The sequence below is a fragment of the Paenibacillus sp. TSA_86.1 genome, assembly GCF_052691815.1.
The window spans coordinates 57,672-115,342 of sequence record NZ_JBQZGE010000009.1 but is presented as its reverse complement, the minus strand read 5'-3'; the positions used below and the strand labels follow the sequence as shown (position 1 = coordinate 115,342).

Annotated in this window: 38 protein-coding genes and 2 pseudogenes (2 of these 40 cut by a window edge); 10 read left to right on the top strand and 30 right to left on the bottom strand. The window is 45.2% G+C overall.

Features of this window, described 5'->3' with window-relative positions; translation table 11 throughout:
- The 4 genes from hemG to ACUTVW_RS17840 all read right to left on the bottom strand — a co-directional run.
- Positions 1–11, bottom strand: partial view of a protoporphyrinogen oxidase gene (hemG, locus tag ACUTVW_RS17855; protein ID WP_445647030.1) — the beginning only. Its footprint begins 1,570 nt before the window's first position; 11 of the gene's 1,581 nt are visible here — the first part of the coding sequence; its start codon is at positions 9–11; its stop codon lies off the left edge, out of view.
- A gap of 28 nt (positions 12–39) precedes the next feature.
- On the bottom strand, positions 40–1,164 hold the full coding sequence (locus ACUTVW_RS17850; RefSeq protein ID WP_445647088.1) for a TIGR04053 family radical SAM/SPASM domain-containing protein: 1,125 nt from the start codon (positions 1,162–1,164) through the stop codon (positions 40–42).
- 312 nt (positions 1,165–1,476) lie between these two features.
- Positions 1,477–2,637 (bottom strand): cobalamin-independent methionine synthase II family protein, encoded by a 1,161-nt coding sequence (locus ACUTVW_RS17845; protein WP_445647029.1) that lies wholly within the window; start codon positions 2,635–2,637, stop codon positions 1,477–1,479.
- A gap of 692 nt (positions 2,638–3,329) precedes the next feature.
- On the bottom strand, positions 3,330–3,899 hold the full coding sequence (locus ACUTVW_RS17840; protein WP_445647028.1) for an SF0329 family protein: 570 nt from the start codon (positions 3,897–3,899) through the stop codon (positions 3,330–3,332).
- Between the two features lie 250 nt (positions 3,900–4,149).
- Between ACUTVW_RS17840 and ACUTVW_RS17835 the strand changes: the two genes are divergently transcribed.
- The 3 genes from ACUTVW_RS17835 to ACUTVW_RS17825 all read left to right on the top strand — a co-directional run bounded on the left by ACUTVW_RS17835 (position 4,150) and on the right by ACUTVW_RS17825 (position 8,172).
- Complete coding sequence (locus ACUTVW_RS17835; protein ID WP_445647027.1) at positions 4,150–5,205, top strand: ankyrin repeat domain-containing protein; 1,056 nt, start codon at positions 4,150–4,152, stop codon at positions 5,203–5,205.
- A 124-nt stretch (positions 5,206–5,329) separates the two neighbouring features.
- Positions 5,330–7,489 carry an ATP-binding protein gene (locus tag ACUTVW_RS17830; RefSeq protein WP_445647026.1) on the top strand — a complete coding sequence of 720 codons (2,160 nt, stop codon included), beginning with the start codon at positions 5,330–5,332 and terminating at the stop codon, positions 7,487–7,489.
- The gene (locus ACUTVW_RS17825) at positions 7,486–8,172 is read left to right on the top strand and encodes a response regulator transcription factor (protein ID WP_445647025.1); all 687 of its coding nucleotides are present in this window, start codon (positions 7,486–7,488) and stop codon (positions 8,170–8,172) included. The genes ACUTVW_RS17830 and ACUTVW_RS17825 overlap by 4 nt, the downstream gene beginning before the upstream one ends.
- Before the next feature lie 328 nt (positions 8,173–8,500).
- Here ACUTVW_RS17825 and ACUTVW_RS17820 read toward each other — a convergent pair whose 3' ends face one another.
- The gene (locus ACUTVW_RS17820) at positions 8,501–9,502 is read right to left on the bottom strand and encodes a tRNA dihydrouridine synthase (RefSeq protein WP_445647024.1); all 1,002 of its coding nucleotides are present in this window, start codon (positions 9,500–9,502) and stop codon (positions 8,501–8,503) included.
- Between the two features lie 211 nt (positions 9,503–9,713).
- On the opposite strand from ACUTVW_RS17820, the gene ACUTVW_RS17815 reads away from it, so the two are divergent.
- A complete protein-coding gene (locus ACUTVW_RS17815) occupies positions 9,714–10,187 on the top strand; it encodes a DinB family protein (RefSeq protein WP_445647023.1) in 474 nt (157 codons plus the stop codon).
- 112 nt (positions 10,188–10,299) lie between these two features.
- Positions 10,300–10,506: a DUF2536 family protein gene (locus tag ACUTVW_RS17810; RefSeq protein ID WP_445647022.1), complete on the top strand. Its 207-nt coding sequence runs from the start codon at positions 10,300–10,302 to the stop codon at positions 10,504–10,506.
- A 143-nt stretch (positions 10,507–10,649) separates the two neighbouring features.
- Here ACUTVW_RS17810 and ACUTVW_RS17805 read toward each other — a convergent pair.
- From ACUTVW_RS17805 to ACUTVW_RS17785, 5 genes and pseudogenes are all read right to left on the bottom strand, one after another.
- Positions 10,650–11,474: pseudogene (locus tag ACUTVW_RS17805) on the bottom strand (VanW family protein).
- A gap of 154 nt (positions 11,475–11,628) precedes the next feature.
- The gene (locus tag ACUTVW_RS17800; RefSeq protein WP_445647021.1) at positions 11,629–16,773 is read right to left on the bottom strand and encodes an S-layer homology domain-containing protein; all 5,145 of its coding nucleotides are present in this window, start codon (positions 16,771–16,773) and stop codon (positions 11,629–11,631) included.
- A 262-nt stretch (positions 16,774–17,035) separates the two neighbouring features.
- Positions 17,036–20,089: a hybrid sensor histidine kinase/response regulator gene (locus ACUTVW_RS17795; protein ID WP_445647020.1), complete on the bottom strand. Its 3,054-nt coding sequence runs from the start codon at positions 20,087–20,089 to the stop codon at positions 17,036–17,038.
- Entirely contained in the window at positions 20,089–21,234 is a 1,146-nt protein-coding gene (locus ACUTVW_RS17790) for a response regulator (RefSeq protein WP_445647019.1), read from the bottom strand. The genes ACUTVW_RS17795 and ACUTVW_RS17790 overlap by 1 nt, the downstream gene beginning before the upstream one ends.
- Before the next feature lie 372 nt (positions 21,235–21,606).
- Positions 21,607–23,571 carry an ABC1 kinase family protein gene (locus ACUTVW_RS17785; protein WP_445647018.1) on the bottom strand — a complete coding sequence of 655 codons (1,965 nt, stop codon included), beginning with the start codon at positions 23,569–23,571 and terminating at the stop codon, positions 21,607–21,609.
- Between the two features lie 259 nt (positions 23,572–23,830).
- Between ACUTVW_RS17785 and ACUTVW_RS17780 the strand changes: the two genes are divergently transcribed.
- Entirely contained in the window at positions 23,831–24,712 is an 882-nt protein-coding gene (locus tag ACUTVW_RS17780; RefSeq protein WP_445647017.1) for a GNAT family N-acetyltransferase, read from the top strand.
- A 448-nt stretch (positions 24,713–25,160) separates the two neighbouring features.
- Positions 25,161–26,930: a leucine-rich repeat domain-containing protein gene (locus tag ACUTVW_RS17775; RefSeq protein ID WP_445647016.1), complete on the top strand. Its 1,770-nt coding sequence runs from the start codon at positions 25,161–25,163 to the stop codon at positions 26,928–26,930.
- A gap of 200 nt (positions 26,931–27,130) precedes the next feature.
- Here ACUTVW_RS17775 and ACUTVW_RS17770 read toward each other — a convergent pair whose 3' ends face one another.
- The 17 genes from ACUTVW_RS17770 to ACUTVW_RS17690 all read right to left on the bottom strand — a co-directional run bounded on the left by ACUTVW_RS17770 (position 27,131) and on the right by ACUTVW_RS17690 (position 51,293).
- Positions 27,131–33,583, bottom strand: a complete 6,453-nt coding sequence (locus ACUTVW_RS17770; protein ID WP_445647015.1) for an InlB B-repeat-containing protein — start codon at positions 33,581–33,583, stop codon at positions 27,131–27,133.
- 530 nt (positions 33,584–34,113) lie between these two features.
- On the bottom strand, positions 34,114–34,815 hold the full coding sequence (locus ACUTVW_RS17765; RefSeq protein ID WP_445647014.1) for a CPCC family cysteine-rich protein: 702 nt from the start codon (positions 34,813–34,815) through the stop codon (positions 34,114–34,116).
- A gap of 1,432 nt (positions 34,816–36,247) precedes the next feature.
- Entirely contained in the window at positions 36,248–37,282 is a 1,035-nt protein-coding gene (locus ACUTVW_RS17760) for a hypothetical protein (RefSeq protein WP_445647013.1), read from the bottom strand.
- Between the two features lie 110 nt (positions 37,283–37,392).
- A complete protein-coding gene (locus ACUTVW_RS17755) occupies positions 37,393–38,346 on the bottom strand; it encodes a class I SAM-dependent methyltransferase (RefSeq protein ID WP_445647012.1) in 954 nt (317 codons plus the stop codon).
- A 5-nt stretch (positions 38,347–38,351) separates the two neighbouring features.
- A complete protein-coding gene (locus ACUTVW_RS17750) occupies positions 38,352–39,200 on the bottom strand; it encodes an FkbM family methyltransferase (protein ID WP_445647011.1) in 849 nt (282 codons plus the stop codon).
- Positions 39,201–39,238: 38 nt separating this feature from the next.
- Positions 39,239–40,051, bottom strand: a complete 813-nt coding sequence (locus ACUTVW_RS17745) for an ABC transporter permease (RefSeq protein WP_445647010.1) — start codon at positions 40,049–40,051, stop codon at positions 39,239–39,241.
- 4 nt (positions 40,052–40,055) lie between these two features.
- A complete protein-coding gene (locus ACUTVW_RS17740) occupies positions 40,056–40,865 on the bottom strand; it encodes an ABC transporter permease (protein ID WP_445647009.1) in 810 nt (269 codons plus the stop codon).
- A complete protein-coding gene (locus ACUTVW_RS17735) occupies positions 40,843–41,847 on the bottom strand; it encodes an ABC transporter ATP-binding protein (protein WP_445647008.1) in 1,005 nt (334 codons plus the stop codon). Before ACUTVW_RS17735 ends, ACUTVW_RS17740 begins: the two co-directional genes overlap by 23 nt.
- A 32-nt stretch (positions 41,848–41,879) precedes the next feature.
- On the bottom strand, positions 41,880–43,058 hold the full coding sequence (locus tag ACUTVW_RS17730) for a radical SAM protein (protein WP_445647007.1): 1,179 nt from the start codon (positions 43,056–43,058) through the stop codon (positions 41,880–41,882).
- 42 nt (positions 43,059–43,100) lie between these two features.
- The gene (locus tag ACUTVW_RS17725; protein ID WP_445647006.1) at positions 43,101–44,195 is read right to left on the bottom strand and encodes an SPASM domain-containing protein; all 1,095 of its coding nucleotides are present in this window, start codon (positions 44,193–44,195) and stop codon (positions 43,101–43,103) included.
- 27 nt (positions 44,196–44,222) lie between these two features.
- A complete protein-coding gene (locus ACUTVW_RS17720; protein WP_445647005.1) occupies positions 44,223–45,338 on the bottom strand; it encodes a UDP-glucuronosyltransferase in 1,116 nt (371 codons plus the stop codon).
- A gap of 44 nt (positions 45,339–45,382) precedes the next feature.
- On the bottom strand, positions 45,383–46,741 hold the full coding sequence (locus ACUTVW_RS17715) for a hypothetical protein (protein ID WP_445647004.1): 1,359 nt from the start codon (positions 46,739–46,741) through the stop codon (positions 45,383–45,385).
- Complete coding sequence (locus tag ACUTVW_RS17710; protein ID WP_445647003.1) at positions 46,738–46,989, bottom strand: acyl carrier protein; 252 nt, start codon at positions 46,987–46,989, stop codon at positions 46,738–46,740. The genes ACUTVW_RS17715 and ACUTVW_RS17710 overlap by 4 nt, the downstream gene beginning before the upstream one ends.
- A gap of 13 nt (positions 46,990–47,002) precedes the next feature.
- Entirely contained in the window at positions 47,003–47,932 is a 930-nt protein-coding gene (locus tag ACUTVW_RS17705; protein ID WP_445647087.1) for an NAD-dependent epimerase/dehydratase family protein, read from the bottom strand.
- A 526-nt stretch (positions 47,933–48,458) separates the two neighbouring features.
- Positions 48,459–49,514 (bottom strand): hypothetical protein, encoded by a 1,056-nt coding sequence (locus tag ACUTVW_RS17700; RefSeq protein ID WP_445647002.1) that lies wholly within the window; start codon positions 49,512–49,514, stop codon positions 48,459–48,461.
- A 49-nt stretch (positions 49,515–49,563) separates the two neighbouring features.
- Positions 49,564–51,057, bottom strand: a complete 1,494-nt coding sequence (locus ACUTVW_RS17695; protein ID WP_445647001.1) for a class I adenylate-forming enzyme family protein — start codon at positions 51,055–51,057, stop codon at positions 49,564–49,566.
- Positions 51,054–51,293, bottom strand: coding sequence for a phosphopantetheine-binding protein (locus tag ACUTVW_RS17690; RefSeq protein ID WP_445647000.1), 240 nt, complete (start codon positions 51,291–51,293; stop codon positions 51,054–51,056). The genes ACUTVW_RS17695 and ACUTVW_RS17690 overlap by 4 nt, the downstream gene beginning before the upstream one ends.
- A 232-nt stretch (positions 51,294–51,525) precedes the next feature.
- Here ACUTVW_RS17690 and ACUTVW_RS17685 point away from each other — a divergent pair.
- Positions 51,526–51,701 (top strand): annotated as a pseudogene (locus tag ACUTVW_RS17685) (IS256 family transposase); the annotation flags it as partial.
- Positions 51,702–52,283: 582 nt separating this feature from the next.
- Here ACUTVW_RS17685 and ACUTVW_RS17680 read toward each other — a convergent pair.
- Positions 52,284–52,859, bottom strand: coding sequence for a TetR/AcrR family transcriptional regulator (locus ACUTVW_RS17680; protein ID WP_445646999.1), 576 nt, complete (start codon positions 52,857–52,859; stop codon positions 52,284–52,286).
- Between the two features lie 162 nt (positions 52,860–53,021).
- Here ACUTVW_RS17680 and ACUTVW_RS17675 point away from each other — a divergent pair, with 162 nt between their 5' ends.
- Positions 53,022–53,957, top strand: a complete 936-nt coding sequence (locus ACUTVW_RS17675) for a ketopantoate reductase family protein (RefSeq protein WP_445646998.1) — start codon at positions 53,022–53,024, stop codon at positions 53,955–53,957.
- Between the two features lie 133 nt (positions 53,958–54,090).
- On the opposite strand, the gene rlmD is transcribed toward ACUTVW_RS17675, so the two are convergent.
- Positions 54,091–55,701, bottom strand: coding sequence for a 23S rRNA (uracil(1939)-C(5))-methyltransferase RlmD (gene rlmD / locus ACUTVW_RS17670; RefSeq protein WP_445646997.1), 1,611 nt, complete (start codon positions 55,699–55,701; stop codon positions 54,091–54,093).
- Between the two features lie 144 nt (positions 55,702–55,845).
- Complete coding sequence (locus ACUTVW_RS17665; protein WP_445646996.1) at positions 55,846–56,730, bottom strand: diacylglycerol kinase; 885 nt, start codon at positions 56,728–56,730, stop codon at positions 55,846–55,848.
- A gap of 571 nt (positions 56,731–57,301) precedes the next feature.
- Between ACUTVW_RS17665 and ACUTVW_RS17660 the strand changes: the two genes are divergently transcribed.
- Positions 57,302–57,671, top strand: the 5' portion of a protein-coding gene (locus ACUTVW_RS17660; protein ID WP_445647086.1) for an NPP1 family protein. 329 nt of this gene lie beyond the right edge of the window; 370 of the gene's 699 nt are visible here — the first part of the coding sequence; the start codon lies at positions 57,302–57,304; its stop codon lies off the right edge, out of view.

Sequence of the window (57,671 nt, the reverse complement as noted above, 5' to 3'; positions counted from 1 at the left end):
TGCTTCTCCATTTTACACTTCCCGCCATAGTTACTTACTTTATCGCAGCGCCGCCGGAATATAGGCACACGCCGGATCACTAGCCATATAATCTCCTGTCATCGCATATGCTCTTGCCCTCGAACCGCCGCACAACGTTTTGTACTCGCACACTCCACATTTCCCTTTTAACTTCGACTTATCCCGCAGGGTCTGCATCACAGTTGAATTGCGGTACACCTCCATCAGAGACTCGTCCTTCACATTACCGCACACCACAGGCAAGAACCCGCTAGGATAGACATCCCCCGTATGACTAATGAACACAAAACCATCTCCATCATTGACCCCTTGAGGTGCACGTCCCAGCATATCTTTGCGTTTGGCGAAAACCGAGGCCCCATCTGCAGGATAACCTGCTGTCCGTTGCTGCATCATGACCCGTCTGTAGTGTGGCGCCTCCGTGGATTTCACGCCGTAAGGCATCTCATCAGCAAGTTGCACCATCCATTTCATGACCTGTTCATGCTCTTCCCCCGTGATCATATCTTTCTCCTGAGCTCTGCCTGTCGGAATGAGGAAAAACAGACTCCACAGCACAACGCCCATCTCTTTCACCTTACGGCTAATCGCCTCCAGATCGTGAAGGTTATAACGGGATACGGTGGTGTTAATTTGAATCGGAATGTCTGCTTGCTGCAAAAACGTGATACCTCTCATCGTCATCTCATACGAACCTCTGGTTCCGCGAAAATGATCATGAATCTCGGCCGTTGACCCGTCCAAACTGAATGCCCAGCGGGATAAACCGACTTCTTTGGCTCGCGTAATCGCCGCTTGTGTGACCTTAGGGGTTGCGCTAGGTGTCATGGACACGGGCAGCCCTTTCTCCCGGATCGCATAGTCCGCCAGTTCAAACAGATCTGGCCGCATTAACGGATCACCACCTGTGAAAACAAATAACGGTTGCTCCTCCAGAGCAGCGATATCGTCAATCAGCCTTTTCCCCTGCTCAGTGGTCAGTTGACGCGGATCAGCCCGATACTGGGCCTCTGCACGACAATGCAAACATTTCAGTGCGCACGCCCGGGTCACCTCCCAGATCACGATGAACGGATATTGGGCATAATCCCGTGGTTTCATCTGCGGCCTTAACCGCTGGTTTGGTGCCTGGAACTGAGGCATCGTCATCCATTCTCCCCCTATCTACATGCCATTAAGTGTAGAGCAGATGTCAGGTCAGGAAAGTGAGAAGAATCACAAAACGGACACTCCGATGACATGTAAGAGATTAGTTCAACTTACATCGTTTATTTTCAAAAGAATAAAAAAGCGACCTCTCCCGAATCCTGCTCGGAAAAGATCGCCGTATCAAGGCACTACGTTTGGTTGAATCCTGCTCCCCATTTACGAGGCATTGTCTATGTCTACGTCTTTGTCACGCCTAAATGTCTATTTCTTTGTAACCCTATGAAAATATCTATCTTATTATGGAGATTAGCTTCCCCAGTATTGCTTCGCAATCTGCTGGCCCTGATGAATCTTCGCCCATTGCTGGGCTTCGCTCAGTTCGTTACCGCCATCACAGGAGGCAAAGCCGCATTGGTGAGACAGCAATAGTCTGTCCTTATCGATGATTTTGGATGCTCCATCCAGTAAACGAATCACACGTTCTTCATCGTCGAGTGTACTCGTTTTGGAGGACAACAATCCCAGTACAATTTCCGTATCCGGTCTGTCTTTGAACACTTCCAGCGCTTCGATAGAACCGGCACGGTCATCATCCCACTCCAGGAAGAAACGATCATACTTCAATTGCTTCAGGAACAGATTTGCAATCTTCGCATATGATCCGCCACCCATATTACGGGAGTCATAGTTGCCGCGGCAGTTATGTGTCCACATTTTCAGACCCAGGCTATGACCGAAGTCAATGACCGTATTGTTGATATCAATAAAATCCGTGGCGAGGCCCTGTACTTCCTCTTGATTAATATGCTCTCCGGTAAACGGCGAGTTCGGATTGTCGTCTGCAAACAGCTCCCACAGACAGTCATCCATCTGCAAAATCGTACCGCCCGCATCTGCAAACTCCTGCACAAATTCCGTATAAGCACTCACCAGACCCGCTTTCAGTTCCTTCGTATTCTGGTACACTGCATCCTTCCCTCCGATGTTGTCCGACCAGGACAATTCACCGAAAATATGGGAGGGCGACGGAATGCATAGTTTAGTCTGCTGTCCACCCGCTTGTTCTTGCAACTGTTTGAACAGTTGAATGAAGTGATGATTCTTGCCGCTTAGTTCACCTGTGATACGTAGTCCGATATCTTTGCGTGTTTCATATTTGGAAGTGCCGTCCACGTCCCGGAAAAAGTAACCATGATCCGCGATATAACGCTCCACTCCGCCAAACCCCCACACAAAATCGAGATGCCACATCGATTTGGAGAACTCGCCGTCTGTGATGACAGATAGATCATTCTCGATCTCTTTCTGTACCACTTGATTAATCGCTTTGGTCTCACATTGCTGGTATCCTTGAAAGTTTTCATAGAATGGATACTGGATATCATCCCGGTGTTCAATCTGTGTTTTATATGTCAGCAGCTCATCCGGCCGCAATAAACTTCCCACGATCTGGAACTTGTCAGTCATGTAAATAACCCCCTCGTTGTATATGATCATCATATCACGCGGAGCGGGGTTAGAAGAGATACCAATAAAGCATGACTAGTTATAGCTTCAGGCTATACCAAATAGAAATTGATTTATTTGAAACAAACTTATTTAAAAATAAGTACAAACTATCGTTTCCAGTCTTTTCGACACAAACATGCTAATTTCATTCTATATATCCAGCAAGAAATTCAAATGCGTGCGGATATGCAGATATCCTTGCTTTCAAATCATAGGGAATAAAAACTCCTTCTTTGAAGCAATGATCCAAAACTGATTCGAAATAATTATCAATCTCTAAAATTCTCTCTTTATCATATTTGTTATATTTTCTTATTTTTTTAGATCTATAAAGTTCTCGATTAAGGTATCGTCTTTCATCCCATCTTCAGTTTCAAAAAATTAATACTCTCACCAATTAAGTCTCTGGCATTTGCTAAAACGGCTTCTACGTGTGAAGAATCATGTATGGTATAATTGCGTAGCAATGGAAAGGAAACACAAGTAGACCGCCCCCCTTGCAAAGGTCGCGGTCTACTTGGTCGTGTATCCTCTTGTTTGAAGCCCACCGCCCTTAAAAGCGGCTATTGTGCAAAGAGTCGTGTTACAGCACGGCTCTCTTTGCATTATAAGCTGTTTATAAGCTTAGTATAACATGCAAAATTCAAATTTCACACCGTTCTGCGGCGCAGTTCGTAAAAATACTGCACGGCAGAATGCTTCATTTTAATCGAATCCGACATGTTCAGAATCCGCTTTTTCCCCACCCGCCTGTCGATCAACGCCAGAATATTGAGCAGAATGTCATTGCTCTCCAGATTGTCCTCGATTGAAGTGGCCAGAAACGTTGTGGCTACCGACGTAAAATTCGATTTGCTCAACGCGGCTTGAGCCGCTAACAGTTCCTTAGCATGAGATGTACTTTTTCTACCTCGCACCATGATCTCCAGGCGTTCTTCCGGGACAGCGCCTTTGGTTTCTTTGCGGATGGCTTCAATCTCTTCCATACTTACAGGAATGACGATATTCGGATCATTCTTAATCTCCTGATCGCTCTGATACCACCGAATGGGTGTGGTCGTATCCGCCATATTGAGGATATTCTTCTGATCCACGGTCAGATAACCACTCCCTGATTTATCCGGTGAATAGCGGTAACTGGTTGCCCGGTACGCTACTGTTCCGGCCAGTGCGGGGCTAAGGAAACTCTCTAATTGTTGTTTTAACTTACTCCAGGACATATATCCTCCTATTCTCAGCAAAGCTTCGGCAGAACATTTACCTAAAGTATAGCACAGCACAACAATACGCCCCTCTAATAGCTAAAGAACAAAGGAATAGTTCACCTTTCAAGGCAGCTGGTTGTTTGGTTCTCCATAGACGTGTGATAGAATTTGGTAATCATTGCAATCTACTCTATCATCGCCGATCACTCTAGAACCTGATTACCTATCATTAGAGATCGTATTCACTAAGGAGAGGGAGATATTAATGACAAAGAAGCAAACTACATTACCTGCTAATCTGGAGCAGCTTTTTAAGAATCAAGATATTCATGCGATAAAAGAAGTTTTTGAACATTGCGAATGGGATGCAATCGGGGGTTATAGCAAAGGCACCGCGCTTAGCTTTCGGCATATTCCAGATGAGATTATTCACTGGCTGGCGGAGCAAGGGGCCGATCTGAATGCCCGTGACAAATACCAGCGTACACCCTTGCATGCTCATGCCTCACATTGGTCGGGGAACGTAACACTTCTCCTTGAACGCGGTGCCGATCTGAATGCAGTAGATTATTCCAATGAAACCCCTTTGCATGCAGCAGTGAATTCATATAGAACACAGGTGGTTCAAGCGCTGATAAGCCGCGGGGCTGAGGTCAACGTGGCAAATAAACAGGGAAATACCCCACTAGCAAAAGGATTAGTCAATTGCCGGAATAGCGATATTGTGAACATGTCAGAGATTTCCTCCATGCTACTGAATGCCGGAGCAACGATCACCCCGGCAATGAAGGAGTCGGTGAAACGAGTTGGCAAGGATTTTGAATTCGTCCGCGAAAATTATAATAAAGACAAGGTTGATGAAGTGTCGGACGCACTGGACAAGTTGTACCGACAATTTGATGTTGAACCTGTGGCCAATCGGATCATGCATGATGGAACAAGCCCCATCCATGTAAAGGCAGATCATTGGTCCGAGCAGCATCAAGAGCTGTGGGCTTATCTCATTCCTCCGCAGGGTCACGCCCCGACGGTTCAGGGCGAGGTCATTCGTATTACAGGGCGCATCTCTGATGAAGTATTGCGCAACGGTGGTGGAAACTGGGATGCAGATTATCGGAAGATGCTGGCTACCCTGGTTCAGCACTTAGGCGCAGGTACTCCACTAAACCCAACTCTCTTACAAGAGGTACACGACTTGGCACACAGGCTACGCAATGGATCGGATTATGATGCACCTGCCCGATTAAGTGAGCTAGCTGTGTTATGGGTGCTGGATAATCCTTATCCGGTCGCATTGGTACAGCCGGAATATAAACGTTGAATTCAATAAGAATCAACCCTATCTTGAAGTTTTCATCTCAACTACTCACACTTTTTCTTTTGTTGATGCTATCATGAAGATATTCAGATATTTATAGCGAATTTTGTAGATTGGGGTCGACTTCATGATCAGGGATATTCTGCGAGTCAGTTCTCGTACGATCTTGCTTCACATCACTTTTGTTATTTGTATCGGTATGGCTATAAGCTACGTCATCATGTCTTCACCAGAATCCCCTCCCGTTCGAAGCGAACAAGGCATGCTCGATTTAACTCAGGATCATATTCGTACGAATCCTGTAAAGTTAGAGGGAGAATGGACATTTTACTGGCATGCGTTGCTTTCGCCTGAGGATATACGAAATCGTATCGAAATGGGTGGACAGTCTGATCGATATATCAATATCCCTGGATCATGGTTAGGCTACCGATTAGATGGTCAAGAACTGACAGGAGAAGGCTTTGCCACTTTTCGTCTGCTCATTAAGCTTAGCGAGCAGGACAGCAATGAGCGACTTGCGCTGCGGCTCCCTACCATTTTCCATGCATATAAACTATGGGTAAATGGAGAACTGCTGACAGCAGCCGGTACGGTTAGTCAGGATAAAAGTGACATGACACCGCAATTGGCAACAAGACTGGTGTTCTTCCAGCCCAAGAGCGACACGGTAGAACTGGTGATACAAGTATCAAATTTCTATCATAATCGTGGCGGTATCACCAAGGAAATAGAATTAGGTGGCAGTAACGTATTAACGGTCCAGACTAAACTGAATGTTGCCACAGACATGTTTATAACGGCAAGTCTGCTCGTCATTGGCATATATAATCTGATGTTGTTCTTGCTCCGCCGTCAGGACAGAGCACCGTTATACTTTGGTCTGTTTACCCTGTTGTTTGGCATCCGATCCATGCTGAATGGCGAGCTGATGTTCACACAATTTTTCCCTGATTTCCCGTGGGAATTGCAGTTCAAAATGGAGTATCTGACTCTTTCTCTTGGCGGCTATATCATTACCAAGTATTTTGAATGTATTTTCCCGAATTATGTCTCGCGATGGTTCCGTCTTGGCAGCCGGATCGCAACTGGCTTACTCTGCCTGGTTGTTGTCGTAACCCCTGCACTGATCTATACCAGAATGTTAATGTTGATTGGTGCGGTCGTTGTTCTTCATATGGCCTATCTGATGGTTGGGTTAGCCAAAGCAGCTATGCAGCATATGGAGGGGGCTCTGATTTTCCTGCTCGTATCCGTGGTTGCTTTGGTTACGGTGATTAACGACTTTTTATATTACAATGAGTGGTCGCCAATCGGAAATACATCACCGGTGGGTCTGTTAATATTTACGATTGCACAGCTGATTCTGCTTTCTTCCAGATTCACAAGGGCCGCAACAAACGAGGTACGGATTGCCCGTGAGCTGCAAGAAGCGAATGACAGGCTAACGGATATGAATACCAATCTGGAGCAACTCGTGAAGGAACGAACACATGCATTATCCACAGCTCATGAAGACCTGCATACATCGTATGAGCAGTTACTCCGCTCAGAACATGGAAGAAAGAAGCTGCTTGCCTATATCACGCATGATTTACGCTTGCCTCTGTCCAGCATGCTTGGTTATGTCGAGGCTGTAAAAGACATGGTGAAGCCGGAACGCAACGAACAGTACCTGAAGTATATCCGTGATAACACGATACGGATTAATCATATGATCGGGGAGTTGTCCTACCTGTCACATCTTGAGACGGGACAAGTTGAATACCAAATGGAGCCGGTTCATGCAGCCGAATTCTTACGTGGTTTTTTTGAACAATATGAGCTGGTTGTGCTTGATGCAGGATTGGATTTCACACTGGACATCGGAAAAGGGGACGATCAACGCGCTGACTCTCCGATCATTGAGATCGATGAGCAAAGATTAGAGCAGGCGTTGTTTAATCTCGTATCCAACGCGATGAAGTTCACCTCTACTGGTGGAAGGATACGTCTTGCTCTAGCCGTGGACGAGACAGAAGATCACCCCTGTGTGATCATTAGTGTACAAGACTCTGGCATGGGTATTCCCCCGGATCAACTCGAGCAAATCTTTGATCGCAATTACAGATATGATCGGCCGAGCACAGACATGAAAGTAGAGGGCAGCGGACTCGGACTCGCGATTTGCAGGGAAATTGTGCAAGCGCATGGAGGGATCGTTCAAGCGGATAGCGATGGCCAGACGGGATCGATATTTTATATATCGCTGCCACTGTATTCAAAAAGCAGGAAGGTGACAGCATGAAGGACACGTACAAAATTATGATCGTCGATGACGATCCCCATATATGCGAGATTGTTCAGGCGTATTGTGAACGAGAAGGTTTTAGTTCCTCATATAGCCACACCGGGACAGAAGCCATGCAGCTGCTGACATCGTTTAACCCGGATTTGATTGTGCTGGATGTGATGCTTGCGAATGAAAGCGGCATTGACTGGTGCAGGAACGCACGGGTCTATACCGATGCTCCGATCTTGTTTTTGAGCAGTCGTGAGGAAGATGAGGTAAAGATCAGTGCATTGACCGATGGCGGCGACGATTATGTGACCAAACCGTTCAGTCCGGGCGTGCTCATGGCCAAAATCAAGGCCCACCTTCGCAGAGTATCGACAAGCAGACGGGAACAACTGTTGGAGTTACCAGGAATGACACTGGATTTCTATGCACAGTCCGTCAACATAGGCAATAAACCGATCTTTTTATCCAAAAAAGAATTTAGTCTCCTCTCCTATATGGCACAACATGTGAATCGGGTCATCTCTGTCGATACGTTGTTCAATCTCGTCTGGGGCATGGAAAGTCTGGAGGATACGAGAACAGTTGCTGTACATATCAGTAATCTGCGAAAAAAAATCGAGGATGATCCTCTCCATCCAGAGAGAATTATTACGATTCGGGGAGCCGGCTACATGTTGACCTCGTCATAACCATTTCCGTAGCTTTAACTCAGCGATTTGCTGGCCCGGCACCAAACTTTAGCCGCATGTTGTCGTGATAAGCGCAGGACGTGTACTGGAATACCTGGTCGATGTGATTGACCCTTCCGGTAACGTCTTTTTATTTTGCAGAAAATAAAAAAAGAGTTATCCTTTAATGCAGTTATTTCTGCATATAAAAAGAAGCCCAAGCGGTCATCCCGCTTGAGCGATTTGAAAATGGATAACTCTCCATTCCGACGTATTCTCCTGTTATGAGACACCGGAAGTGCCGCCTTCAATTACAATTTCCGGCAACAAAGGTATACTATGGGCGATTTCAAATACTTTTTTCTTCCGCCTCCGCCTTCTCTATCTGTTCCTTCCTTACGAACTCATCGAGTAACTCACGTACTCTAGCGGTAGTTTTGGCGTTCATCAAGTTACCTCTCAGCTCACTTGCACCGCGGAATCCACGGACATAGATTTTGAAAAAACGCGCCAGCGGGCTGAACGAACGTGGTTCCAGCTCAGAATACCGATCATGCAGATCCAGATGCAACCGCAGCAGGTGAAGGAACTCCTCTGTGGTATGCTCCCTCGGCTCCTTCTCAAAAGCAAACGGATTCTGGAATATACCCCGTCCAATCATAATGCCATCCACACCGTACTGCTCTGCCAGTTTCAGGCCGGCTTCACGGCCTAGGATATCCCCGTTGATGGTTAGCAGCGTATTCGGTGCGATCTCATCCCGCAGTTTTTTGATCTCGGGAATCAACTCCCAGTGGGCATCCACCTTGCTCATTTCTTCTCTTGTGCGCAGGTGAATGGACAGATTCACGATGTCCTGCTGCAAAATATGAGTTAACCAGTCGCGCCACTCATCGACCTCGGTGAAACCCAACCTTGTTTTCACGCTGACCGGTAAGCCTCCGGCTTTCGCCGCTTGAATAATCTCCGCGGCAAGCGCAGGTCGGCAGATCAAGCCACTTCCTTTGCCGTTTTCCGCTACATTGGCTACAGGACAGCCCATATTAATATCGATGCCTTTGAACCCTTCCTTCGCCATGCCGATGCTCATCTCGCGAAAGAACTCCGGTTTGTCTCCCCAAATATGAGCTACAATGGGTTGTTCATCTTCAGTAAACGTTAACCGTCCACGCACACTTTTGTTCCCCTCCGGGTGGCAGTAACTTTCCGAATTCGCAAACTCGGTAAAAAATATATCCGGTCTTCCCGCCTCACTGACGACATGCCGAAATACCACATCCGTCACATCCTCCATCGGCGCAAGTATGAAAAATGGTCGTGGCAATTCACGCCAAAAATTGTCTTTCGTCATATCCAAAACCTCTCTATGCATACTAGGGAAATGATTTATCCCGAAAATAGCCAAACATCTGTAGAACAATTATATCATACCCCTGAAAGAAGCATACTTCTCCTGTAAAACGGAATATATTTGACATTAATTTATATCAGAGATATTATAGATATGTTTAATCTTTAATTAAAAAGTGATTGGTAGCCACTTATAAAGGAGATTAATGAAAATGGATATACTAACGAGTCAATACGAAATGATTAAACGAACAAGAGAGTCCCTCTTCCGGATGTGTGAGACGATGTCCCCTGCAGCTTATTTGCAAACCGCCAACGCATTAGGCGGAGAATCCATCCGTAACCTGCATGTTCATGTCACAGATTGTTATCGCGTATGGTTAGGCGTCCGTGGTCTCGGACGAACCATTCCAAAGTTAAAGCCAGAATCCATCAGAGATGTACAAGAAATGCGTGCATTATTTGCAAAGACAGATTTGCTGGTTGATGAATTTCTCCATCATTTCAGAGACAACTGGGACATCGATATTCAAGCTAGTTGGATGAGTGAAACCGCTGAATTAAGCGAATTATGGCTATTTACACATTGCACAACCCATGAATTTCATCATCGAGGGCAGATTACGAAAATCGCAAGACTCCTCGGAACCATTCCTCCCAAAATGAATTTGTCCAAAATAAAATAATCTCATGTGGTTTCCTGATCTTCACCTTGCTGATCCCCAAAGGCTCGGCTACAATTAATCTCGGCAGGCGCTGGATTGGGCCAATTGTATACAATGGAGGTCTACATCACATATGGAAATTTCACTGGATATGATCAAAGACAAGGTTGAATGTCTTCAAGCTTATGATTTTCAGGAACTGGAACGAGCAATTGATGACCGCATCAGCATGAACAAAGCTCTACTTTTGCGCGTAAAGCTGGTTCATCACCAAGTTACGTTCGATCCTGTTCGTAATAAAATGCTCTATAGTGCCGTCGTACATTTTGCTATGGCTTGATGGGTTCATGCGAAGTTCGTGCGGGATTACGCGATATCGAATGGAGCACAACGAGCAGGTTATCCAAGAGAAACCTGCTCGTTGTATTTATGAATTTTATATTTTATATATAAAGCTCCATCCGTCACAGGATTAGCACACAACTAACCACTTATCACGGATTCAGTGAGTAAGGGAGAATACATCATAAGTGCATTGTTTTCCGTGATAAATTCATCCTTAATTAACTCGCCCTCTGGATTAAAAACACGCCGATGTAAAACATTATTCCTTACATAACCTCCCCAATGCTGCTGCTGGATGCGGTGCTTTTTTTCATAGATCTCATAAGAATACATCGCTTTCTCTTCTGCACGCTATTCCCCTCGTAACACATGATCTTTCAACTCCAGATGAAGCTGGTAGGATATTGACGTAGGATTGGAGATCATCAGATCCAGGTAGTTGTACGCACACGTTGCCCCACTGCCAAACGGCTGCGTACGATTAGAGTCCGGGAAAACATCATAACTATGCCGATGACGCTCCACAACAGTGAGCGGTGTGTGAAGTGTCATCCAATAAATAAGATTTGAGAGCTGACAAAGCCCTCCGCCAACCCCTGGTTTGAAGCCGCCATAAAATAATATCATCCCCGGAACATAACCTTTGCGCACTGTCGTTTTGCCGATCAGCTTCCAATAAGACATCATTTCACCCGGTCGCAGGATAAGTCCATGGAGTCGCCCGATCGCGATCGACAGATTAATTTCTTTGTTATGCTGAAGCCACATATCAACGTCCTTCAGCTTTCGAAGGGTGGGTGTTTCATGATGAAACACAACATGTGGAAGCTTTTCAGCTGAGAAGGTTTTTGCAAATGAAGTACCGTCAACCAGCCACCTCGCATACCTTCGCCAAGTATAATATGTTTTCCCTAACATCAACCGCAGCTTGGATCTCGGAATGGGTTTGTTCATGGATTGCATCAGTCCTCCTTTGACCATATTATGACGTTTCCATTGTGCATTGGGTTACGACAGGCTTACAGTTTGCTTACTAAAATGAAAGAAATCCCCCCGTTGAATCCCGTATAAAAAAAGCAGAACAATAGGCTCATAAAGCCCATGTTCTGCTTTTGCATTAGATTAGATCCGATTTTTGCAACAAGCGCTGCAGCATAGTCGCAACCTCGGCACGGGTCATCTTGCCCTGTGGTACCAGCAAAGATTGGCTTCGGCCTTGCACAAGTCCTGCCTTCACACTGTCCACTGCACCACTGCGTGCCCAAGGGGATACCGCTGTTACATCATCGAAGCCCTGAAGTGTTGATTCGGGCGATTCGTTGTTCAGTTTGACTCGGAGTCCGGTAATCTGCATCGCTTTCTCCAGAATCACCATCGCTTGTTCCCGGGTGATGGTGTCATCTGGACGGAAGGTACCATCGTCAAAACCATTAATTAAACCATAGGCATGTGCTGCATGAATAGTCCCACTATACCAGTGTCCGGATTGGACATCTGAGAAAGCTGTATTTCCACTCTCCACTCGAAGTCCTAAACCACGAATAACCATTGTTGCGAACTCGGCACGGGTAACTGCTTGATCTGGATTGAAAGTGCCATTGCTGAATCCTTCCACAATCATCCGTGAGCCCATATCATTGACTGCATTTTGGCCCCAGTGATGCACAACATCACTGAATTCCAGTGGATGCCATACCACAGCATAGGTGCTGTTGGTCAAGCTGTTGATCTGAGCTTCATATCGTCCGTTATTGTTCCGAACTTTGGTCGGTACGTGACGTACAGACCCATCTGGCTCCACAACAACACCTGTCGTGATTTTGTTTGGATCAACGCCGTCTGGAATAACAATCGATCTTTCGACGTAAGCATCAAATTTTTTGATTTCGACAGATTTCTCTCCGTAGGAGGCGTTAACCACAAAGTTCAGTGGCGGAGCCACAAGCGTTAGCTCATTTTGCGCTGTTGCCCGCTCCACAATGTTCTGTTCTGCAGCTGTTGGGGATGCAATTTCAACTTGCACCTTGAGCGCTTGCAAATCAGCGGTTCCTCCAACCTGATTAGCTAATTCCGCAATACGAATCTGACTGGCAGGAACCATGTATGAAGCCTGATCCGTTTTGAATTCCAGGACAGCTTCATACTCCTCCATGGTCCGAATCATTTCACCCGTTAACTCGCCTACAAAAATATCGTACGAACGATTGATCGGGATAGTGACTACCGCATTTCGCCCTTCCTCTGCTAATCTGTCATTGAGTTTTTTCTGATCAACTACAATGGTCAGAGCCGTTTGCTGGTCTCGCTTGGTTACCGTCGCTTGTCCAGCATTCTCCACCTTGCCGTTCACCAGAATGTCTACCCCCGTCGTTGCTGGCTGTACTGGTGTCGTAGACGGCCCAGTTGCAGTCGCTGTAGGTGGTGTGCCCGGCGAATTGTTAGACGGTACAGAGGTAGCTAATGGAACAACCGCATTGGATGGGGCTGATTCTGCACTTTTACCTGCTCCGTTCATTGCTTTCACTGTAAAGGAATAACTTGTTCCATTACTTAATCCGGTAATAGTGATTGGGCTGGCATTACCTGTGACTTTCCTGTCTCCTGGCGATACGGTTACTTCATAACCCGTGATTGGGCTACCACCGTCATCCGTCGGTGCTGTAAATTTCAAGACAGCTTGTCCGTTACCCGGAGTTGCGATTACATCCGTTGGTACACCTGGCATATCCGAAGGAATGGCACGAACCAAATTAGAAGCTTCACTCAACCCTCCCACATTCTCTGCTTTTACCACAAAGTAGTAGGGGGTACCATTAACCAAATCAGGGATTGTGTAGGGTGACGAAGCATTGGCAGTCACTTCCACCCTATTATTCGGATCAGCATCCGTTGCCATATAAACTCGATATTGCGTGGCATCAGGTTCCATATCCCATTTTAGCGTGACTTTGCGGTCCCCACTCTCTGCTGTCAGATGGCGAGGATTAGCTGGTACATTCGGTAAGTTTACCGCTTGTGTGACGTTGAAAGTCACAGGCGGCATATGATCCGACTTCAAAGTAACCGTAGCCGTATATGTTCCTGCTGACAATCCGTCTTTGGCATGCAGATTGAAACTTGTCTTATCACCAGCTTCCAATTCAACCATGGGCTGCGTGATGGTAAAAGCGTCTGGATCATTACCGCCAAGAGATGCCGACAGATTAACTAATTTGCCTGTTCCGGTATGTTGAACAGGCACTGTAATCATCTCCTGAGAACCCGAATCATAACCGAGCAACACCGATTGTAATGTCTGATCTTCAATTCCAGCAATCGTATAGGTCGGAGCGGCCGTGACCGTAAGGATCATGGTTCCTTTTTTGCTACTATCTTCTGTAGAGGTCGCGGAAATGATATATTCACCCGGCTCTGCATCGGCGGCTACCGTAACATAACCCGTATCATTTACGCCAACCTTACTTGTGGTGTCGTTACTGCTCCACGTCACACTCACATCGGCATCGCCTGTAACATCCACGTTGGCTGCCAGTTGTCTGCTCTCTCCCTGCATGAGACTCGCCGTAACTGGGGTTACAACTACACTGTTCACGGCTGGAACATACGTTACCTTGATTGTTGCTGTTGCCGTTTGGGAAGAATCGTACACTGAGGTTGCCGTAATCGTATAGTCTCCTGGTGCGGCATCCATGGCCACGCTTACGTAACCTGCATTACTCACCGTTACCTTGCCGCTGGAGTCACTGCTTGTCCAATTCACCGTTTCATCTGCTCCACCAACGGCAGTTACAGTCGCGGCAAGTTGCTTGCCTCTTCCTTGTACCACACGGGCACTGTCCGGCTGAATACTGATTCCCTGAACGGCTGGCGCATACGTCACTGTCACAGTGGATGTACCTGCTTTGCTGTTATCTTCCACCGAGGTTGCCGTAATGATGTAATTGCCTGGCACCGCATCGGAAGCGACCGTTACATTGCCTGTATTGCTAACCAGCACCTTACCATTAAGGTCGCTACTGCTCCATGTTACCTCCGTCGAAGCTCCGCCAACGACGTCCACGCTGGCTCCCAGCTGCAAGCTATCTCCTTGAACAATGCTTGCAGGATCAGGAGTAACGGTAACCCCGTTGACGGCGGGTGCATATGTCACGGTAATGGTTGCTGTAGCTGATTTACTACTGTCTACAGTTGAGATTGCTGTAATAGAGTAGAGTCCAGGTACGGCATCGGATGCAGCAGTAACCTCACCTGTATTACTCACTGCAACCTTGTTATCTGCGTCACTGCTGACCCATGTCACCGTTGTTGCAGCCCCGCCCACCGCGTTGACCGTTGCCGCAAGTTGTCTGCTCTCTCCCTGCATCATGCTATCGTTATCCGGGGTAACAGTAATGCTAGTCACTGCAGGTGCATATGCCACCGTAATGACCGCTGATCCTTTTTTGCTGGTATCAAACGTGGAGGTCGCCGTAATCGTGTAATCCCCCGGCGGCGTATCCGCTGCAACGGTCACATTGCCCGTCCCGTTTACGGTAACCTTATTGTTCGTATCACTGCTGCTCCACGTCACTGTTGTTCGTGCTCCCCCTACGGATGCCACAGTAGCCGTAAGCTGTGTACTCCCCCCTTGTATCAGGCTGGCCGTGCCGGGGTTCACAGTAACACTGTTTACAGCGGGTGCATAAGTCACCGTCACCGTAGCGGTTCCTTTTTTGCTGTTATCATATGTGGAAGTTGCCGTAATCAAGTAATCACCTGGCGTTGCATCCCGAGCAACCCTCACTACTCCCCCATAATCCACAGTTACCTTGTTCGTTGCGTCGCTACTGCTCCACGTCACCGTTGTTGCAGCTTCACCCACTGCATCCACCACAGCCGTCAGCTGTCTGTTCACACCCTGCTGCATACTGGTTGTAACCGGGCTAACGGTAACACCGTTAACACTAGGCGGGGGTGGTGGTATATACCCCGCAGCCCTTACATTCGTCACGGATCGATCATTCTCACTCCATACGGCATAGAGCGCTCCGTTCATTGGCACAACAGAAGGTGTAACTGCCGTTCTGCTTGCCGATGCATTTAAACCACCATTTCTCCCACTTTCAGCCAGTGTCCATCCGTTACCATCATATTTTTTCACACGGATTTTGAAAATAGGTACCGTGCCGACTACACTTCCACTATTTTCGGACCACACAGCATATAATTGGTTGTTTAATGTTACCAACTTGACAGTGTTGCTGCGTGCTCCCGGAGTCACGCTTATTCCATTGTTACCGTCGCCGTCAATACTCGACCAGACACCACCTTCAAACTTTTTCACATGAACTTGCTCGTCCGTTCGATCTATCGGTTCTGTCCATGCCATGTACAAGATATCATTCATGACCGCAAGAGAGGGATTAATTGGGAACTTTGTGGAAGATCTATTTAACCCCACCCCTCCGTCGGCCACCACCCAGTTTGATCCGTCATACCTTAGAGCACGTAATTGATAACTGGGACCGCTCATCATCTCATACCACGCTGCGTATAAATCATCTCCCATCACAGTCATTACTGGGGTCCCAGCCCCACTGGAAGGGTTGATGTTCAGTCCCCCCGTTCCTCCACCATCTATGCTTGTCCACGTGGTACCGTTATACTTTTTGGCACGCATTTTAGCGTCTTCTGTCCACATTGCGTATAACTCACCTTTATAAGGAGTCAACTTGGGACCCAAAGCATTTGCTGCAGGATTCACGTTGATTCCAGTAGTGGACCCGCCTTCTGCATTCGTCCACATGGTGCCGTCGTATTTTTTAACTCGGACCTGATCCTTATAAGATGCGTTCTTTTCCATCCAGGTCAAGTACAAAGCGTTGTTATACACTGCCAGATCAGGATTTCCAACATCTCTGTTAATATCGGCATTTAGACCGTATACTGGCTGGTTCCCATCAATACTCACCCAGCCAGACCCATTAAATTTTTTAACCCTAATCTGGTAGATGGCAGGAGTTGTCTGAATCCGCTCACGCCACGCGACGTAAATCTCCCCATTCCACTCCACTATTGCAGGTGTTTCAGCAGGCATCGCTTGATTTACATTAAGCCCGTTTGCTCCGCTCCCGTCGATGATCGACCAGCCACTGGCCGCTGCCAGAGTCTTGTCACCGCCAACTATTAAAGATGGTATCAAGAGAATCATGGCTAAAAACAAATGTGCCATTCTTCGAATAGTGCTGTATTTCTCCCCTGTTGTACTCTCTGAAAATACCACGTCTCGATCCCTCCATCGTATCGTTCTGTTATTGCATCTATACATTCAGCTCAGCATATCTGAAGATACCTTAAAAAAACCTTAAAATAATGACACAAATCGACTTTTTCTAACAAAAATCTGAGACAGATGAATTCTTTTTTGTTTATTCGTACGTTTATTTAACAAAAAACAAAACGAGCCCTATCGCTCATACGATAGGACTCATACTTATTACTTACATATTTCTGCTTACTGGCATATTGCTGCGATTAAAGGCTACTCAGGGCTGCACATCGGGAATACGGAAAGCAACACTCGTTCCATGCCCCGGCTCACTTGTAATCTCGAGCGCGGTGCCATATTCAAATCTTAACCGCTTGTCAATATTTCGCAATCCAACACCTTGCTCGCTGTTTGGTTTAATTTGCTCAAGCAACTGTTGCTGTTGCTCGCGAGAAATTCCGATTCCATCATCGGTTACGGTGAATAACCAATATCCTTCTGCACACACCGCTGTCAATTTGACCTTGCCTCCTTTGATCTGACCACCAATGCCATGGCGAATTGCATTTTCCACTAACGGTTGCAACAGTAGGGGCGGCATTGCCACATGATAAGCAGCCTCAGGTATGTCATAATCGAAACTGATGCGTTCCCCGAATCTGGCTTTCTCGATCTCTACATACGTTTGGATCAGGCTGAACTCCTCTTCGAACGCGATCCGTTCATCCGTATTACTGAACCGGAAGCTCCCCCGCAAGTAATCAGCCAGGGAAACAATCATGTTCCGTGCCCGTTCCACATCTGTATAGCTGGAGGACACAATGCTGTTGAGAACGTTATATAGAAAATGTGGCTTGATCTGTGATTGAAGAAAAGCAACCTCCATATCTACTGCTCGTCCCAGTGACTCTTTCATGGCGAGCAGGCTGCCAATTCGTGCTTTCAATTCCTCAAGATCAAACGGTTTGGGCAGATAATCATTGGCTCCAACCTGGAAGGCCGCCACTTTGTCTTGCGGCTGAAATGCGGCAGTGACCATCAGTACAGGTAACTCCAACAAGGAATAACGCTTGCGGATTTCCTGGCAGACTTCGTATCCAGACATGCCCGGCATCATCAGATCGAGAATAACCAGATCGATCCTCCCCGGTTGCTCAATCTCATGAAGAGCCTCCACTCCGTTCTTGACAGCAATGACACGATAGTCGAGTGATTGCAAGGCATCCAGCAGAACCTTCAGATTCACGTACTGATCATCAACAATTAACACGGTGCGTTTCCCTTCGGCATTGGTAACATAAGGGGTTTGGAACGAATAATCGGTCTTCATAGGTTGTACGTAAGATACAGCCCTATTGTCCAAGGTCCAGGTGGATTTACCATTTGGATCTGCCACTGGCAGTGTGAAGGTGAAGCTTGTCCCCACTCCCGGCGTCGAACTCACAAGAAGCGTTCCACCTTGCAATTCAACCAGTTGCTTCGCAATGGACAGACCCAGACCTGTGCCCCGCCGCCCTGTGTTATCAATGGATTTGAACGGTTCGAATATATGCGGTAGATCTTCCGGATGAATACCCACTCCTGTATCCCGGACTTCAAACTGAAGCATACCGCTGTGCTCTCTCCCGTTAACCACAATCGTCCCGCTGTCCGTATGCTTGATGGAATTATCCAGCAAATTTCCGACGATCTGGCTCAATCGTGCTTCATCACCATATGCATGAGGGAGACCTGTCGGCACCTGATTGAGGAGTTCTACTTCTTTTTCCATACATAGATATGCATAGAAACGGACCTGCATCTCCACAACTGAACGCACATCGACAGCCGCCGGCTCGATTCGAAGTTCACCCTGCTTCAACTTGGACAAATCCAGAATATCGTAGACAAGCTGAGACAGTTTTCTCGTAATATCAATCATTAATTGAAGTTTTTCTCGTTGCTCAATCCCCGGGGGATTCGTCACATCTTCAAGCATGGATCTGGATATATTCATTACGCCGTGAAGAGGTGTCTTGAATTCATGTGAAGTCCGTGCCAGAAAGTCGTCCTTATGTTTGTCCGCTTCCAATAGCTGACCCGAGAGCTCTTCGATTCTCTTGAAGGCGTTGGAGAAGCGGAGTGACATCATCAACGCAAGCATGAGCAGTACAAGAAATGGCTCGACGGGTGCAATAGAATAGATCGGTACGCCAAAGTAAACGTTCAAATTCTGATTCAGCACCATTGCGTTCAAGGCCATGGCTGCTACAGCGAGGTACCAGCTGCCAGCCACCTTGTTCAGAACAGCGTAGACAAACACATACGTGGCATACAGCAAAGCAAATGTGACATATAAAGACGTCAGAAGGCGGAATGGACCTGTGGTGATCTGCGCTGCAAAGCCCATATGCAGAAGCAACAAGGTTGCACCTGCGACCAGCCCTCCTTTGGTAAGCCATTTGTAGCTGTAAGGGCGAAATGCGGTATACACATACAGGAAAAATCCTGCACCAACCCCAACGGTCAGCACCATCTGAATGCGGAAGTATAGCCAGAATGGAACCGGACCAATGGCATCAAACAGCACTCTCTCTCCACTGACACTTGTAAATGCCGCGATAAATACACAGACAAGTCCAAATACAACAAGAGAATGATCATTCCTGCGCTGGGAAAACAATCCGATGAAATACAGGCCCATGATCAGGAACGCTGTGATCACGATCCAGTCATGAGCTGTCGCGAGGTCCCGTATACTCGAAATCTGATCCGCCTTACCCAATTGAATCGACTCACCGATCCCGCTGTTGACCCGAAATTCATGATTGGCGACTTCTACGAGAAGATCATTCCATCCTGGCTTTAACGTAAAGTAGCTGACATACGGCTTATTAAGTGCCCAATAATTGTCCTTCAGATCAGGCATCCCGCTGGAGCCTACGACTTGTCCATTGACAATCAGCCTGTTGGAGATAAGGATAGATGCTGTCTTCAATCCGTATACGGTACTGTCCGCAGTAACGAGCAGCCTCAGTCTATAGGTTGCTGTTCCCAGCGTATCCATTTGTTTGGACCATGCTCCCGGAACCTGAATGAACGTGGCGGGTTGATCGCTTTTCCCCTCTGTTCCGAGCGGATGGCTAAAGAGTAAACGATGCGGATAAAATGCCCATTGTCCGTCGAGACGAATCACACCGTCTCTTTCAAAACTCCAGTTCCTCAAATCCATGATTCCGTTTGTGGCAATCGGCATCGCTTTTTTATTTATTGTAAAATAAGTCAGCAGCAACCCGTAGGTGGCAAACAACATCGCTATAGTAATCAGTACTGCAATAAGTTTTCGACTCATCAAACGCTGCGCTCCGATCTATCCATCGTTTGCTGAAGCAACAGTATCGTTTCTTCCTCCAGTTCCGTACCCATCTGTACACGAACAGCATGTTCCAACTGTACACATACACGATGTGCCTCGCTTCGATTCCCGAGTTCCAGATGAATCCGAATTAACGCTCGGCCGTCGATTTCGGAATCAGGAACCAGCGTCAGTACACGCTGCAAGCTATCTGCTGCAAGCGAGAGTTCATCTTGGCATCGATAATGCATATACCATCTGCGAAGTGCGCGCACATACTGCGATTTGATCTCCAATTGTCTGGCAGTTGCCCATCCAAAATCACAAGCTTCCATATAGTCACCTGTATACATCTGATTCATCTGATCGTAGTCCCTCTCATTCAATAGCTCTTCGGATAGTGTTTGATTAAGTATATTTTCAAATGAAGAGACATCCACTAACATTTCATCCCGTTCTGCGGTGAACCCCTGGTTCCCTTTGCTAATATGGATCGGTACCCCGTGCTCCACCAGGCTTTTGCGAAGATAGGACAGACAGGTGTACAGATACGATTTGGCTTTTACGAGATCGTACCCCGGCCACAATGCCTCGATAATAACGGGAGCGTTAACACGTTTCCCTTCATGGTGGATCAGGAATGCGCAAAGCTCCCGTTCCTTTTTCGTTTTCCACACGACTTCCTTGTTAAATTCACCAGGCCATATAATGTGAAAACCTCCAAGACACTGTACAAGCGGCATGGATCCTTTGTTATGTTCCTGCAGATTGGCAGGTTCCTGCATATGTTTTGTGATGCGTGCCAGCGTACTCTGCAACCGGCTAGTCGTAAAAGGCTTTAACAGATAATCCGTTGATTCAATCTCGAATGCTTCTACCGCAAATTCTGCATAGGCTGTCGTAAATACGATGGGCATCTCAGGAAACATCGTTCGGATGTGACGAGCCGCTTGTGTCCCCTTCATACCCGGCATTTGAATATCTAAAAATACGGCATCTACCGTTAATTTTTCCAAGTCATCTAGAGCCTGAATGGGGTTCAAGTATCTTCCCACAATTTCCACATTCCCAATCTGACCAAGCAATATTTCAAGCAGATCGAGTGCAGCTTCTTCATCGTCAATCAACATGACACGTATCATCGGCTTCAATCTCCTTTTCCGTTCATGTTAAAGTTGGCGCTTTTTATTATAATACATATCGGGTATTCGACTTGATCATTTTAGATGGAACAGGCATTAAATCGTCCTACTATTGAAAAAGAAAAATAACCCGAACTCAGGTAGGTTCAGGCCGTTCATTTTTGTGAACAGAATATTCATTAATTTACAATCTTTCAGAATTCCGTAGCACCGATAACGTAAAAATCGTATGATACGCCTGCCAATGCTTCAAGCCATGCTCATCGCTCCAGTCACCGTCTTCACGTTGCGGTTTCTAGATCATTCAACAACTTATTCAGTAAATCTTTGGGCACCGCTTGGGCAACTCTGGTGTTGGGCGTGTTCGCAAACTTACACCTTCGGCTTCAACTGTTTAATTACAGCCATGATCAATATGATCATACCTACGCCAAAACCAGATATAGATAACGGAGCAAGTAAAAATCGCATCGATTCACCCTGCATCACAAAGCTGGCAAGCATGACAACCATACAGATTACCGTGAAGATCGCCACTGTCAGAGTGCCCATAAAATCATGTAGTGAATGATTCTCCTCACGAGCAATCATAATTTTATTGTCCTTCAGAATAGGAAGTTCCAACAACTTCGGAATGTAGTCCGCAATCTGCTCTTTGACCTTCGATAAACGCTCTTTGACCACTTGTCCTTTGTCCATATGGGTTGCGTAAGATTGACTGGTTGCGGATAAAGAGTACGTATCATCTACAGATGACAGCGTCCCATCCAACGTAATGATGGCTCTGAATGCTCCGGCAATCGTAGGTTTTAATGACATCCCCATCTCCGTGATCATGGACATCATTCGTTTCATCATGACACTTGTCGGGTCTGGTGAGAAAGACGCTTCAGACAAAAGTCGGCCCAGACGCTGTTCAATCAACTTTTCATCCAGCAGATGCCCATCCTCACAGACTCGTGTCAAACCATACGCCATCTCTTTCGTATCTCGATTGCTGTATCCCATCAGGAAGCTTAACATCCCGCCTCGTTCTTCATCCGTTAAGTAACCCACCGAACCGAAGTCGATCAGTGCAACCTCTCCATCAGCGGTCAGCATCAGATTTCCGGGGTGCGGGTCTGCATGAAAGATACCTATCATCAGAATCTGATCCAAAAATGCGTGCATCACTCTCTCCGAAACGTCGCTTGTCACCGTTTTTGTGAAGCTGGTTCCTTCGATATATTCCATGGTTAAGATCTGCTTTGTCGAATACTCCGAATAGATTTCGGGGACACGGATACGAATGTTGTGTTCTTCGAATGCTTTGCGGATCAGATTCGTATTCAAGGCTTCAATATCAAAATCCGTTTCCTCGATCAAATTCTGTTTGAACCCTTCAGCAAGCTGAATTAATCCCAGTCTTTTGATTTTGACAGAGCGCTCGGATAGCCATGATACAAACTGGATTAAAATATCCAAATCGATCGTCATTTTCTGCTTTACATCAGGTCTTAAAATTTTTACAACAACCATCTCTCCCGCCAATTTCAGCTTCGCCAGATGGACTTGTCCAATCGAAGCGGCTGCTATGGGTTCCATGCCAAAGGATTCATACGTTTCATCCATATTGCCAATCTTGTTGTCGATAATCGCTTTCAGCTCCTGTGGGCTTAGCGGTTTCACCTGATCATGTAAACTGGAGAAAGCTTGGATGTAGTTTACAGGTAACATGTCCTTTTTGGTCGATAACACTTGGGCAAACTTGACAAATACACCACCCATGTTATCCAGTACCTCAGCAATAACATATGGCAGTTTGGCATGATCCTGCTGAATCAAATGAGCCAAACCTTTGCGTGAAATAATCCAGAACATATGCATCATCCGTCGCAACGCACGGACTTTATTCAAGATATACAGGAGCGGATTGGTCGCCTGCAATATTTTAAAATTAAACAAGTTAAGAAGCATATAGGCATAACAAGCAATGAATATAACAAGCAACGGATAATAGATAAACATGACTCTAAGAATCTCGGTATCTGGTGGTGCTGTCTTTTGATTAAAATATGTAAAAGAAAGGACGAGCGTTACGATCGATGTACTGAATAATACCGCCAAGCTCAGCTTCAGTTGATTGCTTTTCAGAGTATTGATATTCCCGATGATAAAGTAAACCAGAAACGCCGCTACCAAAATACTGCTCAGATAAAATTGCTCCAACACCTGAAGTAACATGCTCACCACAAGAGCACTGGCTAACGAGATCAGCACTTTATGTTTCCTGTTGAAGAACGATGTCAGCAACATGAATACAATGAAACACACGAGCAATGTAACAAAAAAGAACATCTTATATCCCACCTGTTATGTAATGGTAGTGACTCCCCCTCACTATAACATACCTGGTCATACATAAAGACCTGAGACTTTTGTGATTACAAACAGGAAGTCCTAAAGCTTCTTCAAAGCTTGTTGAATATCTCTTCTCTCCCTCTCTATAAGTTAAAAGGAGGAATTTAGAAACTATTGCTGAATAATATCTGGTAGAAATGTAAGGGGAATTGCACTTATTAATATACATAAAGTAAAATGCCAAGGAGAACTTACCATGCAGAATTTGATCTTTACGAAGAATTATAAAAACAATGACACCCTTCGGGAAAGTTTTTTCGAGCTCGCTGCGAGTACATTCGATATCCATTTTGAAAATTGGTACCAACAGGGTTGCTGGGGCGAAGGATACATTCCTTTCTCGTTTGTAGATGGAGATCAGGTTGTTGCTAATGCATCTGTGAATATCCTAGAAATGGTCATCCACGGAGAGAAGAAAAAAGCAATTCAAATTGGCACGGTGATGACACATCCCGACTACCGCGGAAAGGGTCTATCTGCTCGTTTAATGAACAACATTTTGGAGGAATACGAAAACAAGTACGATCTCATGTACCTTTTTGCCAATGAATCCGTTCTTGATTTCTATCCCAAGTTTGGGTTCAAAGCTGTAGAGGAACATTTATTTTCAATGGACTTTCATTTTAAAGCTAACCCAGTAGAATCTGCGAACCTGCGGAAACTAGATGTAACTATTGCAGAGGATGCTCGCCTTATTCAGCAATTCGCATCGCAAAGACTGCCTGTTTCCAAGCGGTTTGCAACCGACCACACTCCTGGCATATTCATGTTTTATTGCTTGAATGTGTTTACTAATGATATTTATTATTTGGAAAACGAAAAGGTCATCGTTATTTATCAGAAAGAAAACAGCAATATCGACCTCTTCGATGTTGTCAGCTTAAATGAAATCAATATGAGAGATATTCTGAATAAAATCGCTGACTCGGATACGGAAAAAATCACGTTTCATTTCACTCCAGATGTTACAGATATCGAATTAAAAAGTACGCTGACCGATGAGGGCTTATTTGTAAGAACACCTGGTGATCATATCTATCCTGTACGCGTTAAACATCCAGTTACATCTATCGCTTAGTGGGATATTTAAATGATGATTATCTTCATCATAACTAGCTACTCTTTAACTGAAAACAGACCAAAAAGGAGCAGGTTTCCCCTGCTCCTTTGTTATGTGAAACTTCATTCTGTTATTGAACGTAACACTTTAGGACGATAAACTAGTGTGTGGGCCCAGCCATCTATGCTAAATCATTGGTCTCCAGAGAAAGACTCATGCGGGCCGTTAATATAATTGGATTGTTTGAACATAGAAAGAGACTCTTAACTCTAACTCTAAGCTCTGAGCTCTAAGCGATAGCGATATAATGAATGTTAGATAAGCAGTGCAGCAAGATCTTAGAATTATCATCATGAAGGGGGAGGCATTCGTGGCATTTATTCCGTTAAACTGTCCCAATTGCAACGGAAGAATTGAATACAAGGAGGGGCAGGTTTTAAAGTGTCCGTACTGTGAGACAGAGCTTTTGTTGAAGCAAAATCATGTCTACTATGTAGACCAAACCATTAATCATTACCACGGAACGCCTCCTAAGGCAGCACCAAAGCCGAACGTCTCCGTAAGGCTATTACTAATACTGATGTTAGTCCTGTCGGGTGCCATCGGTGTTTACCTTTACTCCAGTACGAGTTCCACGCTTCAGAAGACAGAAGCCAATCTGCCTGTACGCAAGATGCCTGAGAGCGAGGTTCTGCTATCCTTTTTGCGAGATATCTTTGATAAAGGATCTGCCATGCCGACAGAAGAGGAACTCGCTCGTGTCCGCTATCTGACCGTAGATTATCTGGATAGTGACCAATGGCAGTTTACCTATAGCTTCTCCGATCCCTTCAGCGATGAAAAGGCTGAGAAGATCACTTATGTTACTCAGGACAAGAAATTGAACACACAGGAGATTGACCAGCGAGATTTTGAAGCCTTTACGAGACTGACGGCACTCGATCTGACGGGAACCTATGAAATTGCCCAGACGGATCAAACCACATTTGCTCATATGTCCGGCTTAAAAAGTTATGGTGGTGCTTTTAACGAATCCTTTAATTCGTTTTCCGGCTACTTTGGTGACAAATCTAAAATTACGCATCTTACTACCCAGCTTCGTAGCAATCAGGAATTAGCCTTACTGCTTGAGTTTCCTAACCTGAACTCTTTATCGATTACTTATGTCGATGAGTCCATAACGGATTTTCACCTGTTAAACAAACTGCCGCTCAAGTCCCTGTCGCTCACATTTGTCAATGAACTGGGATGGTTGTCGTCCATGACCGGGCTGACATCCTTATCCATCAACTACAGTGAAACCACAGACTTGCAACCGTTATATGCGTTAACCCAGCTTCAAGAACTTCAGCTTTCCTATTTAAACAACGTGAAATCCATAGACTTTGTGCAAAATATGCCTGCTCTACAGAAGCTGGACATCGAGAGTTTAAACTTTTCCAGTCTGGAACCGTTAGCGGCTAAAACCTCGATTACCAAACTGCGCTTGGCTTCCTTAAGCAAGCTTAGTTCAACAAAGGCCATAAATAGTCTATCCTCATTGCGGGAATTAACGTTGTCCGGTTATTACGAGAATGCAGAAGCGCTGACATTACCCAATGCAGGAAGGGTAGAAATCCCTGGCTCCTTCCTCTCCGGGCTGAAGGCACCTGCCACAACCAATCTGACAATCCGTGGCGGAAGCGGGGAGTTAAATCTGGTTGCCCTAGGCAAATTTCCAAAGCTGGAACAACTCTCCCTCTGGGAAATCAGTGAAATCACTCAACTCAGCTCGCTGAACAGTTTATCTCGCTTACAAAAACTAAACATTAATGATTCATCATTGTACAGTGAAAGTGATGCCTTATTTCGTTTAAAGCAGGTAAAATCGCTGGTGTGCTCGGAGTGCAGGCTGAATTTCGAACAAAAGGCAGGAGCGGAGAACAAGGTGCTTGAATATTTAACCCTGGAGGAACCCTATTTCAATATAAACAATGACTCCGTCAGTGAAATTGACCAGATGATGCCTTACTTTTCCAAACTGTCTGCGCTGCGTTCTTTCACCCTGCAAGACAGCAACCTGGCTTCACTTGAATTTATGAGCAACTGGCGAGCTATGGAAGAACTTCATCTCGAGAACAATGCCATTTCCACTGTGGAAACCTTAAGCAAGCTGCCCAATCTGAAAAAAGTATATCTATCCGGCAATTCGGTGCAGAACACGTCCGTGCTTGGAACGGACGTAAAGGTATATTAGCCAAGTGAACAGATATAAATGGAATTTTTTAAACTCCTGTGATTAAAAAAACTAAAGAGGGGCGAAGGCCTCTCTTTTTTTGTTTTTTCTCCTAATATATCTTCATGATTCATCATTACAATATCACAAAAAGCCGACTGCACTGAGTTTCAGAGCAATCGGCTTTTGATTTAACTTTTCATGTTTCTGTTGAAATTCATTTAGAGTTCAGTCCACTTAGCATATAACTTGGTATGTTGTGTTGTCGGTTTACTCCCGAAAACAAAGGCACTGGTCAAAGTTTGACTTCTATACCAACCGTCGAATACAAACCCTGACCGTACTGGAGGTTCAGGTTCTTCAATTAGATCGGTACCTTTGATGCTGTAGGTACTCACTTCTGAACCACCATTTGATTCGAACGTCACTGTGTATTCATTCCCCCATTTTACGGCGATCCAGAAGTCTTCCGTCACTGGCGTTGAGAAATCGTAGTAGGGTAAATTAACAGAGTTTTTGGTCCACCCGTAAACGAGATATCCAGGGTATGATGGGATTTCAGATGCATCAGGTGGAGTGACCGTATCCCCCTCTGCCACAGTTTTTCTGATTAATTGCTCTGGTCCATTAGCAGCAACTCTGAAAGTTACCCTATACAGAGCCTTCCACTTTGCATACAACGTGATGTTTGACGTCACCGGTGTTGCAAAATCATACACGGTGGTCAACCCTTCATCGCTATACCAACCACCAAACACATAACCTTCTCGCACGGGTTCGGCAGGAGTTGCAACTAAACTTCCTTCCACCACCGTCTTCGGATCGACTACCGGTGTCCCACCCTTAAGGTCGAAGTTTACTGTGAATAAAGATGTCCATTTCGCATACAACGTAACGTTTGTCGTCACCGGCGATGCAAAATTGTAGGCATCCGTTAAACCTTCATCGCTATACCAACCACTGAATACATAGCCTGTCCGCGTCGGGGAAGTAGGTGTCGTTGCCTTGGCATTGTATTCCATCGTCTGGGTATTGACTGCCGACCCGCCTTTACTGTCGAAGCTTACCGTGAACATAGGCGCCCACTTCGCGTACAACGTAATAGGGCTTACGACTTGATTTCCGAAGTTGTATGCGTTCGTCAAGGTCGTATCGGTATACCAACCTTTAAATACGTAATCCTCCTTCGTTGGCGTTGAAGGAACCTTTGCCGCTTCTTTATAATTCACGGATTGACTGCTCACCTTCGTGCCGTCACTCATGAAATCTACTTCAAAGGAGTTTATTTTAAACATGGCGTGCAATTCGAAGCTCTCACTGACCGGTTTCGTAAAATCATATGCCCGGCTTACGGCTCCTTTTGGGCTCCAATACAGGAATGTATACCCTTCTCTTGGTTTTGGAGCAAATTCCTCTGCCACGCCTCCTTCTTTCACTCGCTGATCCGTTATCACACCGTTATCATAGAAACGCACTTGATACTCCATTTTCTGAGCAATGGTCCATTTTGCATACAGTGTGATATTACCTTTTACTGTTTCAGTTGTGAAATTATAACCTTTAGTCAAGCCTGCATCGCTAAACCAACCTCCGAACACATATCCCTCTCGTGTTGGCGATTTTGGTGCTACGGCTTTCTCTCCCCCGTAAACCGTCTGGTCAGGGACTACTGAGCCTTCATTACTGTCGAAGCTAATCGTGTAACTGCTCATCCATTTTGCATACAGCGTAGTCGGACTCACCACTGGCATCGCAAAATTGTAAGGCTTCGTCAACGCACTGTCGTTGTACCAACCTCCGAATGTATAATCTTTCCGGGTTGGAGGCGCTGGTTCACTTGCCGCTCCGCCATAATCCAACATTTGATCAAGAATGTCCTCCGCTCCGCCATTACTATTGAAGCTGACGGTGTATTGTTCGATGTCCCACTTCGCCGTATACTCAACATCCTGCGCAGGCATCGTTGCTTGAGGGACAGGCGACCATCCTTTGAATTGATGGCCTTGCCAGATCGGATCACCAATATGAATTGCAGTCGTTGATCCATAAGGTACGTTGTCGACTACCTTTTTAGGTGTGCTTTGATCTTTATAGTCCATTGTCAGCTTATACATATTACGCTTGTAGTACACTCTTAGAATCGTTGTACCGTTGCCCGCAATGTTGGCTTCCAGCACAGTACCCGGAAACGCTGTGTCTACAGTGAATCCTTCGTAAGACTTGATGGATTCGACAGGCAGCACTGCCATTGTATCCGTTGTACCGTAATGCGTTTCCGTATCTGCAACCGTGTACGTCGGTTGTCCAATATCTTGCTTCAGGTATACGACTTTGTAAGGCATATCATCCTTGGCTGTCCACTTTGCCGTAAAGGTCGTAGATTCTGTCGGCATCGTAGTTGGCATATAAGGTGACCATCCTGCAAACTTATATCCCTGTCTTGATGGTACCGGAATTCGACTCACGATATTCGTATAGATCAAGTCGGTGATTTGCTTTTCTAAAGCACCCTCATAACCTAAGTTGAACGTCACCGTCTTACTGATTGGCTTAAAGTAAACGTTCAAAATCGTTGAACCGTCTCCCTTAATAATCCCTTGTGTCGTACCCTCCATATAACCACGATCCTTGTATCGGTCAGAGGTGATACGAGCAAGTTCATTCGTTGTGCCTGACTGCATTTCCCAATCTGCAAGCGTAGGCGATTTACCACCATTTGGATCCATCAAATAATAATTAACTCTATACGGTGTATTCGTGTTCACCTTCCAATGCGCATACAGATAAGATAAACCGGCAGGCATCCGATTCGGGATGTCTACTTTGGCACCACCAATTCTAGCTGTATACCATCCATCGAACGTATATCCTGGATTTACGGGAATTTTGTGTTTCACAGTGAGTACCTCATTAAAGGCGGCAGTTACGATCTCGGAAGGTTCTCCATTCAATGGGTTGAATTCGATCGAAAGGTCACCATCTTTATTCTTGATCCAGTTTAATGGAATGGTACGCTTGATCGGAGCAGACTTGAATGATAGAGGTGCTTCCTTCCAAGTAATTACCAACATCCCTGTACTTGATTGTCTTCTCCAGTCTTTCACACTAATCTGTTTCTTCTCCGGGTTATAGATGAAATCGCCGCTAACTTGAATATCGAAATGGGAAATATCAAATATTTCCTGAATATCCATACCTGTTTTCAGATCGAAACCTTTCATCTTGAGCCATGACTTCGGCAAATCGATAATGCTGGCCCCGCCAGGCCCTCCCCTAAAGATCAAACCAAGCTCATCATCTTGTGGGTAGGCAAAGTCCTCAATGCTTTCTTGCATGCCCACTGTATATAGCGGCCATGTATTCTTATAGAGTGGAAGGTTACCTTCAAGCGCCCCATCACCCAATTGAGCACCTATTTCGACTTCCAAATAAATTCCAATTTCGATTAACAAGGCACCTAACGTTTTGCTAGTCTGCACCCCGCTCACATTCTTCAACTGATAGAAGAAGAACCCCCATAGATTCACGTACACCCCGGGTTCGACGGCGAGCCCGACGCTATTCCAATCAACGCTGCCAATCCCTGCTTTGAGCTCCATATGAATACCGGCCCGCAAGCCTATTGTGCCCATGACATAGAAGGTAAACTGGTAGTCGCCGTCTCCCGGTAAGCTTACCGTATTACTTGATCCGCTGAAACTTAATACGCGTAAAGTCACCGAGTAACGCTTGGCGCTTTTATAATAGAAATCCGCTCCAATGGATAGATTCACTTGAGCGCTGACGACAAACTCTGCTTCGAATTTGACTTCGATGATTCCGTAAGCCACACGCTTGCTTTTTTCAATGAGAGTCTTCTTAAATAGCGTTACCCATTCTATCTCATCTTCCAGCATCTCTTGATACTGTTCCTTCAGTTTCTCTTGATCCAGAGAATCGTCGTCATCATCTGAACCATCCATGATGGCTTTGATCTCGGTTGCGATATTGCGTACTTGACTCAATTTGCCGGATTTCTTGGCATCCGACCAATTGCGTATTGCCTCTTTTAACTCATCACTATCAACAAAACCCATCTCTGCAGTAATATTAATGCCTGTATAGCTATAGGTATCGAGATTCGCGGTAACCACATAATCATCAATGCTGTACCAGTAAGGAATCCCCCAAGCTGTCAGCCAGTGACCTTGCATCTCGCCGTTAATGCCAAGATCCAGTCCCATCTCTTGAACAAAAGCACCCGTCATATGGATAACGAGATTATTATTTTTATTAGCAACTACGACAATATCGGCACTCACCGTCAACGTTGCGCTCACCCCGGAGCTCCGGCCGTTAATATGCTTTAACTGTGTGTCTAACAACGCATCAACTCGCAGATTTTCTACACTTACCATACTGACTTTGCCTGAAGAGGACTGAGCTTTAATCTGCTGGATTCCCTTTAGTTCTTCCGTTTCCATTGCTAAATTGGAAAGATAATCTGCAGCTTTATTGACAAATCCACTGGCGGTCGCTTGCTGTTCGATCTGCTTTTCAAGTTGCTTAATTTGTTTGTCCGATAACAGATCATCGCCGCTAATGGCCTGCTTCTGATAGATGTTGAAAGCATTCTCGATGTCTTTAATCGTAATATCCTTATAAGTGATAATATCCATCTCTGCTACAGGTGTTATTGATATAATGCGCCCATAATGAGTAACCCCGGAACCTTCTGCGGCGAATTCACCTTCATAAAATCCGATAAAATCGCCCACATCCACAGTGGTTAGCTCGTTTAATCCAAAAGGTTTGTACAGGCTGTCACTATAATTCATATCGGTGTGTTTGATTGTAATCGAGTTGTTGTCTGGATCACCGTCTGTATCCGCCGCTGCGCTAACCGGCAATACATCTGGTCTGAACACCACTTGATCGGCATTGGCTCGTCCGTAAGTATAGGTCGATCCATTCACTGCTGTAATTTGGATGTAGGCCACATCTCCATTATCCGCATCAGTCGTATTGACTGTACGCTTATCCGGGCGAATGCCTTGATAGATTGCAACGGTATCACCAACCTGAATCGTGGTACTGCCGTCATACTTAAACGTACCTCCGCTTGCATTCGCTTTTCCAAGCGAATTCCCGCTACCGCCTACTGTTGTAGTGATTACTGGAATTGCGGGTGAACCCACCTCTGCACCGTTCAGCATCATATCCGTGACTTCTTGGAAATCCAGATAGATCATATTCGCATTGAGCGGAACGTTCATGGCTTCTTGCTTGGCAACACTAAACACATAGATGCTTGTGGTTACGTCTTTGCCCTGGAAGGACAAGTTCTCATTCGTCAACGTCAGCTGATACGTATTACCTTCAACAAACTTGCCGTCTGCAGCAGCGGAAGCGACCGTGAAAAGACCGTTGTCTCCCGTAACTTTAACTCCTGCAAAATCGGGATTTGCCGTGTCAATGAATGTCAGTCCATCTTTGACATCCGTTGCCGACAAACTGCCGGAAGCATCTTGCAGCGTGATAGTAAAGTCCGGCTCGACATTCAAAACAGAGTAACTCGGCGTGCGCTGTACAGCATTTTCCACGCTATCTGTGTACTTGGCATACAGTTTGGTATCGGCAGTTACCGTGCTTCCTTCCGCAAAGATGGACGATAGATCACTTTCGGTAAACCAGCCTTGGAAGATGTAACCTTCCTTGATCGGAACAGGCAGGTTCGTTAGCTTTTCGTTGCCGCGAACCTTCTGCGCTTTAACTGCCGTACCTCCGTTGCTTTCGAAAGTAAGTGTATATGTCTTGTTATCGCTGCTTCCACCGCCATTGTTGCCTCCAGGCGTTTCACCACTACCTCCCGATGTTCCACCACCGCCACCATTGATGCTTCCAGGGCTTGGCGTCACCGTCGGTGTTGGTTGTGGAGTCGGCGTTGGTGTCGGGGTAACCGTCGACGGATTCTGACTTTTCCATGCCTCCACAACCTCATTGTTCCGCATGAACAGAACCGCTGCTTCCGCGCGAGACGCTTGCACACGCGGATTAAAATTGCCTTTTTCGTCACCCGTGAACACGCCCGCCTGCCATAGCTTCACAACCGCTTCTGCTGCCCAAGGCGAAATGTTAGCGAGATCGCCGGGTTTTGTCTTGATTGGATTGCCCGTTTGATACGGAATCTGTTCACTTTCCAAATAACGCAACGTCATCGTTGCCATTTGTTCCCGGGATACGGTGGCATCCGGCGAATAATTACCTGCGCCTGTACCATCGGTAATTCCTTTCTTCACCGCCCATTCGATATAAGGCGCGTACCAAGTACCCTTCTGTACATCAGCAAAGCTCGAAGTGGTATACGCCCCTGTATCCACGCCGGCCATCCGCCCGAGCGCCGTCACATACATGGCGCGAGTCATCGTTCCTTTTGGCGAAAAGGTACTGTCAGTCGTACCGCTAAATATCCCCTTCTCCTGCATCTGCATGACCGCATCGTGGAACCAATCTGTTGGACTCACATCTTGGAAGTTAGCGGCTGGGGTGACTGTTGTCTCCCGCGTCGGTAGTTCAGCCGCTGCTGCAGACTGCTCTGGAAATACAGGAATAGCAGTCATGACCAAGCTAATGACCAGCAACCACACCAGCATCCGCGAGCTTACCTTCCACCCTTGTCTTATTGCTTTTTTCACTTTCATTCATCCCTTCTATGTATAGATCAGACTAAAAAACGACCAGCCGAAGGAAAAAAGCTTCATAAACACCCGCTTATTCTGGCTGAACCAGTTGTTTCATGGTACGGCTTCCCTTTAGTTTCACTTGTAACCGTAGGAACAGGGTGTTCTTGAAATTTGCCTGGATCGAGTGCTCGCAGGCGAATGGCGACACCGACACTGACGAATCATGTCGTTTTTTCTTCCGTATTTTAGCATGCTAACTAGGGACATTTGTGGATTCTAAAGAAAACTTTAAGTTTCATCTGGATCAGCAAAGAATCTGAAGTAATAGGATTATGGATCGTTATGTCGAGGGGGCTTCAATCTCCAAATAATGGATGATCGAGCAGATTGCAAGAGAGGAGATATGAGACCATAAAAAAATAGCGACGTAAGGACACACCTCCCTTACGCCCTATTTCAGTGGATTCTATCTTAGGTTTTCAAAAAAACGACCTATAGCTACCCAACAAATAAAGAGGGATCAGCGCCCCTCTCCAAGTTACTTACCTGCCAAACATGTTTATATCATCCAATGCTGAATTAGCATGCCCTCTAACAAATGAACTCTCATCTTCTAATGCATCATGGATAAGTGGCATAATCAACTGTTTATTCACTGCTCCATGTATTCTTGCGATATGGCCAAAACAAAGAATGGCTATTCCTCTTATACTTTCATTTTTATGCTGAGTATATCGAACCATCAGTTCTTCTACAAACTCTCCATCATCCGCATGAAATGCTAGAGATAACAAGCCATTTACGATTGTGTCAGGGTTATCGGAGTTGATTAGGTTTATAATCTCTTGATTCTTCTCTATGTTGTTGCTGTAACGTTCTACTCTTTCGTGAACTATATCATCTAGTTCCTTTTCACAGGAGTCGATCTCATGCCATATTTGTTGAACAGATTCATTGTTTGCGGTTATAAGCTTATCAAATGCATGAATTAATCTTTTCTTGGTTTGAACTTCTTGATCCGTTTGTTTAAAGATTCTTTCTCTATCTCGATACATGATGTAGTGTTTTTTGAAATTCTCTCGGGCCTCCGCAAGTGAGTAGTCTTGATTGGGTCCGCCCCAAACTTCATCTGCATGCGGATCATCTTGCCCATCGTCTTCCCAGTCACATAAACAACAAATCTCCCAACCTCGTTTTTCCTTCAGTGTGGGATAGCCACAACAAGGACAATTAAATCTGTTCATATTAGCTACTCCTTTTCATCTCACGCCTATCCAAATATGCCTGGCATTAAAATTAAAAAACGTATCTGATGTTCCGTTCAAATATCTATATTGAATCTTCCTGAAGTTCGTAAAGTTAATACTACTCAATTTTTATTATATATCACCTATCACCATAATTACCCATATAAAATAGAGCCCTTCCGTCATATTGAAAGGGCTCTGAAACCATAACATCTCGTTTAATCTTTCTCACTAACATGGCTACACTATACATATGCGCGCGTGGACACTTAATACAAGTTACAGGATTAGCATGTGCTCAATCAGGGGCGGCTGACATCAGCTGCCCTTATTTTTCACCAGTAATATCGGTTCACTGCTGAACGATTTTTGCTGATGCTCAATAAAACTACATATCACCAATATCAGTAACTAGCGGTTCATAAACGTCCAAAAATTAACATACTATGTATAAAGATTGCCCTAATGACACTAGAAACCTACCACTAACTAACATTTGAACACCTTCAGGCTTCTGAACCGCTCAAAACTTTATTATACAAAATAGCTGCATTTCCTAAGAGTATTGTAACTCCCTTATAGCTCAACATCGGCCGCGTAGATCTACACTTGCCCCTTCAACAGTTTACTTCCTCTTAGCAGGTCTCCATTTGAAACCACAGTTCATACAGCCGTTAACAATTTCACTTCTCCCAGCGAACCCGACTAATATACTAACAGGTAAGGACAAACTAATGGATATCCAACAAATAATACCAATGATCATTAGTATGCTTTCAAAACCTCCACCACTACCAACTCTCACATACATCGTAAGAAGATAAGTCCCAATAAAACCGACTAACACTAGTATGAGAGGAAATAACCCCATCCATCCCAGTGTTTTAAACATGTTTGCAAAACTGTATCCCCTTTTATTGGCTACAATTTGCTGTGACTTGCACTTACGACAAATAATTGCATTTACGCTCTTTGTACTGTTTGCTTGGGGACTAGTCGTCCTAGATTGACCGCTAACAGCCCTATTAGATTGTACAGTTCTATTATCACGTTGCACTTCGTTTGATTCCCTCCTAATTGAATGTTTGTAGGCATGTAGAACTATTCAACAAAAACTTCCAAACCCCTTTATCTTTCGAGCATAACTTTTTAAATACATATATAATACATCCAATCTTGGGAACATTCTACGATCAGTGATACGCACTTAAATGGACAAAATACTACTATCTAAAGGCAATAAAACTCTACTCAGAACAGAGATTGAAACCTACTAGAAACAAAAAAACGGCATCTCTGCCGTTTGTGTTTAAAGTGTTGATGCAGACAGCGGCGGCTTCTCTGTTCGCGGCGGTTTTCATACGATGAGAAGACACATGCACAGTATGCCTGTTAATGCGGCTCATTTCTAGCAATATTAGATGTGATTTTACCTGAAAGCCTTTAACATTAAAAATAATTGATTATTAAAATGTACTTCATTCGTATATATTTTTGTAATTAAACCAATGCACTTGTCTATGATTTCCCCAGTGAACTTTTGGGACATGATGGCTTTATTCGAATAGATCCTTACTGTCTTCCAGTCATGAATAATTTGGTCCAATAACGGGTCAAGCGTATGTTTTGCATGGATATGATCAACGTTGTACTTATAGAGCGTATTTAACCTGTATTTCTCAGAACATTTTCTATAAATCGTACTGCTCAGTGTTTCTATAATCGTTTCATTTTTTATAATAAGCTCGTAATTTTCTGCGAGCAACAGTATATTATTCAAACTTTCCGTTATTTCATTTTGATACCTGCACATATTTTCTACGAATGTATTGACGGTTGTGTGTGCTGAATTCTTATTGTTCAAGATCTCATGATTACCGGGGGGCACTAGCGCATATTCCCAAAAGTAGTCTGGCATCTTTACGTGCTCCGAAGTCAAGCATGACCATTTAAATTCTGAAAAGGGCAGAGAATATTGCCTGTATTCTGTAATATCATCAACCGTATATATTTCCTCGTTCGTAAGATTGAAGCCATAGACAAAAACAGGGTGCAGTCCATGTTTTTTGTTATAGTAAAAGTCTCTCCCGCGTTGATAAAATAAATCAATAAATATGGAAATCGGATGACCACTAGAAATAGAGTTTATGATCTCATCTTGTAACGTATCTAGTGCAGGGGATTTTTTACGAATCGAGATCCCCATATCCTCAAGGATCTGATCCCCCTCCTCAAGATCCAATACCTCTAACTTGAAATATCCTCTTGTTTTTATTTTTTGTTTATCAAATCTATAAATAGTAATGACATTATTCAAAATGGGCAACTCATTTTTTTTGAAATATCTAGAAAGTGTTAACATCAAATTGTAGCCGCAATTAAAATAAGGAAAATTATGATGAGGAAACATTTTTGTCATGCCGTCGAAGGGCTCAAAGGTGTCCAGGGAAATAATTTCTTCCATACAATATTTCTCCTATACTAGGACGTGTCTTGAAACCTACTGAAGTGCATCTTTTACCGCCTTCAGAGTTTTCAGACACGTCCAAAATTATTGTTGATATTACGGCTATATTACCTCTTAACAAGGTTCATCATACGGTATTGCCGCGTTCCAGCCTTCATCTCTTCATATTTCTTCGAGCCGGGCAATGCGATGAAATCATTAATATCTCCAATATTCGTGCTCGCTTTGGCGTTGCTCGCAATCCCTTGTGTGCCAGTACGCTGCTTCGCACTCTCATCACATGATAGAAGAACATTCGCAGTCACATCCTGATTGCGGATTACAGACAGGCCTGCTTTCTCTAACAGCCTGACGTTCTGCGCTACCTGATCTCCCAGCATCAGCTCCGTATACAGAAATACGCCCCCAACTCTCATGATCCGGTACACCTCTTCATAGAATCGTGATCGGTTCGGATAGGCATGTGCGGATTCTATATTTAACACCACGTCGAAGCTCTCGTCTGCAAACGGTATATTCTCCGCATCGCCGACGAGATACAAAGATTCACCGCCTCGGGATTTGGCATTGCAATAGGCAATATTCGCCGGGCAGATGTCGAGACCGACAATAGACAAGGGCTTGAAATATTTAGACAGAGCTGCTATGTTCCCTCCCCTGCCGCATCCGATATCGATCACCTGCCGTTCTCGAATCACCGTCCTGCCCACTGTCTCCAGCAGCAGCTTGACCGAGTTTCTATTCCATGCATCGTCAGGCTCGATCACCGCATGTTGCTCATTCCCGTGCGGGACGTAACCATAATTTAAGAAGGTGGCGAATCGGCCTATACCGGACAGCGCAAGGGAGTCCGAAAGCTCGCTATAATCCCGAATTTCAGCCTCTTTCCGGTTCCATTCGGAAGGGTGGACAAACTGCTCACGCCGGTCGAGCATCGATACATAACGGTCATCGTTCGTATATACCGCATCGCAGCTGCAGCATTGCAGCCATGCCTCCGACTGGACCAGCACGCCCTTACAACTGGAACATACCAACCTTGCATGCAGATGCTGTAGCATGACTATCACCCAGCCGACGTATGCATTTGATTCAACGCGTACACATTATAGTAATTGGGGATATTCAAATCTTCGTAGTAATCGATCACGGCATCGAAGCCGTTGGTTTGGAAGATGTTCTCGAGCCTGCTGATCTGCTCTCCGTCCAGCCCGTGTACCTCCATTACAATTTGCCTGATTTTGCCCCAATCTTCCGGCTCTATGCCTTCCAGCACCTCGAACTCACTTTTTTCCACGTCGATTTTGAGCAGATCAATTTGGTTCAGATCGTAAAAGCGGATCATTTCGGAGATCGTAGTTAGCTTGCAACGATAGATTTGTTCATTCAGAAGCTTCGGCGACATCAGTTGATCCACAAATCGGTTTAGCATGCGCGGGTCTTCGAAATGATCCCGGTAATGGTTGATTAACCCGTATCGGAGATCCTGATCGTGGTTCTCCCGGTATCTGATCTGTACAGAATCCGTGGACATCGTGGGGAAATAGGCAAACTCCGCTTCCTTAATCTCATTGGAAAGCCCGATGTTAACCGTTGTTACGCGATGTAGCGAGCTCGTATTCATCTCCAAGAGCTTAAACGTCGGAGGCAGTGGCTCAAAGGCATATACCCTGCAGTTGCTCTTGCTGCTGACATACAGGGTGAACATGCCGATATTAGCCCCAACGTCCATGACCGTGCCATGATCCGGGAGCGTAATCCCGTGCTTGAAATACATCTCCTTCTGAAAAATCTCGTTGTAGAGGAACTCGGTCTCGCCTTCATTGTTTTGATAGATTTCTATCCCGTTGTGTAGCCGCTTTTTGGCAGTAGCCTCTGTCTGCGGCGAAAAACTCTTGTGCTCCATCCTGCTCATCCACTTCATCCTCCCAACCATTTGTTTTTGGCATTTCTCTAACTGCTGGCGCTCTCATAGTGTCTCACGGCCAGCTTCCAGAACAGCCTGACCACTAGAAGCGATATCACAGGAGCTACGAAAATCCATATCCCAAGGAAGAAGTCCAAGCGGTCGATCAAATAAACCGACGGCATGTTGGTAATAAACAAGATAGGCACGACATACAGTCCTATCCTCTGCAGCCATTTGGGGTATATGTACATTGGCATATTGTTGAAATCCCAACATTTGTCAATTATATCAAAGATCGAACCGGACTTCACCGTCCAGAAAGCAAGAATTTGCGGAAGCAGGAGCACCGAGTAGGTCACGATCGTGCTACTCAAGATCACGCCGATATATCCGGCCACGTTGATGAAGCTTGGCTCGATGCCAAGCCGCCGCCAAGCCACTACGATCATCGTGATCCCGGCGATCAGGTTCGGAATCGGAAACGCGTAGTTAACGTTTCGGAATGAAATCATGAACTGCAGCGATAGCGGCTTTGTCATATACAAATCCAGCGTTCCGTTGCGGATATGGCCGGAAAATCTATAAAAGTTATCCATAAACAATCCGGTATAGATTGCGATCATAATCGTATAGGTCCCGGTGAAGATCATCATCTGGTCCGGAGAAATTCCATTAATTTCGATCCCCAGCTGGAAAACGAAGATGACATAGATCAGCTTGGAAAACAGAAATACGGTCTCCATGATCAAACCGGAGTAGAAATTCGCTTTGTATTCCATATAACCGACCAAACTGTTCTTTGCGAAAATAAAAAACATACGTACGTGCTTCCGAATCTCGCTCAAGCGGATACTCACAGATCTAACCTCCAACGGCTACATATTTCTTCATCCCGGAATCCCAAGCCAACTTGGAAATGACCAAAAGCACCGTTACCCAAACGGCCTGTAAGAGGAGCCCGCTCACGATCTCATGAACCGCCAAGCTCCCGAGGATGATCTTAACCGGGAAGAATACGACATACTGGAACGGTAAATAGCTGGAGATTGTGGCGAACGTATCTCCGAAAATATTAAGCGGAAAGATGGCGCCGCTGAGCAGATAGACGCCTTGGTTGAACGCGATATACACGCCCCAAACCTCAGTAATGATGAACGCGAGCGCACTAATCGAATAAAAAAGCAGGAAGTTGATGAGCATTCCGAACAAAATACTAACCAGGAACATAACGATCTGCCCCACTCTAAGCGGAAACCCCCAAATCTGAATAAACACGGTCATCAGTATGACGAATAAGACAAGGACGACCCCGGTCTGAACCGTTTTCTCACCGAAGAAACTGCATATCCGATAACTGAAATAATGAATGGGCTGAGCGATAAATTTGCTTAATCCGCCCGTCTTGATGTCATTCGCGATCTCCCCTTCGAAGCCGGCAGAAACCAGCTTGGAGACGACGCCGGACAACACGGAATAAATGATGATCTGTGAATACGTATAGCCGTTAATAATCTCTTGCGGCGAACTGCGGAACACAGCTGTCCAGAGGAAGCATTGGACGAGTATGATAAAGCCGCCGCTGATAATGCCCATCAGGAAATCGGTCCGGTACTCCATCGCGTTCTGAAGCGCAAGGATGTACGTCCTTTTATACTTCTGCAAGGCTTTCATGTCTGCCTCCATCTTTCTGATATAAGCTTTCGATGCCTCGCTCCACAGGTATATCTTCAACGGTGAAATCGAGGATCGGGAACCGGTCCAGTATCATTTTGGAAAGCCGCTGGAGGTCATGCTTATCGATTTCCATGACGGCATTCATGCCGTCATGTTGAGTAATCGTGCCATATTCGCTTAGCGCTTGCCTCGGCACTTCGTCCGTAAATTGCAGCTTGATAATCTTTTTGGCATGCAACAGTTCGTTCACACGCCGAAGATCGCCGTCGTATACGATCTTCCCTTGATTGATGATAATTGCTCGTTTGCATAGATCCTCAATATCCGCCATGTAGTGGCTTGTTAGAATGACCGTTGCCTTCGTCTGCTCGTTATAATCTTTCAGAAACTCCCGAATGCGTTTCTGCGAGATCAGATCAAGTCCGATTGTAGGCTCATCCAGGAAAATCACCTTAGGCCGGTGAATGAGCGACGCAATAAGTTCCATCTTCATCCGTTCCCCCAGCGAGAGTCTCCGCACCTGAATATTAAGCAGATCTTTAACGTCAAGCATCTCCGTAAGCTCACCCAGAACAAGGTTGTAGGGCTTATCCTCAACCTCATAAATGCATTTGTTCAAGTACAACGATTCGTTCGCCGGTAAATCCCACCACAACTGTGATTTCTGCCCCATCACGATTGAGAACTGCATCTTGAATTCTTTTTTTCGTTCCCAAGGGACATAGCCTAATACCGTCGCTTGCCCGCTGGTCGGATATAAGATGCCGGACAGCATCTTAAGCGTAGTCGTTTTGCCGGAACCGTTCGGGCCTAAAAATCCGACCATCTCACCCTGCTCGATTACAAGTGATATTTCGCTAACCGCGTCTTTGATCAGTGATTTCCGCCTCACTAAATTTTTGAGCGATTTTTTGAGCCCCAGTTCTTTCTCGTAATACTTGAAGCTTTTGGATAACCCCTCCATCTGGATAATACTCACTTGTGCACCTCATTTATGTGAATTTAGAATCGTTATACACCGTGCAAATGCAAAACACTGCACTTGGAACAAGCCGGTGTCAGTCGTTCGTCCATCATTTCCCTTATCCTTCTGTAGGTCATGCTATGCCATAATTCCTGTACAGACGTATCATGTAATTTGCCGATCTCGAACTCCTTGAAAAATTTGCATGCGATAATTGTTCCATCGGGCGTAATGTCCATCCGGTTCGAGAGAGCCAGGCACTTCTTGTTCATCGTGCCTTTACCCCTCACCTCTTTGCCGAGCACGAAATCTTCAATCTGGTCATGATCCAGATTCGGCTGGTAGCGTAAACGCATTTTCCAGACCCGATTATTCACCCGGTCCAACTCGCTCATCAAAGCAGGGATACGCTCCGGATCGAGCTTGTAGTTAAAGGCGTGCCAGCTTCGTTCGCCCCTGTGCTCGCTCGCCGGAAGGAAGTCGAACTTCTCGTCAAAGTAATTGTCCATTCCCTGCGTGCATTCGTCCGAGATGTACCACGGGAAGCAGACCATGACCATATCTACACCGACGCCCTCCAGAAAGTCCAGCAGATCGTAAAGCTTGTCAGTCATACCATCGTTAACGACGGTATGGATCGTAATTTTGCCCCTGAACCGGTTTTCCCTGCGCAGCTCGACCAGCTTCCGGATCGCATCTATCGCCTTGCCGAATACCCCTTTGCCGCGAAGCGCATCATTCTCTTCTTTGAATCCATCAAGCGCAATGAGCAGCTCCAGGTTGTCGGAGATTCTCAGCAAGGCATCCAGCTTTCGCTCGATCAGCACCGCGTTCGTGCAGATCGTCGTCTCACGAGGATGGGCTTCAAGCAAATCGGCCAAACGGTCGAAATGGCTGTATACCAGCGGCTCGCCGCCCCAGATATAGAGTCTCGACTTGGCTGGTTCCGTCTCAAGGATCAGCTTCTCCAGCAGCCCGTAGTCGAGTTGTTCGCGTTGCTGCTCCGGTGTCATGAAGTGATGGTAGCCGGTGTCGTTCCATTGATAGCAATGTTTGCAGCGCAAGTTGCATTGGTTCGTCAGTTTAATCCCGACCGACTCTGGCAACGGTGTCGCGTAACCCGCTATTTTCTCCATGTTCCGCTTGGTTTCCACCGTATTCTTGATCGTACGTTTCAATATTTGCAAATCCTTTGGGGAATGTTTAATCTCTGATTTTGGATTCATATCAACACACCCTTCTTAAACTTATTAGGTTATTCACATGAATCAATAGATATAATACCTTGAACAAGCCGTACAAATCGGAAGCATATTTTTTTTCATATACGCGCGATAATCTTTATATTTTTCACTACTCCAGATATCCAGCAAACTCTCTTCGTTCACGTTGCCGAAGGTCAAATCATAGAAGGCATGGCAGGGCGAAACGTCGCCCCTTGCCGTAATCTCCGCATAAGTCCATGGAAGGGAGCACCGATTACGTTTATCAGCCATCTGATGAAATTGCCCCGAGAAATAGTTGTGCAAATTCACTTCATCTATCGTCTTCGGATAGGTAATCACATCGATACTGTTTTTCAAGCAATAATCTTTAACATTATTGAGCTGTCTCGTCAATTCGGGAATATCGATCTGGCTGAACGAACTGATGTCTTTCCAGACCATCCCCTTGGCATACGGAGCTTCATGCACACCAAATTCCTCACGAAGAACCTCCACATATTGGGCATACTGCTCTTCGGTGGCATAGAGCTGCACTTCCATGCTGATATGGTCCAACATCGACAAGTCGATATGCTTAAAGAAAAATTCCTCGACGTACATATAGGTCAAGGGTGTAATGATAAAGGATACACCCATCTTCGGAAATTGCTTGCCTTTGCTTTGCCGGAGCTCATAGAGCTTCTCGATTCCTTTGATTACTTTCTTGAATACGCCTCTGCCCCTCTGCCTGTCGTTGGTTTCCTCAGGGCCGTCGAGCGACACCCAGATCTTATTAGGCGGAGTCTCGACTAACATCTCGGCATGCTTCTCAAGCAGTGTGCCGTTCGTGGGGAAGTCCGCTATGCTTCCATAATGATTGATCATAGCGAGAATGTCGCTCAGCCAAGGGTACATCAGCGGCTCGCCGCCGAAGAAATCGTAATACGGCTTGCCTGGGCTGCATTCGATGATGATCTTTTTGATCAGCTCCGGGTCCAGCTGCGCTAATGTTTTTTTGCTTTTGTAGGGCCCTTCGAGTCCCCATTCATAACACATCTTGCATCGCAAATTGCACTCCTCTAGCAACTGCAAGACAATCCATCTCGGATAGCTTACCGTATCCTTATCCTTGGCAACACTCAATTGATTTAAGCTCATCGCATAACCCCTTCTGCCATTGAAGTCTTACCTCTTCGTTAACGCAACCCTTGAACAATAGTGATCCACATAATTCGTCCGTTCACCAGGTCTGTTTACGATAGCTTGATGCATCTCCTTAAGGATATCTACAGAAAAATCCATCTCTCGCCACTTCTCGTAGCGTATTCCGAATCCAAGCGACTCCCACAATTCCAGATTGCTAAGCTCATGACTGCCGAACGGCTCCAGAAGAATAAGAGGGGTTTCGGATGCAAGCGAGTCGATCAATGTGCCCGCTCCCGGCTTGGCCACGATAGCCATCGCCTCGGAAGCGACGTCAAATAACCAATGATGATCAGCCTCAGCGGTGTATGAATTCGTATCTTCTCCCGCTATTTCAATATATGGCGGAAATTCGTGCAGCCCGTTCGCGCTCTTCACCCAAGAACACCATTCCGGATCGTTCATCCAATATCGGTGATCGGGATCGGGCTTCGCTTCCTTCCAGTCGTAAGCTACAATATCAAGCCCATAGTTATGGCCGGCAAGCTCTGGAATTGTACTTTGATAAGTGCCCATCCCCCAGCCGCCGCCATGAACAACAAGCCGCCGCTTCCTTGATTCGAAGGGCAGTGGCGTACCAGAAAGAACCGGGATTTCGCATCGAATCGCCATCTTATCGGTGTCATAGAGACAAGCATTGTAATAATGTTCGTCATACCGGGGATGAAACTTCTTCAGGCTCTTCCAGGACGGGGCCAGATCTGAATCGACATAGAGCAGGTCTACATGAATTGGATTCGGCAGCATCTTCTCCCTATACAAATCCAAAATATAGACCCAGTGTCCGGATAACGATATGAATTCGTAGCGTTCTTCCGCTTTCCACGCCTCCAGCAACAGCTCGACCTGGGCGTAATCTATACTACCCCGGATATCCATCGGCATTCGGGCCGAAAAATTGGCAAGTGCGAAATTATTGTGGTAAGCCGTCCTGCTGTCTGCAATATGCTCCCTCTTGTCAAGCTCTAAATAGCTTTCGAACACGAGTACTTCCGTCGCGATATCCCTTTTCTCGAAATCACTTGCAGCTAACAGGCCGGGAATATAGAATCCCAGACCGAAACCCGAGCATAGAATCGTTACTTTCCGTTTCCCCATTAACTCTCTACCTCCATCCATGGTTTCAAGCACTTCGGAATGCATCAGCGGGCGATCTTGAAGGATAACGACAACAGAACCTCCTTAAGCTTCGCGGACAATCGTTCGTTATCCCCTGTCCCTTCGATCAGCGAATAATACAATCTGCCCTTCACCTGCTTATTCCGGATCCCCTTGCACTCGCTGACGACTTTGTTAATAAGGAGCGTATTCGCGCTTAACGGTAAAATACCGAACCCTCGATCAGGCTTATATAGAATACCCTCGCGGTCCAGCGATTCCAGCAATTGATCGAAAGATACATCGCAAGCAAACTGTAAATTCGCATGCGTCATGTTACCGGCCGTATCATGCTTCTTCAGGTAGCGGTCAACGTAATGCTTGATCAGACTCATCGATCTTCTTGCATTCACCTCAACAATCGGAACGATGCGGCCGTCTGTCAACAGCATCGAATCGACGCATACGTCGCCGTGATAACCCGACCGGTAAAGCTCGCGAGCCGCCCGTTTCATTACATCAAAATACTTCGCTTCCTGCAGCATATGAAGCAACCTGTCGTCTGCTGTATAGGAACCTTGGTAAGCGAAATTGTGATTGACCACCTGCTGCACTGAGATATGTCGGTACGTACCGTCGGGATCGATGTGGAATTGGCAAGAAAAATCCAATTCCTTGCGGAGAAACGGCTCAATAATAAACCGAACCGTTTTTCCCTTGCTGCACTGATCGGCGACATAAGATGTGACTCGCTGCAAAATCGCTTCCGACTCGATCAGCAAATTTCCTTTCCCGGATACCCCAAACTCATCTTTGATCAAAAAGGGGCCTTGATTCAGCAGAGCCAAGCCGCTTGAGAGCAGCTCTTCGTGGGAATAGACCGTCTGGCTGTCACATTGAAGCTCAAAGCGACGGTTCAATTCGGTTGAATACAGCTTAGAGTTGACCGTCTGAACCGTATCGACAGCTGGACAATCCTGTTCCAGACCGAAACGCGCAGCAGCACGGTCCGCCCCCGGAATGACCGCAAAGGGCGACAACCGGGCGCCGTTCAGCCAGTCTGGATCCATGCCACCCCAATGATCCGTTGAGGTGAGCAGGTCGAATATATTGGCGGTTCTGCCTACGCTTCCTCCATCAGGACTCTCAAGATCGGTTGAATTGGACAGAAATTTGAATCCGATCTCATGCAAATACGCTTTATGAGAAGCATTCATTCGATATCGGGTAATGAGCCTATCCTGCGCCTCGCAAAATGGGAAGAGTAGCTCATCCATGGCCATCACGATATTCTCCATTTCAGGATCGTGAAACGACGGCAGCTTGGCTAGATTAGGGTCGCGCCAGAAGCGTTCCGCATCAAATGTCCCGATAATGAGCTCGAACTTGCGTCTATCGTTCATACAGGCGTTGTCTTCTGCAGCTCCGAGATATAATTGCAGAAGACGGTTACCGATTCCATGCAATCGAATTCGAATTGTTCGAAATCAATTTCAATGCCAAAGCGCTCCTCCACCTTCAATAAGAAAGTAATTAGCTGTAAAGAGTCCAATCCCCCGTCTTCCATGATGTTGGAATGCCCGTTCAAGCTGACTTCCAGCTGGGCTTCGTCCTTGACTTCGCTTATCATCGCTATGATCTGTTCTTGCATAGGTACCTCCCGTTTAATGGATATATTGACCCTGGTAATAATGGATCGTTCTAGCGAGTGCATCATGCAAACTGATCGCCGGTTCCCAGTCCATGATCGTCCTTGAAATGGTAATATCCGGCTTCCTTCTCCTTGGATCGTCTTCCGGCAGCGGGAGAAACTCTAACTGCGCGTTGGACTTCATTAGCTCCTTCAATATTTGGGCGACTTCAAGTATGGTGACTTCCTCCGGATTCCCCAAATTGACTGGCTGTTCATACGTGGTACTCAGCAGTCTTACAATCCCTTCCAGTAAATCGTCGATATACTGAAAGCTTCTCGTCTGTCTGCCGTCACCATAAATCGTAAGATTTTGCTTGGACATGATTTCATTAATGAAATTGGTAATGACGCGTCCGTCATTTAAATCCATCTTCGGACCGAATGTATTGAAGATCCGAATGACCCTTACCGGTATACCGTATTTCCTGTTCATCCAGTAGGTGATCGCCTCTGCATACCGCTTCGCTTCGTTGTAGCAGCTTCTTGCTCCAACCGAATTCACGTTGCCATAGTAGCTCTCCGGCTGAGGGTGAACCGTTGGGTTACCGTAGATTTCGCTTGTTGAAGCCAAGAAGAAAGCAGCCTGCTTTTCTTTGGCCAGATACAGTAGATGCATCGTCCCTTCGCTGTTGACCCTCATCGTTTCGATCGGATAGGACAAATATTTGGGCGGACTGGCAGGACTGGCAAAATGCATCACCCAATCGACAGGGCCTTCAATTGCGAGCGGATAAATGACATCATGCTCAATAAACCTGAAATTTGGCGACCGTAAGAGATTGTCTATATTGACAGTAGACCCGGTAAGAAAATTATCGACGCCGATAACGGTATGGCCTTCCCGCAGCAGCCTCTCGGCAAGGTTGGAACCGATGAAGCCTGCGACTCCTGTTAATACAATGATTATTATGATCCCCCCCTTTACTTAAGGTTTGTGAAACCACTATTAATTCAATCGCTGTTCCATCTTGATGATTAGATAATTAAAGATCGAAAATCACAAAATAACCAATTTCTATATTCATATACATATATTATTTAAAAAACATGCGTTCAGCACCCAATAAATTCATATATCTTACCTAACAAATTATAGGTATTAAACCATTATATGAACGGTGGGTTGCTCCCAAACTATACAGGTACGCGTCTATGCATGAATCACAAGATGTCGGATCAAATACCAGGAGAGATTCTTGAGGTGAGTGGATCGCCTGAAAGACAAGAAGGCAATAGGCTGTCAGCAAACGGAATCTTTAAGACAAGAGTAGCGGTTTGGATTACTCAATACGCTGTATCGCAACGATTATAATCCCGGCATCACTCCCTCCATAAATATGCCCTGATCACCACGTGCTTCGGGCTAAGGCTTCTATTCGGGTGAAAGGAAAAGATATCCATATCTGACATCATCTGCCGCCTCAACATTACTGAATGCCTACCTTCTTCAGCCATTGTTCAAGGAATATGGATTCTTCATTTTCTATATTCGTAATCAACGTTTGTAAGTTTTCGGAAATACTTGTATCCCTTGTCAAATTATATTTAATCGCTAGATTCACAAGTATCTTTGCTTTAAGTTCAATGGCTGTGAATTCATCTATATGCTCTTGAGTTAGTTCAATTAAATGCCGATTATCGTACAAGTACTTGAGTCTTAGCGTCATTATCTTCTTATGATCATAAAGTAAATGAAAGGGTCTTATATCAAGCATAGCCTTATGTTCCGTTGTCTCTTTCGCATAATTTAATAGAGTTGTATATATTTGCATGCCGAAGTCAAGATTATCCCTGTCGCCCCCATAGTTGAACATCTCCCAATACTCCGGCGTTTGGTTAGTGAAATAATTCCTTATAGAATTCACCAGGGTATCTGCATTGAATTTATCCTGATATTGATCATTGAATGTATACAGATAAACCATTTCTTTTAGATAATCATGATTCGTTGTTAGATGATTCATTTCGAACGCAAGATTGAAATCAGTAAATGATATCTCAGCCTGACTATACACGCCGTTCTTGAAAAAATCGGAAACATACAATATCTCTCTATCCACATCATAGCCGTAAACAAATATGTCATGATGCAATTGAAGTTTATTGTAGCGATCGCTTAGGGGCACGTAGAAATAATTGATCATCGTGTGCACATAGTTAGTAGCATTAATATTTTCTATAATAAAATGAATAACAGAGTCCCATTTAGTTGTTACCGTATCTCTATGTATCTTTTGAGTAGTAATCCATTTGCACGCATCCGAAGGCCGCAGCTCATAAGTCAGAGGGAAATAAAAATCTCCCCAATGGTGCTTATAATCTTTGTTAATAAATAATTGGATATAATTGCTATATATCCATGGGTGTGCGCACTCGTAATGGGTAAGTATGGACAAGAGATGAGCATGCTGCGTATAGGTTGTAATCATTGGATAACTGACCGGCAATATTTCTCTGCCTAATGTTTGAGTTGAATTTTTCAACTTTTCGTTCACCCCTGGTTATTTGGTTAAAAGGCTTAAGGATTCCGAATCAGTATATCTCATTTAGCAATAAGCGCTTCGTACTTGCCCTGTCCAGCTTTCCTGTTTTTGTTTTTGGAATGTTATCGATAATCCTCCATTGTCTAGGCACTTTATACGATGACAAATGCAAGTTGCAATGTCGTGTCAGTGCATCTATATCAAGCAGGCATTCATTAAAAACTTTCAGAAATGCGATGGGTATTTCGCCTAACAGATCATCTTGTACACCAACAACCATGACCTCCTCCACTTCTTTCAAGCCGTACAAAAATTCCTCGATTTCTTCCGGATAGATATTGATGCCGCCGGATATAATGATATTCTTCTTTCGGCCTGTGAGTATAAGACACCCTGATTCATTCCAATATCCCAAATCTCCTGTCTTTAACCAACCCTCAACAATGGTAGCGTTCGTTAACTCCGGGTTTTTGTAATAACCGAGCATCACATTCGGGCCCTTGACCCAAATTTCCCCAATCGCTTCTCCTTCAACCTCTTTCTCTTCTTCGTCAACAAGACGAATAGAAACGTCATTGATGGGTGATCCACAGGATAAGCCGCGCTCTCCCCGTTCCATCATGCTCACTCGCGGAGAAGCTTCGGTCAATCCATAAGTTTGAATAATGTCCGCGTGAGGAAATACAGTCTGAAGCTGGTCGCCTAATTTCGCGGGAATCGCCGCACCGCTAATTACAATAAATTCAATGGAATCAAAGGCACTCCCGTTCTTGGTCTGATGGAAATCGGAAACAAAGTGCATCAATTGCGTAGGCACCGCTGAGAATGCCGTGACCGCTTTATTCTGAAACAGTTTAAACGCTGTGCGCGGCAGCAAGGGCAAGTTGATAAGTTTAATTCGGGTTCCATATAACATGCAAGAAATCAATTGCGTGACAATCGTAGAACTGAAATGAACGGGCATCGTTACCAGAAACGAATCTTGATCCGTATACCCCACCTTTCCGCCATGTGCCAACGCATTCGTTAATACATTCCAATGGGATAACATAACGATTTTAGATTTTCCGGTTGTGCCCGATGTAGGAAGGAGAATCGCACATTGATTGGGATCGGACTGATTGGTTAACGAGATCGATTCGAACGAAGGTATGGGTTCTTGCGATAAATCCTGAGCGGTAACCCAAGGAATGTCGCAATTTAAATGCGCAGGCTGTGCAGATTTGCTGATAACCAATTTGGCGTCACTGGCACTTAAAATATTTTCAATTTCAGTATTGGATGCCGAATAAGGAACCGGTACTAGCACATAACCGCAGAATTGAATGCCAAGCGCCGCAAAAATGAACAAGGACTCATTATTTGTGTATAATGCAAGATGACTTCCGGACTCAAACTCAAAATTCTTGTGTATATATGAAGCAATCAAGTAAGCTTCTGTCATCATCTCTGCGTAAGTCCATTGCTGCTTTAGATCTTCAAGGATAATATGATCTTGGCGATCAGAGGCCTCCAGAAATAGACGCTGAATGATAGTCATCATAGCGTTTTCTCAGTCAAATAATTAAGGATTAATCCAGCCGTGGAGAAATTCTCAAATAACAGATCTTCATCAGGGATCGAGATGTTAAACTTCGATTCCACTAAAACAATCAGCTTGATGAAGCCTACTGAATCGATCCCTTGGTCCAACAAACGGGTATCGTAGTCTTCTGGATACTCGATGTCCAGTTCAGCAAAAATTTCATCTTTCAAGATCAATTCTATTGATTTAGACATCATGTTTCCCCCGTTAGATAATCTTTAGAAAAAGGCTGATCAAAGAGGATCGTATATGTGATGAGCAAATGAAAGTGATTGTGAAGAAGAATACATTCATAACAATGGACAAGGTGAATTTGCACTGAAAGAGTTGTTTACAGAGTTTGTTTGCAGAGATGCTGCAATTCATGCTGGAGGCGGAATATGACACGGTGCAGGACATACAAAGCTTGACGCGAAGTGTAGAGCGACGGAAATACTTGAGGGTTACCATCGTCAACATCGCAAAGCCTAAAGAAAAAAAGCATTTTCCCAAGCAATGAAGCGTTGCTGAAAATGCTTTACAAAACTACGAGGAATGTCACTCGTAAATGGACAGGGCGTGTACAAAACTGGGACTACGTCCCCCATCATCTCTCCATTTGATTCCTCGACGAGATCGAACTATATTGCGTAAAGCTTTACTAGGATAGCGTTTACATTAGTAGTTTTACAGCACCAAGTGCCTGATATATTTAATATAATTACATATATGACAATTGTCAACAATTTTGAAAAGCACGTTGAAGCCAAGGAGATACACAGAGGGTTTTACGAGTCGCTTCCTACGTCAACAGAGGCAACAAGCCGTTTCCTGTTTCAGCAGGGACGGCTTTTTCTTTTGTGTAACTGTGCTTACATAAGGATATTCGTGAAATTCTCAGGCTGATATAACAAGTCTTAACCTAGATTAAGAGATAATATCAGGTTTCTGTCATAGTAGCAAAAAAACGCGCAGAATAAGGCTTTCTCATCGCCGCATATATTGATTGATCTGCTGTTATCGCCGTTTCAAATCAACGATCCATGTACAGAAAATACGAATTATTCTCCATCTATCCAGAAATTTGAATATTATAGTACAATCGCAAGGCAGATATGCAAAACATCCTCTATTATCAGGAATTCTATTGTAGCAAGTCCTACATTCTCTTTTTCATTCTTCTCGTCCCCTTTTTTTTATTCGATTCATTGGTGCCGCGGATTGACCGATCCAAAAATATGATATGGCGTTATCCCATTTGCAAATAGGCTATCAATCAGTCCGACCAATTCTTCTGACGATAGATCTTTGCCGTTGCGTATCCAAATGCGAAACATAGATATTAATGTTGATATGTAAAACTCAATGATATATGGTGCTAAAGCATCATCTGATGGATAATCCACAATCAATTGTTCAAAGGGAATTTCTCTTTTCAGGCGTTCCACAAAATGCACAGAGCCATAGTCACCCAAGAGAGCTTTCAGAATTGAAATTTCCTCTGCATTTTCCAAGCACTGAAGTGCATCTTGGAAAGTATGTGTAGAAAACTCTCTGCCTGCCATTTCCTCGTTAATGGAATTTAAAATACGTTCTTCAACACAGTCCAACAAATCATATATATCTGTAAAGTATTGATAAAATGTACTGCGGTTATATCCTGATTGGTTAGCGATCTCTTGAATGGAGATTTTTTCGATTGGTTTCCGGCTATATAAATCGCAGAATACATTTACAAATGACTGCCTTGTTTTGTCCGTAATTTCAGGTTGCTTATGCATGATTCGCCTCCATTTTCTGTGCAATCTGTTCATCCAATCATACGACAGATATTAAAAATCTGATGGTTGATGACCATATAAAGAATTCATACAATAACATCATACAACATGTTGTTGGATTAATAACAAGGAGTCAAAAAATAAATATTTACAGGAGATAATATGCGAATTTTATTTTTCGGTAGAGGTGTAATATCGACCCAATATGCTTGGGCTTTTGAAAAGGCAGGGCATACAGTAGAGTTTTACGTTAGAAAAGGGAGAAAAGAAACCTTCGGAAGCCATATAGAGCTTGAAATGTGGGATGCACGAAGAGGGAAACAGCTAATACAAGAAAACTGGAACGTCAACCTGCATGAGGAGATACGCTCAAATTATGATCTTATTATTGTAAGTGTAACCACGGAACAACTTCCAAAAGCAGCACAATTTCTATCGACTGTTGCTGGAAACACCCCTGTCCTCATTTTCAATAACATTTGGCAAGATTTGAAATCATCGATCTCACCTTTGTCTATGAACAATGTTGTCTTTGGGTTCCCAGAGGCCGGCGGCGGCATTGCTGACAATAGGCTTAGAGGCGGCTTTTTGAAAAGGCTATTTCTTGAAAAACCACGGGCAGGCACTGAACATATTAACAACAAGGTCAAGGAACTATTTGAAAGTGCCCATCTTAGAATTAGTTGGATAAAGGATATGCAAAACTGGCTATGGAATCACTTTGCCATGAATGCGGCTGTAGAAGCCGAGGTGTTGAGACTGGGAAGTTTTCCAGCACTCTTGAATCATCAGGACTCATTCGCCAATGTAGGGAAGAATATGAGGGAAATTGCACCTGTACTTAAAGCAAGAGGTGCTAAAATTGATATAATTTCTCTGCTGCTGACTAAGATTCCACCCCCACTTCTCAGTATGCTTTTTAACAAGGTTATTTTTGCAAAGGGCAGCTTACCACGACTTTTCATTGAATACAACAATACTAAAGCAGGTTTTTCGGCACTTGAAGTTGTGAAAGAAGCAAAAAAATTGGGTATACCTTTACCACGTCTTACTGCAGCTTGGGAAAATAATGAGCCACAAAACGTTATTGGAAACTGATTCACCCGACGAACAGAAGCCACAACCACTGCTTTGTGCTAAATATATTATTTGGGTAAAAACAACAATATCCCGAACTTTAGAAGCTTCGGGCTAAGTAGCTATTTAAACAAATACATAGGACCCCAGAACACTACTCCCTCACCAACATCGCTACCGACTCCACATGCACCGTATGCGGGAACATATCCACCGGCGTTACCTCCACCGTACGGTATCCGCCATCCTCCAGCACTCTTAAATCACGTGCCAAGGTACTCGGATTACAGCTCACGTATACCACGCGTTCCGGCTTCATCTCCAGGATGGTATCGAGCAAACGCGGGTCGCAGCCTTTGCGCGGGGGATCAACGACAATGACGTCGGCTTCGATGCCTTGTTCTTTCCAGCGCGGGATGACGTCCTCGGAGGCACCCACTTCGAACTTGACGTTGCGCATCTCATTCAGCATCGCATTACTGCGCGCATCCTCAATGGCCTCGGGCACAATCTCTACCCCGTACACCTGATCCGCATGCTGCGCTAAGAAAAGAGAGATCGTTCCGATGCCGCAATACGCATCAATAACCGTTTCTTTGCCGCTCAGTCCGGCGTATTCTACCGTTTTTCCATACAGCACTTCGGTCTGTACCGGATTGACCTGATAGAACGAACGCGGAGAGATCGCAAATTGTACATCCCCGATAAAATCATAGATTACATCCCGGCCCCACAGAACACGGGTCTCATCGCCGAAAATAACGTTCGTTTGCTTTTTGTTCACGTTCTGACAGATGCTCGCCACTTGCGGAATCGCTTCGCGGATACTGCCGATCCACTCGTCTTTGTGTTGAATATCACGACCATTCGTCACCAGCACGAGCATCATCTCACCTGTACGGAACGCCTTTTTCACCACGACATGACGCAACAGACCCCGGCCTGTTTCTTCGTTGTATGCACTTATTCCAAGGTGACTGCCGATTTCCTTCACCTTCGCCACAACTTCGTCATTGTGCTCGTGCTGAATAAGGCAGGTCTCCATGTCGATAATCCGGTGGCTTCCTTTGGCATAAAAACCACCCACCAAACCGCCTTCGGTCACCCCAATCGGCACCTGTGCCTTATTCCGATAACGCCACGGCTCGTCCATGCCCATCGTTGGCAGGACACGAATCGCGTGTTCTGTATTTTCTTTGTTCGTGGTATCTTCCACCATCACGTTCAGCTTCCCGATCCGCTGCAAATTATCGATCACAAGCTGACGTTTCCACGCCAGTTGACCAGCGTAGCTCATATGTTGAATCTGGCATCCGCCGCATTGATCGTAGATCGGACATGGTGCGGATACACGGTCCGGACTAGCTTTGACGATCTCCAGCAACTTGGCGTAGCCGTATTGCTTCTTGGTTTTCATGACACGCACGCGCACGGTTTCTCCCGGAAGAGCCCCCTGCACAAACAGTGTGTATCCGTCCGCACGGCCAACACCCTCGCCGTCATGGTTCATGCCAATGATCTCAATGACGGTTTCTTCATTTTTGCTAACAGGCAATCCTTCGATTGGCGCGGATTCACGCGCTCTGCCTTTGGAACGCACACCAGAAAGAGATGCACCGTGTGGCCGCACCTCTTTACCTGACTGACTTGTAGATGGACGAGTTGATTGACTTGGCTGACGGGAAGCTGAAGCTTTCCCTTTTCCCTGAGGGGCAGCCGAATTCCGGCGGTTTTTTCCACGACCGCTGCGGTTCGTATTAGACAACGTATGTTCACTTCTTTCTTATATAGTACACCGCCTGCAATGACAGTGAGCTGAATTTGAGTTAATAAAAGAATTTCCTTATCACGCCAAAAATAACGTTCCAAAATTCTAACGAATCTCAGAAACGTTATTTCATTGTAACATCTACCGATGGAACAGCTGCAGATGATGTTTTAGATTGGTAAACGTTGCTGGCAGTGTACCGCCCAGTTCACCATCGAGATTCAGTTGCACATACCCCGGTGAAGTGATTTCCATGTGATCCGTCTGGAAATGAACGACCTTTTTGTCGTTCAGATGTTCCCCGCGCAGCGCCAACGTAACAAGACGAATCATATCCGCCAGGTTACATTTGCGTACACCGATTACATCAAACATCCCATCATCGATGGTTGCTCCCGGAGCCAGCTTCTCGAAGCCGCCGACGGAGTTGGTATTTGCAATGAGGAATAGCATGAATTCGTCATGAATTTCTTCCTGGCCGTGCGCACGAATGATTAATTCCTGCGGGGACAAGCTCGCCATTTTCTCAATACCCTTCATATAGTAGGCCAGTTGCCCAATCATCGTTTTCAGACGACTCGGCACTTCATAAGTCAGTTCGGTTAACGATCCGCCGCCGGCAATGTTGATAAAATACCTGTCATTCGCCTTGCCCAGATCAAGTGGGCGTGTCTGCTGTTGAATAACCAGATCTACGTAATCTTCCCATTGTCTTGGAATACCCAGCGCACGTGCAAAATCATTAGTCGTTCCCAAAGGAAATACACCCAGCGGAGGACGATTCTCCCGCTCGGCCATCCCATTAATAACCTCATACAACGTGCCATCCCCACCAGCAGCAATAATCATGTCATATCCGCGTTCAATCGCAATTTCCGCTTCCCGGGTTGCATCGCCTTCCCCCGTTGTTGCGTGACACGAAGCCTCTATGCCGCCTTGATCCAAACGCTGTAAAATATCAGCCAGACGTTTCTTCATTTCTTCCCGGCCTGAAGTCGGATTATATATTAATCGAGCACTTTTCATCTGATACGCCACCTATTCCACATTATCCATGAGTCAGAATGACCTCATCTTCTTACGCTGCATCAGTCCACCAAGAGGTACTATTTAACTTAATACAATCATGACTTTCCGTTAATCCTGCCCGAACAATTCGTTCCATATATAACTATGCCAGAGGAATTTCGTCTCATTCCAAAAGCGATTACTTCTATCATATCATCAAATGTAAAGATGTCCTAGCCTATTTGAGCCGTGATTTTTTGCACAAATCATAACTCAAAAAGTCCTTTATCCTAATAAACATGGCATAGCCAACTTGAAACTGATCCAACATCCTTCTTTTTCAAAAGTACCCATTGATCTTCCATTCTGCCCGCTTGAACAGGAATTAATCTTCGTACCTTCTACTGCTATCATTCAATTATGACAAAAATATACGGCAAATTTACAAATCTTAATATAAAAATATAAATCAAATCAATATTTTTCCAGTACCATTGAAGTACAAAACTCATCTATACATAACTTGCTTCACTCTACTACGTTTACAAAGGAGTGTTACGTGATGCACAAAACAAAGAAATTTGTACTTATGCTTATGGTTACCCTGCTCGCCTACTTGCCTATAGGCACCGTTGTTGAAGCTGCTGTCATTAATCATGATCAAGTCGTCGGTTTCCAGGAGGTCACACCCGTAACTGCCACGCAGATTACAGCCAAACGTTTTCAACCGTTCCTGAAGGTTTATCATGGATGTGTGCCTTTTCCTGCCGTTGATGCCCACGGCAACACCAGTGCCGGCTTGGCAACATCCGGATCACACAATGGTGGCTGCGGCTCCAACCTGGGCCAGGTCTACTCCCGTTCTGCTTGGCACAATGGGGTATGGGCAATCATGTACGCATGGTACTTCCCTAAAGACAATCCTTCTCCCGGATTTGGACATCGTCATGACTGGGAAG

What these genes read in the sequence shown, in the direction of transcription:
- ACUTVW_RS17680 (WP_445646999.1), bottom strand. Translation starts at nt 52,859, where the DNA reads ATGCATAAGCAACCTGAAATTACGGACAAAACAAGGCAGTCATTTGTA.
- ACUTVW_RS17730 (WP_445647007.1), bottom strand. Translation starts at nt 43,058, where the DNA reads ATGAATCCAAAATCAGAGATTAAACATTCCCCAAAGGATTTGCAAATA.
- ACUTVW_RS17675 (WP_445646998.1), top strand. Translation starts at nt 53,022, where the DNA reads ATGCGAATTTTATTTTTCGGTAGAGGTGTAATATCGACCCAATATGCT.
- ACUTVW_RS17815 (WP_445647023.1), top strand. Translation starts at nt 9,714, where the DNA reads ATGGATATACTAACGAGTCAATACGAAATGATTAAACGAACAAGAGAG.
- ACUTVW_RS17760 (WP_445647013.1), bottom strand. Translation starts at nt 37,282, where the DNA reads ATGGAAGAAATTATTTCCCTGGACACCTTTGAGCCCTTCGACGGCATG.
- ACUTVW_RS17835 (WP_445647027.1), top strand. Translation starts at nt 4,150, where the DNA reads ATGACAAAGAAGCAAACTACATTACCTGCTAATCTGGAGCAGCTTTTT.
- ACUTVW_RS17785 (WP_445647018.1), bottom strand. Translation starts at nt 23,571, where the DNA reads ATGTTCTTTTTTGTTACATTGCTCGTGTGTTTCATTGTATTCATGTTG.
- ACUTVW_RS17820 (WP_445647024.1), bottom strand. Translation starts at nt 9,502, where the DNA reads ATGACGAAAGACAATTTTTGGCGTGAATTGCCACGACCATTTTTCATA.
- ACUTVW_RS17665 (WP_445646996.1), bottom strand. Translation starts at nt 56,730, where the DNA reads ATGAAAAGTGCTCGATTAATATATAATCCGACTTCAGGCCGGGAAGAA.
- ACUTVW_RS17845 (WP_445647029.1), bottom strand. Translation starts at nt 2,637, where the DNA reads ATGACTGACAAGTTCCAGATCGTGGGAAGTTTATTGCGGCCGGATGAG.
- ACUTVW_RS17725 (WP_445647006.1), bottom strand. Translation starts at nt 44,195, where the DNA reads ATGAGCTTAAATCAATTGAGTGTTGCCAAGGATAAGGATACGGTAAGC.
- ACUTVW_RS17825 (WP_445647025.1), top strand. Translation starts at nt 7,486, where the DNA reads ATGAAGGACACGTACAAAATTATGATCGTCGATGACGATCCCCATATA.
- ACUTVW_RS17850 (WP_445647088.1), bottom strand. Translation starts at nt 1,164, where the DNA reads ATGCCTCAGTTCCAGGCACCAAACCAGCGGTTAAGGCCGCAGATGAAA.
- ACUTVW_RS17720 (WP_445647005.1), bottom strand. Translation starts at nt 45,338, where the DNA reads ATGGGGAAACGGAAAGTAACGATTCTATGCTCGGGTTTCGGTCTGGGA.
- ACUTVW_RS17750 (WP_445647011.1), bottom strand. Translation starts at nt 39,200, where the DNA reads ATGAGCAGGATGGAGCACAAGAGTTTTTCGCCGCAGACAGAGGCTACT.
- ACUTVW_RS17795 (WP_445647020.1), bottom strand. Translation starts at nt 20,089, where the DNA reads ATGAGTCGAAAACTTATTGCAGTACTGATTACTATAGCGATGTTGTTT.
- ACUTVW_RS17715 (WP_445647004.1), bottom strand. Translation starts at nt 46,741, where the DNA reads ATGAACGATAGACGCAAGTTCGAGCTCATTATCGGGACATTTGATGCG.
- ACUTVW_RS17840 (WP_445647028.1), bottom strand. Translation starts at nt 3,899, where the DNA reads ATGTCCTGGAGTAAGTTAAAACAACAATTAGAGAGTTTCCTTAGCCCC.
- ACUTVW_RS17780 (WP_445647017.1), top strand. Translation starts at nt 23,831, where the DNA reads ATGCAGAATTTGATCTTTACGAAGAATTATAAAAACAATGACACCCTT.
- ACUTVW_RS17710 (WP_445647003.1), bottom strand. Translation starts at nt 46,989, where the DNA reads ATGCAAGAACAGATCATAGCGATGATAAGCGAAGTCAAGGACGAAGCC.
- ACUTVW_RS17690 (WP_445647000.1), bottom strand. Translation starts at nt 51,293, where the DNA reads ATGTCTAAATCAATAGAATTGATCTTGAAAGATGAAATTTTTGCTGAA.
- ACUTVW_RS17755 (WP_445647012.1), bottom strand. Translation starts at nt 38,346, where the DNA reads ATGCTACAGCATCTGCATGCAAGGTTGGTATGTTCCAGTTGTAAGGGC.
- ACUTVW_RS17695 (WP_445647001.1), bottom strand. Translation starts at nt 51,057, where the DNA reads ATGATGACTATCATTCAGCGTCTATTTCTGGAGGCCTCTGATCGCCAA.
- ACUTVW_RS17830 (WP_445647026.1), top strand. Translation starts at nt 5,330, where the DNA reads ATGATCAGGGATATTCTGCGAGTCAGTTCTCGTACGATCTTGCTTCAC.
- ACUTVW_RS17765 (WP_445647014.1), bottom strand. Translation starts at nt 34,815, where the DNA reads ATGAACAGATTTAATTGTCCTTGTTGTGGCTATCCCACACTGAAGGAA.
- ACUTVW_RS17810 (WP_445647022.1), top strand. Translation starts at nt 10,300, where the DNA reads ATGGAAATTTCACTGGATATGATCAAAGACAAGGTTGAATGTCTTCAA.
- ACUTVW_RS17740 (WP_445647009.1), bottom strand. Translation starts at nt 40,865, where the DNA reads ATGAAAGCCTTGCAGAAGTATAAAAGGACGTACATCCTTGCGCTTCAG.
- ACUTVW_RS17790 (WP_445647019.1), bottom strand. Translation starts at nt 21,234, where the DNA reads ATGATACGTGTCATGTTGATTGACGATGAAGAAGCTGCACTCGATCTG.